The following is a 57671-nucleotide window of genomic DNA, read 5'->3' on the forward strand; positions in this document are numbered from 1 at the left end:
GGGTCAGATCCCCGGGACCATTGCGCTGTTCGGCTGCTTCCTGATCATGATCATCATCCTTGCGGTGCTGGCGCTGATCGTGGTCAAGGCCCTGGCCGAAAGCCCGTGGGGTATTTTCACGGTGATGGCGACCATCCCGATCGCGATGTTCATGGGCGTGTACATGCGCTACATCCGCCCGGGCCGCATCGGTGAAATCTCCATTGTCGGCGTGCTGCTGTTGCTCGGTTCGATCTGGCTGGGGGGGCAGATTGCCGCTGATCCGGTCTGGGCCAAGGCCTTCTCCTTCACCGGGATCCAGATCACCTGGATGCTGATCGGCTACGGTTTCGTCGCGGCAGTATTGCCGGTCTGGCTGATCCTGGCGCCACGTGACTACCTGTCGACCTTCCTCAAGATCGGTACCATTGTCGCCCTGGCGATCGGCATCCTGATCACCATGCCCGAGCTGAAAATGCCGGCACTGACCCAGTTCATCGATGGCACCGGGCCGGTCTGGAAAGGCGGGTTGTTTCCGTTCCTGTTCATCACCATCGCCTGTGGTGCGGTCTCCGGTTTCCACGCGCTGATCGCTTCCGGGACCACCCCGAAACTGTTAGCCAGTGAAGGTCATGCCCGTTATATCGGTTACGGCGGCATGCTGATGGAGTCCTTCGTGGCCATTATGGCGATGGTGGCGGCTTCGGTGATCGAACCGGGCGTGTACTTCGCCATGAACAGCCCGGCGGCGATCGTCGGCGGTGAAGTGATGCAAGTCGCGCAAACCGTCAGCAGTTGGGGCTTTGCGATCACCCCGGAAGCCCTGCAAGCGGTGGCCAGGGACATCGGTGAAACCACCGTGCTGGCCCGTGCCGGCGGTGCGCCGACCCTGGCGGTCGGTATCGCGCAGATCCTGCACAGCGTTCTGCCGGGTGAAAACACCATGGCATTCTGGTACCACTTCGCGATCCTGTTCGAAGCGCTGTTCATCCTGACGGCGGTCGACGCCGGTACCCGTGCCGGACGTTTCATGCTGCAGGATTTGCTCGGCTCCTTCGTTCCGGCGCTTAAACGCACCGAGTCCTGGACCGCCAACCTGATCGCGACCGCCGGTTGCGTGGCCATGTGGGGTTATCTGCTGTACCAAGGCGTGATCGACCCGCTGGGCGGCATCAACACCTTGTGGCCGCTGTTCGGTATCTCCAACCAGATGCTGGCCGGTATCGCGCTGATGCTCGGCACGGTGGTGCTGATCAAAATGAAACGCCAACGCTACATCTGGGTGACCTTGTTGCCAGCCGCCTGGCTGCTGATCTGCACCACCACCGCAGGCTTCATCAAGCTGTTCGACGCTAACCCGGCGATCGGCTTCCTGTCGCTGGCCAAGAAATACAGCGATGCCCTGGCCAACGGTCAGATCCTCGCCCCGGCCAAGGACATCACGCAGATGCAGCACGTGATCTACAACGCCTATACCAACGCAACGCTGACGGCGCTGTTCCTGTTTGTGGTCTTCAGCATCCTGTTCTATGCGATCAAGGTCGGTATTTCCGCCTGGGGCAGCAAAGAACGCACGGATAAAGAATCGCCATTCCAGGCTATTCCAGAAGCGTAATCGAGGGTTGCAAGCATGTTCAATGACCTGAGTCGCCTCGGTAAATACCTCGGTCAGGCCGCGCGCCTGATGGTCGGCATGCCCGACTACGACACCTACGTCGAGCATATGCAAACCAAACACCCGGACAAACCGGTGATGAGCTACGAGGCGTTCTTCAGGGAACGCCAGGAGGCTCGTTATGGTGGCAAGGGTGGGCCGAAGTGCTGTTGATGCATGAGGTCTAGGTAACACACGACTGTAGGAGTACAGCTTGCTGGCGATGGCGTCTTCAAGATCGCTATCGCCAGCAAGCTGTACTCCTACAGTTTTTTCAGCGTTTGGGAGATTTTCTTTTGCTACCCCCTATCCCTGTTACGGTCCTCAGCGGTTTCCTCGGCGCCGGCAAAACCACGCTGCTGCGTCATCTGCTCAAAGCCGAGCACGGCCTGAAAATCGCCGTGATCGAAAACGAATTCAGCGACGCCGGCATCGACACCCAGCTCTTGGGCGACGAGCCGGTGCAAGTCATGACGCTGTCCAACGGCTGCGTCTGCTGCACCATTCACACCGACCTGACCAAGGCCCTGTACCTGTTACTCGAACGCCTGGACAGCGGCGAAATCGCCTTCGACCGTCTGGTGATCGAATGCACCGGCCTGGCCGATCCGGCGCCGGTGGCGCAAACCTTTTTTATCGATGAAGAGCTGCGCGAGCGCTACATCCTCGACGGCATCATCACCCTGGTCGATGCGGCTCACGCCGAGCAGCACCTGACCCAGACCATCGCCCAGGCGCAGATCGGTTTTGCCGACCGCTTGCTGGTGAGCAAACGCGATTTGGTCGACGAGGCGACATTTAACGCTCTGAGCGAACGTCTGACCCGGATCAATCGTCGCGCGCCGATCCGCGTGGTCGAACACGGCAAGATCGACCTGGCCGAGTTGCTCGACGTGCGTGGTTTCAATCTCAACGCCGACCTCGGCGGTGGCGTAAGCCTGCGCCCGGTGAGCAAGGCGCCGTCAATCGACCGCATCTCGAGCCTGGTGCTGCGTACGGACAAAGCGCTGGATATCGACAAGCTCAGCGAGTTCATGAACGAACTGCTGGAAGACCACGGCAAGCAACTGCTGCGCTACAAAGGCGTGTTGAACATCGTCGGCGAACCTCGGCGCATGGTGTTTCAGGGCGTGCTGAAGTTGTACGGTTTTGACTGGGATACCGAGTGGGCCGAGGATGACGCGCGGGAAAGTGTGATCGTGTTTATTGCCGATGATTTGCCGGAAGAGAAAATCCGTGAGGGGTTTGCGCGGGTTGCTGCGGAGTAAGGTCGGATATCTTCCGCGTGTTTGAGGCCGTTATCGTGGGCAAGCCTTGCTCCTACAAGGCGTGCGTATAACTTGTAGGAGCAAGGCTTGCCCGCGATGGCGATCTAACCGGCGACGCTATCAGGGGCCGATTCCGGGCTCAGTAATTTCTTCTCAAGATGATCCAGATGCTCGGTCATCAGCCCCACGGCAGCCTTGGCGTCTCCGCGCTCTATCGCCTCGACAATCGCCGCATGCTCCTGCCACGCACAATGACTGGGCGACCGTTCTTCGTAGCAGGCGATAGCCAGCGAAGTCAGCGGCACCAGGCTGCCAAGAAATTGTGCCAGCGGTGCGTTGCCGGCGACGTGCGCCAGTTGCAGGTGGAACTCACCCGACAGGCGAATCGCCGACCCGCGCTGGTTTTGCTCGATGCAGCGGCGTTCGCGGTCGATCAATTCGCGTAGCTGCGGCAGGTGCCGGGACGTCGGTTGTTGGCAGGCCAGTCGCACCAGGGTGGTTTCAGTCAGTCTGCGGGCGTGGAGTATCTGGCGGGTTTGTTCGGCATCGGGGGCAGCAACTTGCGGGCGATGATTGGGCCGCAGGATGACCACCTGCTGATGGGACAATCGCGCCAGTACCTGGCGGATGATGCTGCGGCTGACACCGAATGCCTGGCCGAGACTTTCTTCGGTGAAGCGGCTGGCCGGGGCGATGCGTTGTTCGAGAATGGCGTCGAAAATCTGCGGATAGATGTCATCGACGCAACGCTTTTTTTCGCTCTGGCGGCGCAAGGGCAGGGCGGCGGAAATCGAGAAAACGGGATTCTTCAAGGCGTAGGAACTCATGGCCAGTCTCCAGTCCGGTTGCCGATAGGGGATTCTACAAACAGTTATTGGCCCAGATTGTCATCCGGGATATTCAGCTCAATACCCATGCGCTGTCCTTCCTGAAGGATGTGCCGACGCATTTCGGCGCTGGCCAGGGCGCTGTTCTTGTTACGGATTGCGCGGACCACGGCTTCGTTTTCTTCCAGGCGCTCGGCCAAATGTTCCGGGGAGTTGCGCAGCATCTCGGCGCTCTGTTTGAGGGCGTTGCTGGTTTGCTGCACGACGTTCTGGAAGATCGGGTTCGAGGTCAGGGTAAACAGCTCTTCGTGGAACGCGATGTAGGCGTTCATTCCGGCTTCGCTGTCGTTGGCTTCAAGGGCTTCGCGCATGTCCATCAGCGTCAGGCGCAGTTGGCCGATTTCCTTGCTACTGATGGACTGGGCAACCAATCCGACAATGAACGGTTCGAGGGTGTAACGCAGTTGCAACACATCCTCGAGACTGGCGCCGGCTACGCCACTGTCGTTGGCTGGCGCGTCGTTCAGGTTGGCCTCCAGCACCACCACGCCTTTGCCGGGCATGGAGCGCACCAGGCCGAGGGTCTCCAGCACGATCACCGCTTCACGCAGGCTAGGCCGGCTGATACCCAGTTGTTCAGCCAGTTCGCGTTGCCCCGGCAACATATCGCCAGAGCGCCACTGCCCGCGCGCCAACGCGGCACGAAGCTTTTCAACCACTGAATTTACAACTGTCGACGAGGTGATCACTGTTCGCTCCATGAGAGACGGTAAAACGCTGAATTGTTGTGCCTGCCAGTGACAGGCACAAGGTTCGGTCAAAATTCTTGCTGATGCGCCGGCGGTGCTGATTTACGCGACTGGAAGGTGTAGCCCTGCTCACCGGACAGTACCTTGTTGGCACGCTGGACATCGATGTCTTTTTCCCAGCGGGCGATGGCCACGGTGGCGACACAGTTACCGATCAGGTTGGTCAATGCCCGGCCAATGCCCATGAACCAGTCCACCGCCAACACCAACACCAGGCCCACCACCGGAATCGCCGGGATCGCGGTCAGGGTCGCCGCCAGAATTACCAGGGCCGAACCGGGAATGCCGTGGGCACCTTTGGAGGTGATCAGTGAAACCAGCAGGATCGTCAGCAAATCGCTCATGGCCAGCGGTGTGCCGGTGGCGTTGGCGATGAACACGATGGCCAGGGTCAGGTAGATCGAAAAACCATCGAGGTTGAACGAGTAACCGGTGGGAATCACCAGGCCAACCGTCGAGCTGCCGATACCCAGGTGCTCCAGTTTGCGCATGATCTGCGGGAGCACGGCGTCAGAGGAGGCGGTGCCCAGGACGATCAGCAACTCTTCGCGCAGGTACTTGAGAAAGGGCAGCAGCCGCAGGCCGGAAAGGCGCATCACCAGGCCCAGGATCAACGACACGAACACTGTACACGTCAGGTAGAACAGGCCGATCAGGCTGCCCAGGTGTTGCAGCGAATCCAGGCCATATTTGCTGGTGGTGAAGGCAATCGCACCAAACACACCAATCGGTGCCAAACGCACGATCATGCCCATGATGCGGAAGATCACATGGCTGAGCTCGTTGATCAGTCGCGAGATTCCCGACGCCGCTTCACCCACCAGGTTCAGCGCGCTGCCGAACAAGACCGAGAACAGCAGCACTTGCAGGATGTTGTTGTCGGCAAAGGCGCCAATCACCGAGGTCGGGATCAGGTCCATCAGGAACTGCGTGGTGGTGTGCATGTGCTGGCCGCGCTGGGCGATATCGCCCATGTCGGCGGTGGATAGCTGATCCAGATGAATGTTCGCGCCGCTGCCGATGCCGGTGCTGAATGCGAACACCAGACCGATCACCAGGGCGATGGTGGTTAGCACTTCGAAGTAGATCACCGATTTGAGGCCGATGCGTCCGACCTTTTTCAGGTCGCCTGCGCCGGAAATACCGCTGACCACCACGCAGAAAACGATCAGGCCAATGAGCATTTTGATCAGTTTGATGAAGCCGTCGCCGAGGGGTTTTAACTGGGCGGAGTATTCGGGAAGGGTCAGCCCGCAGATGATGCCAAGCACCAGTCCAAGGACAACTTGAAGGAAGATTGAGCGCGAGCACCATCTGAGCATGGGAGGAATCCTGGTGAGTGTCCTGGGTGCCGTGCGCTGTGCGCATCAGATTCAGGACTTAATTATTGTGGTCTTACCGGTATGTCCAGTGCAGGCGCAGTTTAGGCGCTGTTTTCAGAGGGCTGCAAGCGGAAAATGACAAATTGGCTTTACCGGTCTTACCAGTTGTGCGGTAAGGGCCGATCTTGAGCGGTTTCGCAGGCGAAAAAAAACCGGCCATCACTGGCCGGTTTCTTTTTGCTGCGGTTAAGCGGGCTGATTAAGCGCCGTATACCGGCAGCTTCTTGCAGATGGCCTTGACCTTCTCGCGAACGGCGTCGATCACCGCTTCGTTGGAAAGGTCCGCCAGGATGTCGCAGATCCAGCCGGCCAGCTCTTTGCACTCAGCCTCTTTGAAGCCGCGAGTGGTCACAGCCGGAGTACCGAAGCGCAGACCGGAGGTGACGAACGGGGAGCGTGGATCGTTCGGTACCGAGTTCTTGTTCACGGTGATGAACGCTTTGCCCAGAGCGGCGTCGGCGTCTTTACCGGAGATTTCCTGCTTGATCAGCGACAGCAGGAACAGGTGGTTTTCAGTACCGCCGGAGACCACGTCAAAGCCGCGCTCGATGAACACGCCAGCCATGGCCTGGGCGTTCTTGACCACTTGTTGCTGGTAGGCCTTGAACTCAGGCTGCAGGGCTTCCTTGAAGCAGATCGCTTTAGCAGCAATCACGTGCTCCAGCGGGCCGCCCTGGGCGCCCGGGAATACCGCGGAGTTCAGTTTCTTCTCGATGTCGGCGTTGGCGCGAGCCAGGATCAGGCCGCCACGTGGACCGCGCAGGGTCTTGTGGGTCGTGGTGGTGACTACGTCAGCGAATGGAACCGGGTTCGGGTAGACGCCCGCAGCGACCAGACCGGCTACGTGAGCCATATCGACGAACAGGTAGGCGCCAACCTTGTCAGCGATTTCACGGAAGCGCGGGAAGTCCAGGATCTGCGAGTAGGCAGAGAAACCGGCCACGATCATTTTTGGCTTGTGCTCTACCGCCAGGCGCTCGACTTCGTCGTAGTCGATCAGGCCGTTGCTGTCGATACCGTACTGAACGGCGTTGTACAGCTTGCCGGAGGAGGAAACGCTGGCGCCGTGGGTCAGGTGACCGCCGTGAGCCAGGCTCATGCCCAGGATGGTGTCGCCCGCTTGCAGCAGGGCCAGGTAAACGGCGCTGTTGGCTTGCGAACCCGCGTGTGGCTGAACGTTGGCGTAATCGGCGCCGAACAGTTCCTTGGCTCGGTCGATGGCCAGCTGCTCAACCACGTCGACGTACTCGCAACCACCGTAGTAGCGCTTGCCCGGGTAGCCTTCGGCGTACTTGTTGGTCAGAACCGAGCCTTGAGCTTCCATCACCGCTGGGCTGGTGTAGTTTTCCGAAGCGATCAGCTCGATGTGTTCTTCCTGGCGCTGAGCTTCTTGCTCCATGGCGGCAAAAAGGTCGGCGTCGTACTTGGCAATAGTCAAATCACGGCTGAACATGGCGGTCCTCAAGGATCGGGGGGGGCAGAAAAGGAAGGCATTCTAACCCAATGGGTTTTGTCTGGCATATGAAAGGACATCATGTCGCAGACAAGTGGTGTTCATGAGCCATTGGGGCGACGAATAACGCCTGTGGCGAGGGAGCTTGCTCCCGCTGGATTGCGAAGCGATCCCAAAATGGGTGGATGTGGTGTGTCAGGTGGAGCACGGTTGTGGTTTTGCGACTGCTTCGCCCGAGCGCGGACCGGCCGGCGGGAGCAAGCTCCCTCGCCACAAAGATTTCAGTCAAGCATGAACAACGCATCATTGCTGAACTGCGCTTCGAAGCGACTCGCCGGCATCGGGCGGCCGAACAGATAACCCTGTACCTCGTCGCAGCTGTGTTCGCGGAGGAAGTCGAGCTGTTCTTGGGTTTCCACGCCCTCGGCGATCACCGCCAGATTCAGGCTGTGGGCCATGGCAATGATCGCTCGGGCAATCTGCGCGTCCTGTTCGCCGGACGGCAGGCCATCGACGAAGGTCCGATCGATTTTCAGTACGTCGATCGGGAACTGCTTCAAGTAGTTCAGTGATGAATATCCAGTGCCGAAGTCGTCGACGGCAATACTCAGGCCCAGGTTTTTCAGCCCGGCGAGAATCTGCATGGCTTCGCTGACTTCACGCATCAGGATACTTTCGGTCAGTTCCAGCTCCAGGCAGGCCGGTGGCAGGCCCGTGTCCTTGAGGATGGTGGCGATGCGCGTCCCGAGCTGGCCGTCGGAGAACTGCCGGGCAGAGATGTTCACCGAGACTTTCGGGACGCGGACCTTGCTCTGGTGCCAGCTCTTGAGCTGACGGCAGGCCTCGCTGATCACCCAGTCACCGACATCCACCACCAGCCCGAGCTCTTCGAGTACTGGAATGAAGTCTCCCGGCGGCACCAGTCCGCGACGTGGATGCCGCCAGCGCAGCAGGGCTTCGGCGCCGGTCAGGCGTTTACCGTCGCCGCTGAATTGCGGTTGGTAGTACAGAACAAATTCGTTTTGCTCAAGGGCGTGGCGCAGGTCGCTTTCCAGTTCCAGACGCTCGAGGGCGCTGGCGTTCATGTCCGCCTGATAGAACTGGAAGTTGTTCTTGCCGCGCTCCTTGGCGTGGTACATCGCCGTGTCGGCGTTTTTCATCAGTTGGCTCAGTTCGTTGCCGTCCTGCGGACTCAAGGCGATGCCGATACTGGCGGTGACAAAGAACTCGCGGCCTTCGAGGACAAACGGTTTCACCAGGCTGGCAAGGATCTGCTCGGCCACGTGAATCGCCCGGTTCAGCGCGATCTCACGGTTGGCACGCGGTTGCAGAAGCAAGGTGAACTCGTCGCCGCCCATGCGCGCCACCGTGTCGTCATCGTCGACGCAACCGAGCAGGCGGATGGCCATTTCCTTGAGCATGCGGTCGCCGGCGGCGTGGCCGAGGGAGTCGTTGATCGGTTTGAAACGGTCGAGATCAAGAAACATCAGCACGACCCACGACTTTTGCCGCTCCGCCGATTGCAGTGCGGTGTGCAACCGGTCCTGGAACAAGGTGCGGTTGGGCAGGTGGGTCAGGGCGTCATAGTAGGCGAGGCGGTGAATCCGTTGTTCGCTGGCCTTGCGCTCGCTGATGTCACTGAAAAAGCACACGTAGCTGGCGAGGTCGCCTTCGTCATCGAGTACTGCCGTAATGCCGACCCACGCCGGGTAGTGTTCACCGTTGCGACGCTTGAGCCAGACTTCGCCTTCCCAGGTGCTGTGCTGATGCAGTTGCTTGAGCACATAGCGCAGGTGAGCTTCCTGCTGATCATCGACGGTCAGCATATTCGGCAACTGGTCGAGAACCTGTGCTACTTCATAACCGCTGACGCGGCTGAAGGCTTCGTTGGCCTGCACGATGTAGCCGGCCGGGTCGGTGATCAGAATCGCTGACGTCGAGTGCTCGAAAACCGTCGCGGCCATGCGCAGGTCTTTCTCGGCGCGGCGCTGCTGGCTGATATCGCGACCGACCCCGAGCACGCCTTCGAACGCGCCGTGTTCATCCCAGACCAGGACCAGGCGCAGTTCGATCGGGATCTTGCGTCCGTCGGCACGCAAGCAGTCGAACAGGAACAGCTGGGTTTGCACCTGAGTGCGCAGTTGCGCCAGTTGCCCGGGGTTATCCAGAACCTTGCTGACCCGGTCCATCAGGCTGTAGATGCCGGTCAATTGTTGCGGGTTGGCGATGGTTGATTGCCAGCCATTCTGGAAGATCCAGTCAACGTCATAACCGAGCACGGTATTTACCGACGGGCTGACGTAATTGAGCGAGAGTTTGCTGTCGGTGGAGAAAATCACGTCGCTGATGCTTTCAGCGAGCATCCGGTAACGCTGCTCGCTGTCGCGCAAGGATTCGCTGGCTTCGATCTGATCGGTAATGTCTTTGGCCACGCCAATGATGCGGGTGACCTGGCCGTGTTTGTCGCGCGCCAGCGCCTGCTCGCGGATTTCGAAACACCGCCATTGACCGTCGCGATGGCGAAAGCGCAGCTGGCACTGCAGCAGTTGGGTGTAACCGGCCTGGCGCTGTCCCTGACGCAAGCGGTGGTAGTGATCGGCATCTTCGGGGTGCAGCAGAATCTCCCAGAAGTACTCGCCCATCTGGTGCAGTTCGGTTTTGCTGTAACCCAGCGTCTGGCCCAGGTGATGGTTGCTGAAAATCATCCGCTGGCTGATCACGTCCTGCACGTAGAGGTGATCCGGGACGGTGCGCACGACATCCGACCAGAAGCCTTCACGCTCCAGCAGCGACAGCTCGACAAGCTTGCGGCTGGTGATATCGCTGATGCTGAGGATCACTGCTTTGGCGTCGTGCTGTGCTTGCGGCAAATGCAACACCAGCCACAGATGCTGGTCGTGGCCCTGGCGGTCCTTGAGCTTGATTTCCAGTTCCAGCTGTTTGTGCTGGTTGAGCACGGCGTCGAGCAGCTGGTTGCCAATGGCATTGCCATCCAGTGGTCCGCCTTCGATCAGCAGTTTCCAGGCTTGTTCGCCGGACTGGACGTTGAGCAGGTGCAAGGCAACCTGGTTGACCTCGGTGATGCGCAACTCTTGCAGCAATTGCTGGCGTTGTTCGGTGTTCTCCAGCCATCGCCGCAATTGCTCGCTGGTGTGCAGTTGCGCCTTGTCGAGGCAGGCTTTGAGCCCGGAGAGATCCAGTACGCAGAGCGCAACACCGGTGCCGTCGAAAATGTCCCGATAGCGCCGACGCCCGTCGTGCACCTGACGCTGGCGTCGGCGCATGTTCAACAATGCGATGAGCGGTAGCAGCGAGAAGGCCAGGCCCAGCAGGCATTTGCCGATAAGCACCGGCAGCAGTTGTTCGAACACTCGTTGCCGGTCAAACAGCCCGCGTAACTGCCAGTCGCTGTTACTGAGTGGCACGACCAGCACGCTGTTCGCCAGGTCATTGGCGTTTACCGTGTCCGGTTTGTTCGAGGGCAACCCGTCGTCACGGCTGATGATCTGTTGGTTGATGCGGTTTTCCACTACCCACAGCGGGCGGACTCCTGTGTCACTCTGCTTGGTCAGCGAAGAGAAAAACGTCGGCCGCAGGCGCAAGACCCAGTAGCCGCGCGTGCTGCCGCTGGCCTGGTGCAGTAACAGGTTCACCACCGAGCCGTCGTTGGCATTGCTGAAGTAATGCACCTGCGTGTGACTGCGTCGGACCAGATCGCTCAGGTAGTCCGCATCCTGGCTGTCGCTGGCGCTGTCACTGAGGATTTTTCCCGAGGGACTGAGCAGCGCCAGGCTGAGTAAATCAGGCAAGGACCGCTGCAGTTTGCGCAGCAACGCCTGTTGCTGATCAACGGTCTGCGGTTGTTCGACGATCGGTAGCAGATTCAGTGCGATCTGAGCGTTGAGCGCCATGTTCAGACTGACTTGCGCGGCCAGATCGGCGGTGTAGTCGATGGTGTACTGGCGCTGGCTTTTCTGGGTTTCGCTCAGTTGGTCGAACAACTGCCAGAGCAGCAATCCGATCAACAGCAGGACAAGCGTCGCCAATGCACCTTTCAAGGTGCCGCGCAGGGGCGATCCGGTCGCAGGACTCAGTGCGCTCACGGACGAAGGCGGAGTGACATTGGACAAACTGTTATCCTGCGGTTTGGCTGGATTGGCGCGACGTGCACTATAAGCCGGACGCCCGGAGGGCGGCTAGCATGCCTTGAGTTGTGGCAAAGTGCCAGCCCCTCTCGGCTGGACTGCCTTTCATCATTAAGGTAGCTTTGCCGGTTACGCGGGAGCGTTCCAGCTCTTAGACTCAGGCTTTTTTCGCGCGCACGTATTGATAGCCATCAATCGCTGGCGGCGCGTTTGGCCTGGCCCGGGCTTCGCCCGTGCTTATATTCATCAGTCACTGACCCTAGGTTCTCCATGGCTCAATACGTCTTCACCATGCATCGGCTGGGCAAAGTTGTTCCGCCGAAGCGGGAAATCCTGAAAAACATTTCGTTGTCGTTCTTCCCAGGCGCCAAGATCGGCGTGCTCGGCCTCAACGGCTCGGGTAAATCCACACTGTTGAAAATCATGGCCGGCGTCGACACCGAGTTCGACGGCGAAGCCCGTCCGATGCCGGAACTGAACATCGGCTACCTGCCGCAAGAGCCGCTGCTGGACCCGACCAAGACCGTGCGTGACGTGGTCGAGGAAGCGGTCAGCGTGATCAAGGACGCGCAAGCTCGTCTGGATCAGGTCTACGCCGAATACGCCGACCCGGATGCCGACTTCGACAAACTGGCCGCCGAACAGGCCAAGCTCGAAGCCATCCTGCAGGCGGGCGACGGTCACAACCTGGATCGCCAGCTGGAAGTCGCTGCCGATGCGCTGCGTCTGCCGGCCTGGGATGCCAAGATCGAACACCTGTCCGGTGGTGAAAAACGTCGCGTGGCCCTGTGCCGCCTGCTGCTGTCCGCACCGGACATGCTGCTGCTCGACGAACCAACCAACCACCTGGACGCCGACTCCGTGGCCTGGCTGGAGCATTTCCTCCACGACTTCCCGGGTACCGTGGTTGCGATCACGCACGACCGTTACTTCCTGGACAACGTCGCCGGCTGGATTCTGGAACTTGACCGCGGCGCCGGTATTCCTTACGAGGGCAACTATTCGGGCTGGCTGGAAGCCAAGTCCGATCGTCTGGCCGCCGAATCCAAGCAGCAGTCAGCCCATGAAAAGGCCATGAAGGAAGAACTGGAGTGGGTGCGCAAAGGCGCCAAGGCCCGTCAGTCGAAATCCAAGGCGCGTCTGCAACGCTTCGAAGAAATGCAATCGCAGGAATTCCAGAAGCGCAGCGAAACCAACGAGATCTACATCCCGGCCGGTCCTCGCCTGGGCGACAAGGTCATCGAATTCAAGAACGTTACCAAGGGCTATGGCGATCGCGTGTTGATCGACAACCTGTCGTTCTCCATGCCTAAAGGCGCCATCGTTGGCGTGATTGGTGGTAACGGTGCGGGTAAATCCACGCTGTTCCGCATGCTGATGGGCAAGGAACAACCGGATTCGGGCACCATCGAAGTCGGTGAAACCGTGCAACTGGCCTGCGTCGACCAGAGCCGTGAAGACCTGGACGGCAGCAAGACGGTGTTCCAGCAGATCTCCGACGGTTCCGACCAGATCCGCATCGGCAACTACGAGATCCCGTCGCGCACCTACGTCGGCCGTTTCAACTTCAAGGGCGGCGATCAGCAGAAATTCGTCAAGGACCTGTCCGGTGGTGAGCGTGGTCGCTTGCACCTGGCCCTGACCCTGAAAGAGGGCGGCAACGTCCTGCTGCTCGACGAACCGTCCAACGACCTCGACGTTGAAACCCTGCGTTCGCTGGAAGAAGCCCTGCTGGACTTCCCGGGCGCCGCCATTGTGATCTCTCACGATCGGTGGTTCCTTGACCGCGTCGCGACTCACATCCTGGCGTACGAAGACGACTCGCAAGCAGTGTTCTTCGAAGGCAACTACACCGAGTACGAAGCCGACCGCAAAAAGCGTCTTGGCGATGCCGCTTCCCAGCCACACCGGGTGCGTCACAAGAAACTGGCCTGATCGGCTGGTTGCATGAAAAACGGAGCCTTCGGGCTCCGTTTTTTTGCGCGTCACTCCCAGGCCAGGGTGCGTGGTTCAGTTCAGTTCGGCTCGATGCGGATGATTTCGATCAACTGATCGCCGGCCGGTCGTTGCCAGAGCACTTCGTCGTTCAGCTGTGCGCCGAGCAGCGCCCGTCCCAGCGGTGAGCTCCAGTTGATCAGGCCTTTGGCGGCATTGGCCTGATCTTCGCCAACCAGTTGCACGCGTCGTTCGGTGCCCCGTTCATCGGCGTAGGTCACCCAGCTGCCAATCTGAACCTTCTTGGTAGAAGTGGCCGGTGTCACCACTTGAGCGCTTTGCAGGCGTTGCTTGAAGTAACGCAAATCACGCTCGAGATCGGCCAGCCACTGTGGGTCAGCCTCCTCGCGGGCCGATTGTTCGCCGTGCAGGTTTTGCAACTCGGCGACTTTGGCCTGCAGCAGGGCGAGGCCTTCGGGCGTGACGTAGTTGGGCTGAGTGCTGACCTGGCGTTCTACCGGCTGGTCGGCTTGTGGGGTGGCGTTATCTTCATTGACGAAAGCGCGGCTCATGGCGGTTCTCCCTGAATGGGTTTTCGGCCATCGTCGCAGGCTTCTGGTTTCGAAGGTTATCCCAAAACGACCTGCTGCGAGCGATAAGGAATGGCCGATGGAGCAAATCGGCAAGTGGCGAAAAGAAAGATCAAAAGATCGCAGGCTTCGCCAGCTCTTACGAGTGAATCGAGATCCCCGTAGGGGCTGCCGAAGGTTCGGGCCGCGTTCGGACGATCTTTCTGGCAACGCTGCACTGCTCGAGTCAATAGTGATACCACTTCACCTCAAGCATAACTTCATTTTCGGGGGAAGCGAGGTGGCTGAACTCGCGCTGGGCACTCAGGCGCAGGCCGAGGTTACGCGACAGTTCCCACTGCTGGTTCAGACTCAGGCTGCGCCGCACTTCACCGTTAGTGAAGTAATCCCCTTTGGTTTCCAGGCTTAGATTACCCAGCGGGTTCTTCCACAGTACACCGCTGTTGAAACCGGCTGCGGGCGCGATGAAACCGGCAAAGTCGCTGTTGTGCTCGATGCGCACGGTGCCAAGGGCAAAGCCCAGTACGTCGTCGCCCAGTTGCCAGGTGCCGCCGGCGCCGCCGTTGACATGGCTGACCAGGGTTTCATCGTCATGCTTTCCCGGTACCCGTTCCAGGCCGCCGGTGACTTGCCAGGACCAGGGTTGCAGCAGCTCATTACGCGGGGTCAGTGAGCGGATGGTCGCCAGGTCCAGTTGCTGCAATTGCCAGTGATTGCCTTCGTACTGGCGCAGCTTCATCTGGAGAATTTCAATCTGCGCGCCAAGGGGGAAGCTTTCGGCGTTGTCGTCGAGGTCGTGATAGGCCATGCGCAGGCCATATTCACCAAAGGCTTTGTCGCCTCGGGTGCCGATACCGGCCTGCCACGTTCGCGATTCGTGACCGTCTTCCGGCAGGCCGGGGCGTTCGATGGGCAGCTCCGGTGGCGGGTTCTGGTTGATCGCCCGCAGCAGCTCGAAGCTGCGTTGCGCGCGCTGTGGATCGCGTTCCTGGCCGTTGGCGCGGTAGCGCTCAAGACGGTAGGCCGCGTCGATGATCAATGCCTGGCGATCACGTGGCAGAGCCTTGAAGGTCGGTTCCTGCAAGCGTTTCTGGTCGGCGCTGACCTTCAACACCCATTGCTGCTCATCGTCGGTGAGCGGTTTGGCACGGCTCAACAGCTCACGTTCGCGGGACGGGCGGTAATCGATTTTTTCCACCAGTCCGGCGTCTTTCACGGCTTTGACGGTGTCGGTGGGAATCGCGGTCAGCGGGAATTGTTCGGTGAGCCTGAGGCCCGGTCTTGCGACTTGCAGCAACTCCAGCAAGCGGTAGGAGCAGTTTTCATCAAAGAAGAAATAATCGAACTGAATCTGTTTGAGCTCCCAGACATGCTCGACCATGCGCTCGGTTTCTGCCTGCGTCAGGTTCAACCGGTATTCCCACAGATCGCGGTTTTCCAGGCTGCGGTATTCCGAGAGTTTTTCCTGGTAGGGCACCAGCGCGAACAACCCCGGATAGCCGCCCATCAGGCCTTTCCAGGCATACAGAATGCTGTTGTCCGACCCTTCGATATAGGCGCCGAAATTGATCGCGTAACTGAGCAGGGCGGTGTGGTCGGTTTGTACGTCAGCCTGATCGATGCGCAACAGGGTGTGGCCGAACATCGATGACGGACTGTTCAGATAGGCTGCCGGAAAGATCATCACCGCGCTGTGGGGCGATACGTCCTTGAACCATTGTTTGAACTCGCTGCAATCCACCGTCGGCAAATCGTTCAGGTTCAGTTGGGCTTTCAACCAGCGGGTACGCGCCGGGTAAACACATTGCGCGTGTTGCTGGCCTTTGCTGGCCGGGGCGTAGAGCGCTTGTACGGTGGCTGCCAGCTCTGCGTCGGGATGCTCGGCGCCGTTGGCTGCCAGGAAGAATTTCTTGTCGCTGACATAGCTGCGCCAGCCGCCGAGTTTTGCGCTTTCGTAGTGGCCCAGGGAAATCCAGAACCGGTCGTTGGCCAGTTGCTGCAAACGTTGGTTGTCGATCAGAGGCGCGGCGGACAGCGGGGCGCAGACAAACAGCGCCAGACAGGCAAGACGTTTGAGCATGGTGGGCTACTTAATTCAAAAAAAAGACCCAATAGTCGGGTCCAAAAAGCAAAACCCGCCCGGGTGAGGGGCGGGTGAGGTCGAGCTTAAGCCGGGGTGGCATATTTGGCCAGACGAGCATCGCCTTTGAGCACGGCCAGGGTATTGGTGTGCACGTCTTCAGCGGTCACGTCAGCCTTGCTGAAAATCTGCTGGAAGTGCTCGTGGGTGACCGTGGCGAAATACGCGCGGTCTTGCGGTGCGACGCCCAGTACCACGGCATAGGTGGTCAGCGCTTCGCCGGACCCCTTGGCCATGTCTTCGGACAGTTCGTTCATCATGCCGTTCATGGCAAACCAGGACTTGCCGCCGTAGGTCAGCGCAGCGTTGGTGGCGCAACCGTTGGTGCCGGATGTCATGCCGAAAGTGGCGTTGCCAGAAGTGCCGTTTGTGGTGGATGCCAGGAAGTGCGCCGGGGTGCCTCGCTGACCTTCGAACAGCATGTTGCCCCAACCGCAATCCGGACCGCCTGGCGCCTGGGCCATGGCGTTGAGGGATGCAACGGTGAAGAGAGTACCAAGAAGAATCCGTTTCATAGCTGTGTTCTCTTTTGTTTGCGTACCAATGGACAGGGGTTCTGGCGCCGCTCCGACGCCATTGGGCTGGTGATTGGTCCAGCCGAGCAGTTTGGAGTCTAGGCACGATCCGGGGGTTCCGTGATTTTTTGCCAAACATTCCCAGTAACCATTGATTTAGCCCTGGTCCGTCCAGGGTTTGGCGCTTGACTATGCTTTTACCCAAGGCGCGCCTTGCCAGTCGGGCACGGGCAGCGCCAGAATGCCTTCAATTGCCCCGCCTGATGTAAGGAAGCCCGATGCCTGATCCTGTTGCTGCCAGCTTGCGTCTAGCGCCTGAAGCGCTGACCCGTCCGTTTTCCGCTGAACAGTTCAGCTTCTCTACCACCAATGAGCTGGAGCCTTTTCGCGGCGTGCTCGGCCAGGAACGTGCGGTTGAAGCCTTGCAGTTCGGCGTGGCCATGCCACGCCCCGGTTACAACGTGTTTGTCATGGGTGAGCCCGGCACTGGCCGGTTCTCTTTCGTCAAACGCTACCTGAAAGCCGAAGGCAAACGCCTGCAGACCCCGGCGGACTGGGTCTACGTCAACAATTTCGATGAGCCGCGCGAACCTCGCGCACTGGAGTTGCCGTCGGGGACGGCCGGTGCGTTCATCACCGACATCAACAGCCTGATCGACAACCTGCTGGCGACGTTTCCAGCAGTCTTCGAGCACCCGTCCTATCAGCAAAAGAAAAGTGCCATCGACCGCGCCTTCAATCAGCGCTACGACCGCGCCCTGGACGTGATCGAGCGCCTGGCGCTGGAGAAAGAGGTCGCGCTGTACCGTGACAGCACCAACATTGCCTTCACCCCGATGAGCGAAGGCAAGGCGCTGGATGAGGCGGAGTTCGCCCAGTTGCCGGAAGCCGTTCGCGATCGCTTCCACGACGATATTTCCGGACTGGAAGAGCGGCTGAACGAAGAGCTGGCCAGCTTGCCGCAGTGGAAGCGCGAGTCGAGCAATCAGTTGCGTCAGCTCAACGAAGAAACCATCACCCTGGCCTTGCAGCCATTGCTTTCGCCGTTGTCGGAAAAGTACGCAGAAAACGCTGCGGTGTGCGGTTACCTGCAAGCGATGCAGGTGTATCTGCTCAAAACGGTGGTAGAGCAACTGGTCGATGACAGCAAGACCGACGCGGTCGCCCGTAAATTGCTCGAAGAACAATATGGCCCGAGCCTGGTGGTCGGTCATCCGCACAGTGGCGGTGCCCCCGTGGTGTTCGAACCGCACCCGACTTACGACAACCTGTTCGGCCGTATCGAGTACAGCACTGATCAGGGGGCGCTCTATACCACCTATCGGCAGTTGCGTCCGGGTGCGCTGCATCGGGCCAACGGCGGCTTCCTGATTCTGGAAGCCGAAAAAATGCTCAGCGAACCCTTTGTCTGGGATGCGCTGAAACGGGCCTTGCAGTCACGCAAACTGAAAATGGAATCGCCGCTGGGCGAGCTGGGCCGACTGGCCACGGTGACCCTGACGCCGCAACATATTCCGTTGCAGGTCAAAGTCGTCATCATCGGCGCACGCCAGCTGTATTACACGCTGCAAGACCTCGATCCGGATTTCCAGGAGATGTTCCGGGTACTGGTGGACTTCGATGAAGACATCCCGATGGTCGACGAGAGCCTCGAGCAGTTTGCTCAGTTGCTCAAAACCCGGACCTCGGAAGAAGGCATGGCGCCGCTGACCGCCGATGCGGTGGCACGTCTGGCGACTTATAGCGCGCGGCTGGCCGAGCATCAGGGGCGTTTGTCGGCGCGCATTGGCGATCTGTTCCAGTTGGTCAGCGAGGCGGACTTCATTCGTGATCTGGCCGGTGACGAGATGACCGACGCCGGGCACATCGAGCGTGCGCTCAAGGCCAAGGCCACCCGCACCGGACGCGTGTCGGCGCGGATTCTCGATGACATGCTGGCGGGGATCATCCTGATCGACACCGCGGGTGCGGCGGTCGGCAAGTGCAACGGGTTGACGGTGCTGGAGGTCGGCGACTCGGCGTTCGGCATACCGGCGCGAATCTCCGCCACGGTTTACCCCGGTGGCAGTGGCATCGTCGACATCGAGCGTGAGGTCAACCTCGGGCAGCCGATCCACTCCAAGGGCGTGATGATCCTCACCGGGTATCTGGGCAGCCGTTACGCTCAGGAATTCCCGTTGGCGATTTCGGCCAGTATCGCGCTGGAACAATCCTACGGTTACGTCGATGGTGACAGTGCATCGCTGGGCGAGGCGTGCACGTTGATTTCGGCATTGTCGAAAACCCCGCTCAAGCAGTGCTTCGCGATTACCGGCTCGATCAACCAGTTCGGTGAAGTGCAGGCGGTGGGCGGGGTCAACGAGAAGATCGAAGGCTTCTTCCGTCTTTGCGAGGCGCGCGGTTTGACCGGCGAGCAGGGCGCGATCATCCCTCAGGCCAACGTCGCCACGTTGATGCTCGATGAGCGGGTGCTGGCGGCCGTGCGTGCCGGGCAGTTCCATGTCTACGCGGTGCGTCAGGCCGATGAAGCATTGAGCCTGTTGGTGGGCGAGCCGGCCGGCGAACCGGACGAAGAGGGTCAGTTCCCTGAGGGCAGCGTCAACGCTCGCGTGGTGGAGCGCTTGCGGGTGATCGCGGAAATGATCAGCGAAGATGATTTGAAAGAGGCCGAGAAGGAGCATGCGCAGGCGCAGGAGGCATTGGTTGCGGCCAAGCCTGCCTGATACCGGAAACTGCACACAGCCATTGTGGCGAGGGAGCTTGCTCCCGCCGGCCGGTCCGCGCTCGGGCGAAGCAGTCGTAAACTGGTGCACGCGCTCTGACTGAAGAACCGCGTTACCGATTTCAGGGCCGCTTCGCAGCCCAGCGGGAGCAAGCTCCCTCGCCACGGGGTTTGTGCATGGCGCTGGGTCGTCATTGTGATAGCGCTTTTTGCCGCCCGGGTGACGTCAAAAAACCAACAACGACCATTCGGCGCCTTCTAAGCTCCGTCAACTTGCTGACTCGACTTTTCTTCTATGCTCAGGACAAGGACATCGACAGTCATCACTGGATCGAGACAGCCTTCGCGTGGAGGCTGAATACCCGATTTACCGAGGGTCGCCGCCATGCCGCGCAACCTCTGCCTCACCCGCCAATGCCTGGGCCTGGTTACCCGTATCGAGTGCAGTATTCGCCCGCTTGCGGGGGACACCGGTATGTGGACCTTGTTGTTTGCCGCCGGAATGGCCGGCGAGCAACCTTCCGCCATCAAGGCCCAAGGCCCGTTTCATGGTCCTTTCGTGGCCGAATCGATACTCGATACCATCGTTGAAAGCCTGACCCTGCACGGTTATCAACTGGCCGATGACCCGCAAATCTGGTGTTTGCACTTGCAAGCCCAGCTGCGGGAAATCAATGGTGGACGCTGCCGAAATCCGGGTGGTTTTCAGTTCAACCCCGAGCATTAGTGAGCTATTCGACAGGGTTGGGGTTTTCGGCCTTGTCGAGCTTGACCTCGAATCCATATTCGACGGTATTGAGGTTGGTGCGCTGGTAGGTTTCCAGGCTGCTCGGCTGGCCGTAGAAATAATGCACCTCAAACATTGCCGGGCCTTCTGCGCTGGCGTCGTGGCTGACCGCAAGAATCTCCTTCAGGTAATTACCGCTCGCGTCCTTGGCGAAGAAGCGCCAGTTCTGGGCGGGGAATACTTTCTGGTCAACCACCAGGGCGTTGCCCTTGAGCTCCAGGCCTTTGGGCAGTTTCTGGGTGTCGAGGTTGTCTTTTGCAATATTGGCCAAAAACAACGGCATCGAGCCGACAGCATACGCCGGCGTTTCGGGGAACAAGGTCAGGTCGTACGTGATGGTGGCGCGCAGCGGGTCGATTTCGAAGGCCTCGGCTGGCAATTCGATAGGCTCGCCACGTTTGCCCTTATCGTCCTGGGTGAAGAAGGTCACGGGGGTGTCGCCAGGGCTGAATGAGGAACCGAGCAGTTCGTCGTTGAAGGTTTTCGGGTGATCGAATTCGATGCGTGCCGCACTGGCGTCCTCGACGGACTGATTGACGTGGATGTTCTTTTTCAGCTGTTCCTCATCCAGTGTGGCGCCTTTGAGCCAGGTTGCGGCCTGATCGTCGTACACGACCACGGGCGGGTTGAGGCTCTGGATGGTTTTATCCGTGGTATTGCGGTCGAAGCGGCGTACTGGCAGTTCCAGATCTTTGCGGGTCACGGTGACGGCCGAGAAGTCGAGGACGTTGACTTCGAGGTTTTCGATGGGGCCGTTGAAGTACACCTTGGTGTAATGATGAGTCTGCTTGTGCTCGAACGCCTGTTGCTCGTCTTCGAGCTGTTTTTCGAACGCATCGCTCCAGGCGGTCTGCTTCTGCATCTCGGCCAGTTGTTTTTGATAGAACCCGATTTGCGCGGCATCTTCGTTGATCGAGCCAGAGCGTGAGAGAAGCTGCCCGGTCGTGTCCCTGGCCTGGACAATCAGCGGATTGAGCGGGGTATCGCTGACGTCTGGCGCCAGTGCCGCGCTGTTGTTGACTTCGACCTCGGCGTAGTTCTTTTCGAGGGCCCGCAGGGTGACGCTGATGTTGTCGTCAGTGCGGGTCTGGCCCACGTCCTTTTTCGTCAGGTTGAAGGTGAATACCTTACGCGGTGCAATGACCTCTACTTTACCTTTCAGGATTGTCGGTTGCGGCTGGCTTTTGCTGTCGATGTTCTCGCCCTCGACAAAAGGGTAGGCCACCGTCAGGTCATCCGGATTGGTCAGGCTGGCGCTTGAAGGGCTCAACTGAATGCCGGGATCGGTTTCCGACCATTCGGGCTGGAAGGGGATGACCTTCTTGTTGCTCAGCGTGACCGACTGCCATTCCAGCCCATGCGGGAAGGGAAACTCGGAAGGCATGTTGAAATTGAAGGGGAACACCGGCTGCAAGTCGGTCAGGTAGTCGGAGCTGGAGTCCTTGCGCAATACGAACAGGCCGTTGATGTAGGTGTCGACCAAGGCTTGGGGGGTTGGATAGTGCTTGAGCAGGGCCATGGCGTCTTCGCCGTATTCGGTGGCGATCGGCTTGATGGCAAGCTTTTGCTGTGCGCGCTCGAGCAGCAGTAACGAGCCGCCGAGATTGGCCACGGCATCCTTGAGCTGCGGATCCTGAATCGCGTCCAGCGACTTCTCGAACTGTGCGGTCTTTTCCTCGAGGCTTTGCGGGCGCTTCTCATCGCTGGGTGAGCAGCCGCCGATCAATACCGCAAGGCAAAGGCCGACAGTCGTTAAAGGCAATCGCAAATCCATTTTCCGGTTTTCCTCTACAGCGCAAATAAACGATGCGAATGCTTTGGACACTAGCAGAAAAACGCTTTGGCAGACTCGCAGGTTGTGGATTTGTCTGCGGTTTATGGGGTTTTGAGCGGCTGATATACTCGCCGCCGTTTAAAACCCTTGTGTGAGATTCAATGGAACGTTTTGTCGAAAATGCAATGTACGCCTCGCGCTGGCTGCTGGCGCCGATCTACTTCGGTCTGTCCCTGGGCCTGTTGGCCCTGGCGCTGAAATTCTTTCAGGAAGTCTTCCACGTTATTCCCAACGTGTTCTCGATGGCCGAGTCCGATCTGATTTTGGTGCTGTTGTCGTTGATCGACATGGCGCTGGTGGGCGGTTTGCTGGTGATGGTGATGATTTCCGGCTACGAAAACTTCGTGTCCGAACTCGACATCGATGAAGGTAAGGAGAAGCTCAACTGGTTGGGCACGATGGACTCCTCTTCCCTGAAGATGAAAGTCGCGGCCTCGATCGTGGCGATTTCCTCGATCCACCTGTTGCGCATCTTCATGGACGCCAGGAACGTCGATCCCGAGCACCTGAAGTGGTACGTGATCATTCACATGACCTTCGTGATCTCGGCGTTTGCCATGGGTTACCTGGACAAGCTGACCAAGCACTGATCCGCTTTGGAATGTCCCCTGTGGCGAGCGAGCTTGCTCGCGCTCGGCTGCGCAGCAGTCGTAAAACCTGAGGGCGCGATTTACCTGATTAACTGCATTGGCAGGTTTCAGGACCGCTTCGCGCCCCAGCGCGAGCAAGCTCGCTCGCCACAGCCATTGTGAAACGGACGGGCGGCGGCGTTTGCGGCTTGTGCTTTCGTGCGCCGAGGCATATCCCTGTAAGTGTCTTGGCTCGCCATTGCGCGGGGTGCGCTCATGAACCTGCAAGAATTGAACGCCTATGCCATCGCCGGGAAGGTCGATGAGCTGAATCTGATCTCGATGGAAGGCGGGATTTATCTGTTGGAGGCTCGGATACATGGCGCGGCTCATCCAATCGTCGACACCCATGGGCAAACACTGCATTTGCGCTCGGTGGAACATGCTCGTGAAGTCCTTCACGCCTTTCCCAAGCTGACATTCAACCTGATTCACACCTCAGTGCACGACGAGATGTGCGGTCTGGGCACCAGCGGGGAAGAGAGCCTGAAGGTGCCCATCTCCTGATAGCGCTGACAGCCCTGATCACCGCAATGGCATCTGTGCTAGTCTGCTTGCCCTTTTGGTTCCGGGCGCTCCGGGATGCGCTGTGCACGCACGGCAAAGTCCCGAGCCGTCCGCACAGCGGAGCAGTGTCATGTCCGAAGTAAATCTGTCCACCGACGAAACCCGCGTCAGCTACGGTATTGGCCGTCAGTTGGGCGACCAACTGCGCGACAACCCGCCACCGGGTGTTAGCCTGGACGCGATCCTGGCCGGTCTGACCGACGCATTCGCCGGTAAGGAAAGCCGAGTGGGCCAGGAAGCAATGTCCGCCAGCTTCAAGGTTATCCGCGAAATCATGCAAGCCGAAGCCGCTGCCAAGGCTGAAGCTGCCGCTGGCGAAGGTCTGGCATTCCTGGCTGAAAACGCCAAGCGTGACGGCATCACCACTCTGGCTTCCGGCCTGCAGTTCGAAGTACTGACTCAAGGTGAAGGCGCCAAGCCAACCCGTGAAGATCAAGTGCGCACCCACTACCACGGCACGCTGATCGACGGCACTGTGTTCGACAGCTCCTACGATCGTGGCGAGCCTGCAGAATTCCCGGTTGGCGGCGTGATCGCCGGCTGGACCGAAGCCCTGCAACTGATGAACGCCGGTAGCAAATGGCGCTTGTACGTGCCGAGCGAACTGGCTTACGGCGCACAAGGCGTTGGCAGCATTCCGCCGCACAGCGTTCTGGTGTTCGACGTCGAGCTGCTCGACGTTCTGTAATACCTGGCCTGTTGTTATGCCGGGCTAATGTGGGAGCGAGCCTGCTCGCGATGGCATCACCTCGGTTTCACAGGAAAACCGAGTTGACCGCATCGCGAGCAGGCTCGCTCCCACAGTCTTTTGCGGCGCTTGTCATAGTTCGATTTTGTGGTGCAGGTCATTCATTGGGCGCAATGCCCGGGCGTAGCAGAATAGGAACAGGTTGCGTACCAGCTCCTTGAGTACCACCGGTTCGCTGGAACTCAGGCCATTGAGGTCGAGGTCGCCCTGGTCTTGCAGCTCACTCAAGGCTTCTTCTTCCAGTACCGCACACACTTCCCCGGTTTCCCGATGCAGGATCCTGAGGTACGGGTGTGGGCGATCCAGCCATGCATCGATCAAGTAAGTCATGATGCTCATCTCCTTTTTAATGGTTTTATGAGAATAATTCCTATTCAATTAATAGCAAGTACCTATTGGTGGTTTCTGCTGTTTTCTGTAAGGGAATTGCTGAGGGTCAAAGCGGCTGGCGTTTTGCTATTGGGCGGGATTGTTGGGGGATCAGGCGAGGGTGAGGCTCCATCCCACGCAGAGCGCGGGATGGAATACAGCGGGTTCAGACTTTTCTGACGAACTCGGATTTGAGCTTCATCGGGCCGATACCGTCGATCTTGCAGTCGATGTCGTGGTCGCCATCGCACAGGCGGATGTTCTTGACCTTGGTGCCGACCTTGACCACCAGCGATGTGCCCTTGACCTTGAGGTCCTTGATCACGGTGATGGTGTCGCCATCTTGCAGGACGTTGCCGACCGAATCCTTTTTCACGGCTTCATCGGACGCCGCTTCGGCTTCGCCATTGGCGGACCACTCGTGGGCGCACTCCGGGCAGATCAGCTGGGCGCCGTCTTCATAGGTGTATTCGCAATTGCATTTCGGGCAGGGTGGCAACGTGCTCACTAGGGCTCCTTGGATTCAGGATGGCTAAAAAGCGCACATTATATAGGGTTTTGCCCGGAAGGTGGCTGCCCCTGTGGGAGCGAGTCTGCTCGCGATAGCGGTGTGCCGGTCAACATTGATGTTGAGTTCGACTCCGTCATCACGAGCAGGCTCGCTCCCACATGGAGAATTACCAAGCGATCAGTGCGTGCGGGCGACTGCAAACTCGCTCAGCTCGACCAATGCATCCCGGTATTCGCTGGCAGGCAGCATTTCGAGGCATTTGATCGCACGGGCCACGTAATCGCGGGCCAGCTGTGCGGTGTAGTCCAGAGAGCCCGAGGCTTCCACGGCAGCGCGGATGCTTTCCAGGTCTTCGATGCCACCTTTCTGAATCGCCTTGCGTACCAGTGCCGCTTGCTCTGGCGTGCCTTCGCGCATGGTGTAGATCAGCGGCAGGGTCGGCTTGCCTTCGGCCAGATCGTCACCGACGTTCTTGCCCAGGGTTTCTGCGTCGCCTTTGTAATCCAGCAGATCGTCGACCAGCTGGAAGGCCACGCCGAGGTGGTCGCCAAAGGTGCGCAAGGCTTCGCTCTGTTCTGGTGTAGCGCCAGCCAATGCCGCGGCACTGTGGGTCGAAGCCTCGAAAAGCATCGCGGTTTTGCCGCGGATGACTTCCATGTAGGTTTCTTCAGTGGTGCTGGCGTCGCGCACCTTGGACAGCTGCAGGACTTCGCCTTCGGCGATGATCCGCGTGGCTTGCGAGAGAATCTTCATCACCGGCATCGAGCCCAGCTCGACCATCATCTCGAACGAGCGCGAGTACAGGAAATCACCGACCAGCACGCTTGGGGCGTTGCCCCACATGGCGTTGGCGGTCGAGCGGCCACGGCGCATGCCGGACATGTCGACCACGTCGTCGTGCAGCAGGGTGGCGGTGTGCAGGAATTCGATGGTGGCGGCCAGCAGGCGCATGTCGTCGCCTTCGCGACCCAGGGCCTTGCCACACAGCAACACTAATAAAGGCCGCAGGCGTTTACCGCCAGCCGAAGTGATGTAGTCGCCGATTTTCGATACCAGCGGCACTCGGGAAGTCAGCTGCTTCTTGATGATGCCGTCGACGGCGTTAAAATCATCCGCCACCGCGCGGTAGAAAGCTTGGGGTTGCATCAGCGACAGTCGCTCCAGAAGGGTTGCGCGGCATGCTAGGACCCACGTCCGGGCCTGTCAAGGCGCGGTCAGACACCATGAAAGCTGCTGCACTCGGTAATCCTGCGTCAAAAGCAGGCTCGGAATGCTCATTTACAACTCGTAAACTCCGCTTCCTCGCCTGCTTTTTCCTTGTCTTCCCTTCGTTCGCGACGCTTTCAGGGCGTCTGAAGGCCACTTGCAACGCGCTCGTGGCTTGCGTACAATCGCGCACCCTGAACTTCCTGGGCAGCACCTGCCTTACGCAATTGCATTTGGGTCGTTCCATCCCATGCAGCCATGCCAGCCAATACCTCTTCTTATAAAGAGCTGGGTGAGCAGGATTATCGGAGAAATACCATGTCGTACGCAGTAATCGTTACTGGTGGCAAGCAATACAAGGTCGCCCCAGGTGAATACCTGAAGATCGAGAAACTGGAAATCGCTACCGGCGAATCCGTAACTTTTGATCGCGTTCTGTTGGTCGCCAATGGCGATGACGTGAATATCGGCGCTCCAGTTGTTGCTGGCGCTACCGTTGTGGCTGAAGTGATCTCCCAAGGTCGTCACGATAAAGTCCGCATCATCAAGTTCCGTCGTCGTAAGCACCACATGAAGCGTATGGGCCACCGCCAGTGGTACACCGAGATCAAAATCACCGGTATTCAGGCTTAATTTCAGCCTAATTCCTCACTAGGAGAATTGAACTCATGGCACACAAAAAAGCTGGTGGTAGTACCCGTAACGGTCGCGACTCAGAAGCCAAACGCCTTGGCGTGAAGATGTATGGCGGCCAGAAAATCATTCCGGGCAACATCATCGTGCGTCAGCGCGGCACCCAATTCCACGCCGGTTACGGTGTTGGCATGGGTAAAGATCACACCCTCTTCGCGAAAATCGAAGGCGTGATCAAGTTTGAAGTAAAAGGCGCGTTCAACCGCCGTTACGTGAGCGTTGTCGCGGCTTAATTGCGCGATCGCTGGAAAAGCCCTGTCTTGCGACGGGGCTTTTTCGTTTGTGGGGTGAGTCTCTTGCAAAACTGTTTGTATGGGCTGCCGGCGCTGGATTGTGCGGTCGTTGATTGAGGTCGCTGCGCTCATTTTTGCAAGAGTCTTATGTCTTAGTGTTTTTCGGCTCGTCCGTATGGCGAGAGGCGTTTTGTTATGAAGTTTGTTGATGAAGTATCGATTCGAGTAAAGGCTGGCGACGGTGGCAATGGCTGCATGAGTTTTCGTCGGGAAAAATTCATCGAAAACGGCGGTCCTAACGGCGGTGATGGTGGCGACGGCGGCTCGGTCTACATGATCGCCGACGAAAACCTCAACACCCTGGTCGACTACCGTTACACCCGGCACTTCGATGCCGAGCGTGGCGCCAACGGCGGCAGCACTGACTGCACCGGTAAAAAAGGTGAAGAGCTGGTCCTGCGGGTTCCGGTCGGCACCACGGTCATTGACTCTGCTACGCAAGAAGTCATTGGCGACCTGACCAAGGCTGGTCAGCGTCTGTTGGTGGCGCATGGCGGCTGGCACGGTCTGGGTAACACCCGTTTCAAATCCAGTACCAACCGCGCGCCGCGCCAGACTACGCCAGGCAAGCCAGGCGAGCAGCGTGACCTCAAGCTGGAAATGAAGGTGTTGGCCGACGTCGGTCTGCTGGGCTTGCCGAACGCTGGCAAAAGTACCTTTATTCGTTCGGTTTCGGCGGCCAAGCCGAAAGTTGCCGACTATCCGTTCACCACGCTGGTGCCAAACCTCGGTGTGGTTAGCGTCGATCGCTGGAAAAGCTTCGTCATTGCCGACATTCCGGGTCTGATCGAAGGTGCTTCCGATGGCGCGGGCCTGGGGATTCGTTTCCTCAAGCACTTGTCGCGTACCCGTCTGTTGCTGCACCTCGTCGACATGGCGCCACTGGATGACACCAGTGCTCCAGACGCAGCTGAAGTCATTGTCAGCGAGCTGACCAAGTTCAGCCCTTCGCTGGCTGAGCGTGACCGCTGGCTGGTGCTGAACAAGTGCGACCAGATCCTTGAAGAAGAGCATGAAGAACGGGTCAAGGAAATCGTTGATCGTCTGGAGTGGACCGGTCCGGTCTACGTAATCTCGGCCATTGCCAAAGAAGGCACCGAGCGCCTGACGCGCGACATCATGCGTTACCTGGAGGATCGTGCCGATCGTCTGGCTAACGACCCGGTCTACAAGGAAGAGTTGGCCGATCTCGATCAGCGCATCGAAGACGAAGCCCGTGCCCAGTTGCAGGCGCTGGATGACCAGCGTGCCCTGCGTCGCAGCGGCGTGAAGTCGGTCCATGACATCGGTGACGATGACTGGGACGAAGAAGATGTGGATGATGAAGATGGTCCGGAAATCATTTACGTGCGCGACTGATTCGTTGCAGTAAACTTAAGCGCCGCTCTATCGAGCGGCGTTTTGGTATCTGGAAATCGGTAGTCACGAATAACGTTACGGGCAGCGCTGGGTCGCGCTGTCCTCAAGCTAAGGTTGAAGATGATGCGGAGCAAGGTGACAGGTGCGCAGCGTTGGGTCGTGAAGATCGGCAGCGCTTTGCTGACGGCTGATGGCAAGGGTCTGGATCGCGCAGCAATGAGCGTCTGGGTTGAGCAGATGGTCGCGCTGCATGAGGCGGGTGTCGAGCTGGTGCTGGTGTCCTCGGGGGCGGTAGCGGCAGGCATGAGTCGCCTTGGCTGGACCGCACGACCCAGTGCGATGCACGAGTTGCAGGCGGCTGCCGCCATCGGTCAGATGGGGTTGGTGCAGGCCTGGGAGTCGAGCTTTGCCGAGCATGGCCGGCACACGGCGCAGATTCTCCTGACTCACGATGACTTGTCCGATCGCAAGCGTTACCTCAACGCCCGCAGCACCTTGCGTGCGCTGGTCGAGCTCAAGGTCATTCCGGTGATCAACGAGAACGATACGGTGGTCACCGACGAAATCCGTTTCGGCGACAACGATACGCTGGCGGCGCTGGTGGCCAACCTGGTCGAGGCTGACCTGTTGGTGATCCTCACTGATCGTGACGGCATGTTCGACGCCGATCCGCGCAACAACCCTGACGCCAAGCTGATTTACGAAGCGCGCGCCGATGATCCGGCGCTGGATGCGGTCGCGGGTGGCACTGGCGGTGCGTTGGGTCGTGGCGGTATGCAGACCAAATTGCGTGCGGCGCGTCTGGCGGCACGTTCGGGGGCTCATACGATCATCGTGGGTGGGCGTCTTGAGCGTGTGCTGGATCGTTTGAAGGCGGGCGAGCGCATCGGCACCTTGCTGTCGCCTGAGCGCGGCCTGCTGGCGGCGCGCAAGCAGTGGCTGGCTGGACACTTGCAGACTCGCGGCACACTAGTGCTGGATGAGGGGGCGGTCACGGCGTTATCGCAGGGCAATAAAAGTCTGCTACCGGTTGGCGTCAAGCTGGTTCAAGGCAGCTTCCGTCGCGGCGAAATGGTGGTGTGCGTGGCGCCCGACGGTCGTGAGATTGCCCGTGGCCTGGCCAACTACAGTGCGCTTGAGGCGCAAAAAATCATCGGCCAATCGTCTGAGGCGATTGTCGGTTTGCTGGGTTACATGGCGGAACCGGAGTTGGTTCACCGCGATAACCTGATTCTGGTTTAAGGAAAACGCGAATGCGCATGGCAAAAGGGTTGTTGGGGTTGCTGTTGGCGATGCCGCTGTTGGCGTCGGCGGAAGAAATCGGTCAGGTATCGACCGTGTTCAAATTCGTCGGGCCGAATGATCGTATCGTCGTCGAGGCCTTTGATGATCCGAAAGTCGATGGCGTGACCTGCTACCTGTCGCGAGCCAAGACGGGCGGCGTGAAGGGTGGCTTGGGGTTGGCCGAGGATCGGTCGGAAGCGTCCATCGCGTGTCGTCAGGTCGGGCCGATCAGCTTCAAGGGTGAGCTCAAGGATGGTGAAGAGGTGTTCAAGGAGCGCACGTCGCTGGTGTTCAAGACCATGCAGGTGGTGCGTTTCCTCGACAAGAAGCGCAACACCCTGGTGTACCTGGTCTACAGCGATCGCCTGATCGAGGGTAGTCCGCAGAATGCCGTAACCGCGATTCCGATTTTGCCGTGGGCACACGCTCAGTAATCTGGCGCAATACCCTGTGGGAGCGAGCCTGCTCGCGATGAGGCTGTAGCATTCAACATCATTGTTGGCTGCTGTGCCGCCATCGCGAGCAGGCTCGCTCCCACATTTTTTTTGGGGGTGTGCTCGCCAAATCGCAGGCAATAAAAAACCGACCCTGGGGTCGGTTTTTTAATGAGCGTGTCGCTTAGGCAGCAGCGGCAACGTTCAGAGCCTTGACGTGGCCATTCAGGCGGCTCTTATGGCGAGCAGCTTTGTTCTTGTGGATGATGCCTTTATCGGCCATACGGTCGATAACTGGCACGGCCAGAACGTAAGCAGCTTGCGCTTTTTCAGCGTCTTTTGCGTCGATGGCTTTAACTACATTCTTGATGTAGGTACGAACCATGGAACGCAGGCTGGCGTTGTGGCTGCGACGCTTCTCAGCCTGTTTTGCACGTTTTTTGGCGGAAGGTGTGTTGGCCACCGTCGAGCTCCTCGAAAGACTTTTTAGGAAATAGCAAACAAAATAGGCCGCGAATCATGCCGATGAGTTGAAGTCTTGTCAAGGGCGGGTGATGCGTTCCGCTGAGTGGTCGATCTAAAGAGGCGGGATATTTATTTCCGGCGCTTGACCTGTAAACTCGCGAGCTTTGGCTCTGTGCTGTTGCGGCGCGGAGTATCGCATAAGTGGGCGGTTTGTTCGCCTGCTGTTTATCGACAGGCAAAAACTCTTCAATGAACCTGCTTAAATCGTTGGCCGCCGTCAGCTCTATCACGATGCTTTCCCGGGTTCTGGGGTTCGTCCGTGACACGCTCGTCGCACGCATATTTGGCGCCGGGATGGCCACAGACGCCTTCTTTATCGCCTTCAAACTGCCCAATCTGTTGCGGCGAATCTTCGCCGAAGGGGCGTTTTCCCAGGCCTTCGTGCCAATTCTGGCGGAATACAAAAGTCAGCAGGGCGAGGAGGCGACACGAACCTTCATCGCTTATGTGTCGGGCTTGCTCACGCTGGTGCTGGCGGTGGTCACGATGCTCGGAATGATCGCGGCGCCCTGGGTCATCTGGGCAACGGCCCCGGGGTTTACCAACACGCCGGAAAAATTCCAGCTGACTTCCAGCCTGTTGCGAGTGACCTTTCCTTATATATTGCTGATCTCGCTGTCCTCGCTGGCCGGGGCGATCCTCAATACCTGGAACCGTTTTTCGGTGCCGGCCTTCGTGCCGACCCTGCTCAACGTCAGCATGATCGTCTTCGCGCTGTTCCTGACGCCGTACTTCGATCCGCCGGTAATGGCCCTGGGCTGGGCGGTGCTGGTCGGTGGCCTGGCGCAATTGCTCTATCAACTGCCGCACCTGAAAAAAATTGGCATGTTGGTGTTGCCGCGCCTGAACCTGCGCGACACCGGTGTCTGGCGTGTGATGAAACAGATGCTACCGGCGATTCTCGGGGTCTCGGTCAGCCAGATTTCGCTGATCATCAACACCATTTTTGCCTCGTTTCTGGTGGCGGGTTCGGTGTCCTGGATGTATTACGCCGACCGCCTGATGGAATTGCCATCCGGCGTACTTGGTGTAGCGTTGGGCACGATTCTGCTGCCGACGCTGGCGAAAACCTACGCCAGCAAGGACCGCCACGAATACTCGCGCATTCTCGATTGGGGCCTGCGCCTGTGCTTCGTGCTGGTGCTGCCGTGCTCGCTGGCGCTGGGGATTCTGGCGGAGCCGCTGACCGTTTCGCTGTTCCAGTATGGTCAGTTCAGCGCCTTCGATGCCTCGATGACCCAGCGTGCCCTGGTTGCCTACTCGGTCGGTTTGCTCGGGATTATCGTGATTAAAGTGCTGGCGCCGGGTTTCTATGCGCAACAAAACATTCGCACACCGGTAAAAATCGCGATTTTCACGCTGGTCGTCACTCAGCTGTTCAACCTGGCCTTGATCGGCCCGTTGAAACACGCAGGGCTGGCCCTGGCCATTAGCGCGGGTGCATGCCTGAACGCCGGTCTGTTGTTCTATCAGTTGCGCAAACAGAAGATGTATCAGCCACAGCCAGGCTGGGGCCTGTTCGGGCTCAAGCTGGTGGTTGCGGTGACGGTGATGTCCGCAGTTTTGCTGGGGGCGATGCATTTCATGCCGGCCTGGGGCGAAGGGCACATGCCGGCGCGCTTCCTGCGTCTGGGGGCTTTGGTTGGTGCTGGTGTGGTGGCCTATTTCGGTATGTTGGCGTTGATGGGCTTCCGTCTGCGGGACTTCAATCGCAAGGCGTTGAACTGAAGACGCGGCATCAATAATCACGGCTCGGGCGCCAGTTTTGTCGGTTCGATCACTTTGGGTTACGGTGTTGCCTGTTGTCGGCCGCCGGGTGTGGTTATAATCGACCACTTTATGAGCAAGAAGCGCGTTATGCAGCTGGTTCGAGGCCTCCACAATTTGCGCCCCCAGCATCGGGGCTGTGTCGCCACTATTGGCAACTTTGACGGTGTTCACCGTGGCCACCAGGCTATCCTGGCCCGGCTGCGTGAGCGTGCGCTCGAGTTGGGTTTACCCAGCTGCGTGGTGATTTTCGAGCCGCAGCCGCGTGAATTTTTCGCCCCCGACACGGCTCCGGCCCGTCTGGCGCGCTTGCGCGACAAGCTGCAACTGCTGGCCGCCGAAGGGGTCGACCGGGTTCTGTGCCTGGCTTTCAATCACCGTTTGAGCAAGCTCAGCGCTGCGGAGTTCGTCGACACCATTCTGGTCGATGGTCTGGGCGTGCGGCATCTGGAGGTCGGTGACGACTTCCGTTTCGGCTGTGATCGGGTAGGGGATTTCGATTTCCTGCTACAGGCCGGGGCCGTTCAGGGGTTCACCGTCGAAGCGGCGCAGACCGTTGAGCTGGACGGGTTGCGTGTCAGCAGCACCCAGGTGCGTAATGCCTTGGTTGCTGCCGACTTTGCCTTGGCCGAACGATTGCTCGGTCGTCCGTTCCGGATTACCGGACGGGTTCTGCATGGGCAGAAGCTGGCGCGCCAACTGGGCACGCCTACGGCCAACGTGCAACTCAAGCGTCGTCGTGTACCGTTGACCGGGGTTTACCTGGTCAGCGTCGAGGTCGACGGCAAAACCTGGCCGGGAGTCGCCAATATTGGCGTTCGGCCAACGGTTGAAGGTGATGGCAAAGCCCACCTTGAAGTCCATATTCTAGATTTTGCCGGCGATCTGTATGACCGGCGTTTGACGGTGGTTTTCCACCACAAGCTGCGCGAAGAGCAGCGTTTCGCCTCTCTGGAGGCGCTTAAGACGGCGATCAATGCGGATGTCGCCGCCGCCCGTGCCCTAGCCGCACCTAGCGCCAATCGCTAATGAAGAGCCTTAAATGACCGACTATAAAGCCACGCTAAACCTTCCGGACACCGCCTTCCCAATGAAGGCCGGCCTGCCTCAGCGCGAACCGCAGATTCTGCAGCGCTGGGACAGCATTGGCCTGTACCAGAAGTTGCGTGAGATTGGTAAGGATCGTCCGAAGTTCGTTCTGCACGACGGTCCTCCGTACGCCAACGGCACCATTCATATCGGTCATGCGCTCAACAAGATTCTCAAGGACATGATCATCCGCTCGAAAACCCTTTCGGGTTTCGATGCGCCTTATGTTCCGGGCTGGGACTGCCACGGTCTGCCGATCGAGCACAAAGTCGAAGTGACCCACGGCAAGAACCTCACGGCGGATAAAACCCGTGAGCTGTGCCGTGCCTATGCCACCGAACAGATCGAAGGCCAGAAGTCCGAGTTCATCCGTCTGGGTGTGCTGGGTGACTTCGCCAACCCCTACAAGACCATGGATTTCAAGAACGAGGCCGGCGAAATCCGTGCCTTGGCTGAAATCGTCAAGGGTGGTTTCGTGTTCAAGGGCCTCAAGCCTGTGAACTGGTGCTTCGACTGCGGTTCGGCCCTGGCTGAAGCCGAAGTTGAATACGAGAACAAAAAGTCCTCGACCATCGACGTCGCCTTCCCGATTGCCGACGAAGCCAAACTGGCTGCCGCCTTCGGCCTGACATCGCTGGGCAAACCGGCTTCGATCGTGATCTGGACCACCACCCCGTGGACCATCCCGGCCAACCAGGCGCTGAACGTTCACCCCGAGTTCGACTACGCCCTGGTCGACGTCGGCGACAAACTGCTGGTACTGGCGCAAGAGCTGGTCGAGTCGTGCCTGGCTCGCTACAACCTTGAAGGCTCGGTCATCGCCACGGCCACTGGCGCGGCGCTGGAACTGATCAATTTCCGTCACCCGTTCTACGACCGCCTGTCGCCAGTTTACCTGGCCGAGTACGTCGAACTGGGCGCCGGCACCGGCGTGGTTCACTCCTCGCCAGCCTACGGCGTAGACGACTTCGTGACCTGCAAAGCTTACGGCATGGTCAACGACGACATCCTCAATCCGGTGCAAAGCAACGGCGTTTACGTGTCGTCGCTGGAGTTCTTCGGCGGCCAGTTCATCTGGAAGGCCAACCCGGCCATCGTCGACAAGCTGACGCAAGTCGGTGCGCTGTTGCACACCTCCGTCATCGAACACAGCTACATGCACTGCTGGCGTCACAAGACTCCGCTGATCTACCGCGCTACCGCGCAGTGGTTCATCGGCATGGACAAACAGCCGGCGACTGGCGACACCTTGCGTAAACGCGCGATCAAAGCCATCGAAGACACCACGTTCGTACCGGCCTGGGGCCAGGCGCGTCTGCACTCGATGATCGCCAACCGTCCGGACTGGTGCATCTCTCGCCAGCGTAACTGGGGCGTGCCGATCCCGTTCTTCCTGCACAAGGAAAGCGGCGAGCTGCACCCACGCACCGTCGAGCTGATGGAAGAGGTCGCCCAGCGCGTCGAAGTCGAAGGTATCGAAGCCTGGTTCAAGATGGACGCGGCCGAGCTGCTGGGTGACGAAGCGCCGCAGTACGACAAGATCAGCGACACCCTCGACGTCTGGTTCGATTCGGGCACCACGCACTGGCACGTCCTGCGCGGTTCGCACCCGGTGGGCCACGAGACCGGTCCGCGTGCCGACCTGTACCTGGAAGGTTCCGACCAACATCGCGGCTGGTTCCACTCGTCGCTGTTGACCGGTTGCGCCATCGACAACCACGCGCCGTACCGCGAACTACTGACTCACGGTTTCACCGTCGACGAAGCCGGCCGCAAGATGTCCAAGTCGCTGGGCAACGTGATCGCGCCGCAGAAAGTCAACGACACCTTGGGCGCCGACATCATGCGTCTGTGGGTGGCTTCGACCGATTACTCGGGTGAAATGGCGGTTTCCGACCAGATCCTGCAACGCAGTGCGGACGCCTATCGGCGGATCCGTAACACCGCGCGCTTCCTGCTTTCCAACCTGACCGGTTTCAACCCGGCCACCGACATCCTGCCGGCAGAAGAAATGCTCGCGCTGGACCGTTGGGCCGTGGACCGTACCTTGCTGCTGCAACGCGAGCTGCAAGAGCACTACGGCGAATACCGCTTCTGGAACGTCTACTCCAAGATCCACAACTTCTGCGTGCAGGAGCTGGGCGGTTTCTACCTCGACATCATCAAGGACCGTCAGTACACCACTGGCGCCAACAGCAAGGCCCGCCGTTCGGCGCAAACCGCGCTGTTCCACATCTCTGAAGCGCTGGTGCGCTGGATCGCGCCGATCCTCGCGTTCACCGCCGACGAGTTGTGGCAGTACCTGCCGGGCGAGCGCAATGAGTCGGTCATGCTCAACACCTGGTACGAAGGCCTCAGCGAGTTGCCGGAAGGCTTCGAACTGGACCGCGCCTACTGGGAGCGGATCATGGCGGTCAAGGTCGCGGTCAACAAGGAAATGGAAATCCAGCGCGCGGCCAAGGCCGTGGGCGGTAACCTGCAAGCCGAAGTGACGCTGTTCGCCGAAGAGGCGCTGAGTGCCGACCTGGCCAAGCTGAGCAACGAACTGCGCTTCGTGCTGATCACCTCGACAGCCAGCATTGCACCGTTCGTGCAAGCGCCGGCCGACGCGGTTGAAACCGAAGTCAGCGGTCTGAAACTCAAAGTGGTCAAGTCGAGCTTCGCCAAGTGCGCCCGTTGCTGGCACTGCCGTGAAGACGTCGGCGTGAACCCGGAGCATCCGGAAATCTGCGGTCGTTGCGTCGACAACATCAGCGGCGCTGGCGAGGTTCGTCACTATGCCTAATGCTGCTAGCCGTTTCGGACGGCTGAGCTGGCTCTGGTTGAGCGTGCTGGTTCTGGTCATTGACCAGGCCAGCAAGTTCCACTTCGAAAGCTCGCTGACCATGTACCAGCAAATCGTGGTGATTCCCGATTATTTCAGCTGGACTTTGGCCTACAACACCGGTGCGGCCTTCAGCTTCCTGGCTGACAGCTCCGGCTGGCAGCGCTGGTTGTTCGCCCTGATCGCGGTCGTGGTCAGTGCGGTGCTGGTGGTCTGGCTCAAGCGTCTGGGGCGCAACGACACCTGGCTGGCGATTGCGCTGGCACTGGTACTCGGCGGCGCGCTGGGTAACCTGTACGACCGCATTGCCCTGGGCCATGTGATCGATTTCATTCTGGTGCATTGGCAGAACCGCTGGTATTTTCCGGCGTTCAACTTTGCCGACAGCGCCATCAGCGTCGGGGCTGTGATGCTCGCGCTGGATATGTTCAAAAGCAAGAAGACCGGAGAAGCCGTTCATGACTGAACAGGTATTGGCTGAGCAACGCATTGGCCAGAACACGGAAGTCACTTTGCACTTTGCATTGCGCCTGGAGAACGGCGACACCGTCGACAGCACCTTCGACAAAGCCCCGGCGACCTTCAAGGTCGGCGACGGCAACCTGCTGCCAGGTTTCGAAGCTGCGCTGTTTGGCTTCAAGGCGGGTGACAAGCGTAATCTGACGATTCAGCCAGAAAACGCCTTTGGCCAGCCCAACCCGCAAAACGTGCAGATCATCCCGCGTTCGCAGTTCCAGGATATGGAACTGTCCGAAGGCCTGCTGGTGATCTTCAACGATGCGGCGAATACTGAGCTGCCCGGTGTGGTCAAGGCGTTCGATGACACTCAGGTGACCATCGACTTCAACCACCCGCTGGCCGGCAAGACATTGACCTTTGACGTGGAAATCATCAGCGTCAAAGCGCTGTAACCTGTAGGAGCTGAGCTTGCTCGCGATGACTGATTGTCAGTCAACATCAATGTTGAATGTCAGGCCCTCATCGCGAGCAAGCTCAGCTCCTACAAATGATCTAATTTCTTGCGCGCAAGACACGAGGCACAGCATGCAAATCAAACTCGCCAACCCCCGTGGCTTCTGCGCCGGCGTGGACCGGGCGATCGAAATCGTCAACCGCGCCCTGGAAGTCTTCGGGCCGCCAATCTATGTGCGCCACGAAGTGGTCCACAACAAATTCGTCGTTGAAGACCTGCGCGCACGCGGGGCGATCTTCGTTGAAGAACTGGATCAGGTGCCGGACGACGTCATTGTGATTTTCAGCGCCCATGGGGTTTCCCAGGCCGTTCGCACGGAAGCCGCAGGCCGTGGCCTGAAGGTCTTCGATGCGACCTGCCCATTGGTGACTAAAGTGCACATCGAAGTGGCGCGCTACAGCCGCGACGGTCGTGAGTGCATTCTGATCGGCCATGCCGGTCATCCGGAAGTCGAAGGCACCATGGGCCAGTACGACGCCAGCAACGGTGGTGCGATCTACCTTGTCGAAGACGAAAAGGACGTTGCCGCGCTGAACGTGCGCAACCCCGAAAAGCTGGCCTTTGTCACTCAGACCACCTTGTCGATGGACGACACCAGCCGTGTAATCGATGCCTTGCGCACTCGTTTCCCGGCCATTGGCGGCCCACGCAAGGACGACATTTGCTACGCCACGCAAAACCGTCAGGATGCGGTCAAGCAACTGGCTGACGAATGCGACGTGGTGCTGGTGGTCGGCAGCCCGAACAGCTCCAACTCCAACCGCTTGCGCGAGCTGGCCGAGCGCATGTCCACCCCGGCGTATCTGATCGACGGTGCCGAAGACATGCAGCGCAGCTGGTTCGATGGTGTCGAGCGTATCGGCATCACCGCCGGGGCCTCGGCGCCGGAAGTACTGGTTCGTGGCGTTATCGAGCAACTGCAGGCCTGGGGCGCTACCGGCGCCGATGAACTGGCCGGTCGCGAGGAGAACATCACCTTCTCCATGCCCAAAGAGCTACGCGTTCGCTCCCTGCTCTGATTCCTCACCTCCCGCACACAAGGCCTTCTCGGCCTTGTCGCTGCGCAGGCTGACACGACCGCTTCTGGACAGCACCACTTGGTGATGACTGACCGGCTCGCGGCCCGCGCAGATGTGCAACGTCCCGGCCTGAAACGCACCGCCGGGCAACAGCGGCTCGCCGAGGCTGCTGAACCGTACAAAATTCTTCACCGGCCGATTACCCACAATCGGCACCCCGGCGCTTGTCTGGCGCTCGATCAGCAGCGGGTTGCTGCTGTCTTGATGACCCTCGCCACTGATATCCAGAATGATTTGCCAGCCTTGACCCCAATCGTCATTCAACGCGTGGATGACAATGGTCTGATTGCGCAGGATGGCCTCGGTGCGGGCATTGCGCATGCCACTGGCGAGCGTTTGTGCCGCAGTTTCACGACTCACTGATTGCGTGTACTCGCTGAGTACCGGGCTGACCTGTTGCAGAACGATCGCCGCGATTGCCAGTCCGATAAGCAGTTCGATCAGGCCGAACCCCTTCTGATGCATAACGTCTCCTTCCCTGGAGAGGGCGTTGATTTGTGCAAAGAGTGTCAAAACAGCCCGACGGCCACCGGCTGAATGTTCTAGCTTGATACAGCTAGGTGTAGTCGTTGGCAGCGGAGGGCAGCGATGAATCATCGTACAAAAGGTTTCACGTTGGTCGAGTTGCTGGTGATCCTTGCGGTCATGGCGATTTTGCTCACCCTGGCGGTACCGGCGTTCAACAGTTCAGTGCAGAACGCCAGGGCCGATACCGAAATCAGTGATTTGCAGCGAGGACTCAATTACGCCCGCCTGGAGGCGATCGACCGGGGCATCACTACGCGGGTCCGGCCAACTGCCGGCGGCAGCGTCTGGACCGGGGAGTTGACGGTGTACGACAGCACCGGCTCACCGGCGAATGTATTGCGGGTTATTCCGGCGATGAGCAGCGGCGCCACTCTGACGCTAACCTCTGGAGTGACCACCATCGATTTCAACAACCTCGGTGGATTATCGGCGCCGGCCACGGCAGTGCTGTTCAATTACGTATCAGGGGCGCAGAGCCGGACGCTCAGCGTGTGTTTAAACGGACGGATTGTCTTGGGTGGAAGCTGCGGATGACAGGAGCGGGATCGCGTGCACAGGACGGCATGACACTGATCGAAGTGTTGGTTGCGCTGTTGATTCTGAGCGTAGGGCTACTGGGCGCGGCGGCGACTCAGCTCAATGCGCTGAAGTACACCGACAGCTCGCTGATGACCAGCCAGGCGAGCTTTATTGCCTACGACATGATGGACCGGATTCGCGCCAATTCCGCGGCCGACTACACCGTCACGCCGCCGACCTCGGGCAATTTGAATGTTACCCGGGATCAGGACCTGTATGACTTCACCACCAATATCATCAGCTTCGGCGGCCCGACCGCTACGGGCAGTATTACCCTGAACCAGCGGGTGTATACCATCACCATCACTTGGGATGACTCGCGGGCAGCCGCCGCCAGTTCGACCCGCAGCTTTGTCCTGAGCAGCCGCGCCACCGTCGATCCGGTGTTCACGCCATGAGTCGTTCGTCCCGAGGGTTTGGTCTGATCGAGCTGATGATCGCCATGGCGATCGGCCTGATCGTGGTGCTCGGCGTGGCGCAAATTTTTATTTCGGCGAAAAGCACCTACATCAGCCAGAACACCTCTGCCGGGATGCAGGAAGATGCGCGGTTTGTCCTGAGCAAAATGATTCAGGAAATCCGCATGGTCGGCATGTTCGGTTGCCTGGGGACGATTACCGATGCGAGCTCGGCCGGCGACTTCAATGCCAGCCAGATCACCCCGATCAGTTGGGATAACACGGCACTCAAACTGACCCTGGTAACGTCGGATGTCGGCGGCAACGGCGGGGATCCGACCTGGACCGTGGTGTCTGACTGCCGAACCAGCGCAACGGCCTATACCAAGGTGCACACCCCGGCAGCCGGGCAACTGGCGTTTCCGATCCGGCGGTTGTCCTATCGCCTGAGCAATGGCCAGATCCTGATGACCACGGACACTATGTCGGCGGCGCTGGTGAGCAACGTCAGTGCTTTCAACGTGACCTTCGGCATGGCCACCAGCGCCACCGATGTTGCCGCGTCGAGTTACAGCAGCAATCCGGCCGACCCGGCGCGAATCCGCAGTGTGCGCTTGAGTCTGACCCTGGCGGACCCCAACAACCGCGTGCGCAATCAGACCTTCAACGTGGTTGCCGCTTTGCGCAACCGGTTGATGTAGGGGCGATGCCGATGATCCTTTCTCCCCTCAAGGCACACGCCCAGCGCGGCATGGCGCTGCTGATGAGCCTGGTGTTTCTGCTGTTGTTGACGCTGATCGGTATCTCGTCGATGCAGAACGCTACGCTCCAGGAAAAAATGGCCGGCAGCGTGACGCTGCGCAATCAATCCTTCCAGGGCGCAGAGGCGGCGTTGCGCATGGGTGAAAGCGCCGTGCAACTGAGCGCATACACCCTGGCGGCATGCGCCACGACCACCCAATGTGCCCCGCCGGCCGAGTCTTCAGTAGTCGCGGCCGCAGGCTTCAACGCCACCTCCGGGGTGACCTGGATCGCTGCCGGCAGCGGTTTTTACGGTGTGCAGAACCTGGGCACCACGTTGAGCGCCGTGAATGTCCCGAGCAATACCTCGGCGACGCTCTATCGGGTCACCGCTGTTGGGCTGGCGGGCACTTCGCGCAGTGTGGTGGAGAGCATTTATGCGAAATACTGAGGCCCGTCGTCGGGAGCGACGCCATTGGTTGATGGGGGTAGCCTGCGGCGGGCTGCTGGGTCTTTATCTGGCCGCTCCGGCGTATGCCTTCACGCCATCGGATTCACCACTGCTCGGCGCGTCGGCTGTCGCGCCAAACGTGATGCTGCTGCTCGATGATTCGGGGAGCATGAACAGCATCATCTATGCCTCGGGGTTTGACCCGACCGTTTCACGAACGCCGGCCCAGCAATGTAACGCGCTTTCTGGCTTGTGTTTTAGTGGCTCCGCTATCGTCGGCGATCCGATCCTGCTGTCCAGTTTGCCCCAGTCGGGATGTCCCAGCGGTTACTACGCATTCTACAAAAACAGCCTGACGCCACTGTGCCTCAAGCTCCCGGACCCGGTGGGCAGCGGCAATACCCGTTATTCCGACAACTACATTTCCTACCTGGTGGGCCTGGCCAACGGCAGCAATCGCGACTTCACCGACGGCTCGATACCCAATGACTATCGAATCAACGTGGCGCGCAACGTAGCCACGGCGCTGATCACCAGCAATCGCGGGCTGCGTTTCGGTCTGGCAACCTTTAATTCACCGAATACCCACGGCAACAGCGATGGTAATCATGGCAACGGCAATGGCAGTGGTATCGGCAACAATAATGCCGGTAATGGCGGTTACATCGTCAACGACATCAGCGATCTGACGGTGGTCAGCGGCAGCGTGACCCAGGCCCAGGCGGACGCCAACTACAACGCGCTGATCTCTGCTATCAACGGCTTGAGCGCGATATCCAATACACCACTGGCGGAAACCTACTACGAAATTACCCGCTATTTTCGCGGCATGACGCCGTACTACAATTCAGGGCCAGCCACCTACACCAGTCCGATCCAGTACCGCTGCCAGAAGAGCTACGGGGTGGTCATCAGCGATGGCCTGCCGACCTACGACCGGACTTTCCCTAGCGACGATCCACTCGGTGGTACCCGGCTGCCCAACTGGGACGGGATCAACAATGACGGTAACGACCTTAACGGCGATGACGAGGGTGACACCCTGTACCTGGACGACATCGCCAAATTCGCGTTCGACATCGACATGCGCTCCACCGGCACGGACCTGGCGGGCAAAAGCTGGAGTTCACCAGACTTCCCCAAGCAGAACCTGAACACCTACACGGTGGGTTTTACCACCGCCAATCAGATGTTGGCGGATGCCGCCCGTTACGGGCAGGGCAAGTACTATCAGGCAACCGACAGCGCCAGCCTCAACACTGCGTTATCGGCAGCCTTGAGCAACATCTCCACCAAGGCCGGCTCGGGTGGCAGCGGCGTCGCCAGCAGCACCACGGTGACCAGTGGCTCCAGCTATTTTCAGACCGGCTACGACCCAAAGGACTGGCGCGGCACTATCAAAGCCTTTGGCTTCACCTCAAGCGGGGCCGTGGACACCACCTCTGTGCTGTGGACCACTGACACGGTCATCGTTCCCGGTGCGACGGCGCCGACTTATCAGTCCTGGAACACCACGACCAACGCGGTGGTCACTCTGGCCTACGGCAACTTATCCAGCACCCAGCAAACCAGCCTCAGCCAGAACCTGCCGACCGGTATCAGCGGCAGCGATCTGGTGGAGTGGAGCAAGGGCACCAACAAAGCCGGCTTGAAGACTCGTACGGTGCTGCTGGGTGACATCATCAACTCGCCATTAACGCTGGCATCGCCCACTGACAAAACCGCTTCGGACCTGGCCGGCAGTACCAGTTACAGCACGTTCCTGACCAGTAAAGCCGCGAACATGAACACCAGCCTGGTGGTGAATGCCAACGATGGCTTGGTGAATGTCATCAACGCCGGCAACGGTGCGCGGCGCTACGGCTACATGCCTTCCAGCGTGCTGTCGTCGCTGCATTTCATCGCCGATACCGCCTACATCAATGGCAGCAGCCACAAGTTTCTCAACGATGGCCAGGTTGGCGTGTTCGATGCCCAACTCAACAACGCCTGGAAAACCCTGGCCCTGGGGGGCGTGGGGGCGGGCGGCAAGACCTTTTACGCCGTGCAGCTGTTCGATGGGACGGCGGGGAACGTGACCAATGCCTTGTGGGAAATCAGCGCGCCGACCACCGCCAACACCGCGAACGTTTTCAATGATCTGGGTTATGCCTATGCGCGGCCGGAAGTGGCACGCTTGGCCGATGGTCGCTGGGCGGCCTTCATCTCCAATGGCTACGGCAGCAACTCGGGTGTTGCCGCGCTGTACGTAGTGGATATTCGCGACGGTTCGCTGATCAGGAAAATCGTTATCGACGGCACCGAAACCACCAATGGCCTGTCATCGGTCAAGCTCAAGGTCGACTCGCAAAGCATTGTCCAGGCGGCCTATGGCGGCGATTTGAAAGGCCGGTTGTGGAAGTTCGACTTGAGCAGCTCAAACCCCGCCAGCTGGGGCGTGGCCTTTTCCGGTAAGCCGCTATTCACTGCGCCGGGCGGCGCGACACAGCCGATCACGGCGCAACCGTTGCTGGCGGACCATCCGATCAACGGTAAAGAGGTATTCTTCGGCACCGGGAAATTCAACGAGACGGCTGACAAGCTCAGCAAGGACCTGCAAGCGTTCTATGGGGTGTGGGATGCCGATGGAGGCTCGGGGCAGATCACCGTGTCGAGCTTGCAGGCGCAGGCTGTGACCGGAGTCTTCACGGGGACTGCCGGGGGGCAGTTCATCACCACCTCACAGAATCCCGTGACCTATCCGGCACAAAATGGCTGGTATTTGCCACTGGTGTACAACAATTCCCTGACCGGTGAGCGGGTGATCAACCAGGCTGCCCTGGTGCTCGGGCGGATTGTGTTTACCACGGCCGGCATCGACACCACGGATCCCTGTTCAAGCTTTGGCAACGGCAAACTGGTCGAACTCGATGCGTTCAGCGGTAAGATGCTCAACTATGCGGTGCTCGACACCAATGGCGATGGCCTGGTCGACACGAACGACACGATCTCCAGCGGGGTGATTTTTACCGGTGGCATTGCGACGCTGAATGCGATCGTCAACAGTGCAGCCCGCAAAATTGTGAGCGACTCCAGTGGCGGTATCACCACTCTGGTTGAAAAATCCGGCGGCGGCAGCCGTCGAGTCATGTGGCGACAAATACAGTAAGTGAGAGTTGAGGCAATGCGCAGATCCAACCAAGGTTTTACCCTGATCGAAATCATGATCGTGATCGCGATCATCGGGATTGTGGTGACCATTTCCGCTCCACTCCTTACCGAGTACGTGAAGCGAAGCCATCGCACCGAAATTGCCGGGCTGCTGTCCGAGCAGGCACAAAACCTTGAAAGGTTCTATTCGAAAAACAATGTGTACAGCAACGCTACCGGGCTGAGTGCTGGCAATGACTACTACACCATTACCCCGACACTGACCGATCAGACCTTCTTGCTCACCGCCGTGCGCAAGGCCGGGTCAACGATGGCCGGTGACAAGTGTGGGGATTTCACCCTCGGCAACACCGGCGTCAGAGGCATGACCAATGCGACGACCGGGCTGACCACCAAGGATTGTTGGGGTCGCTGAGTACCTTTCTTCGGGCGCGTTTGGCGCCCCCTGTCTTTTTTATTGTTGGATCAGATGATGGCCAAGCAACAGCAAGTGGTGATTGTCGGCGGTGGGGTGATCGGCCTGCTGACCGCGTTTAATCTGGCGTCGCACGTGCAGAGCGTGGTCCTGCTGGATCGCTCGAACGTGGGGCAGGAATCTTCCTGGGCCGGTGGTGGCATCGTTTCGCCGCTGTACCCGTGGCGCTACAGCCCGGCGGTCACCGCATTGGCCCACTGGTCCCAGGATTTTTACCCACAACTGGCAGAACGTCTGTTTGCGAGCACCGGAGTCGATCCCGAGGTGCACACCACGGGCCTGTACTGGCTGGATCTGGATGACGAGGCTGAGGCGCTGGCCTGGGCAAAACGTGAAAATCGTCCGCTGAGCCCTGTGGATATCTCGGCTGCTCACGATGCCGTGCCGGTATTGGGGCAGGGGTTCTCGCGGGCAATCTACATGGCTGATGTCGCTAACGTGCGTAACCCGCGACTGGTGAAGTCTCTCAAGGCGGCCTTGCTGGCGCTGCCCAACGTGACCATTCATGAACAGTGCGAGGTTAGCGCGTTCATTCGTGAAGGCGACGCGGTGGTGGGCGTCGAGAGTTCAAAAGGCCCGATCCATGGTGATCAGGTGGTACTGACCGCCGGTGCCTGGAGCGGTGACTTACTGAAAACCCTGGGCCTGGATCTGCCGGTCGAGCCGGTCAAGGGGCAGATGATTCTCTACAAGTGCGCCTCGGACTTCCTGTCGAGCATGGTTCTGGCCAAGGGCCGTTACGCCATTCCGCGTCGAGACGGGCACATCCTGATCGGCAGCACGCTGGAACACGAAGGGTTCGACAAGACGCCGACCGAGTCCGCGCTGGAAAGCCTCAAGGCCTCGGCGGTCGAGCTGATTCCGGCGCTGGCCGAGGCCGAGGTGGTCGGGCATTGGGCGGGGCTACGGCCGGGGTCGCCGGAAGGGATTCCGTATATTGGCGCAGTGCCCGGATTTGCCGGGTTATGGCTCAATTGTGGGCATTACCGCAACGGGTTGGTACTGGCGCCGGCGTCGTGTCAGTTGTTTGCGGATGTGATGCTGGGGCGCGAGCCGGTTATCGATCCGGCGCCTTATGCGCCGACCGGACGAATCTAGTCCTTCAGGCAAAAGCACAGACTGTGGCGAGGGAGCTTGCTCCCGCTCGGTTGCGTAGCAGCCGCAAAAAAGCCGCGCCGATACCCAGCGATTTCAATCCAGCCCCAGCTTTTTCAGCCTGTAACGCATCGACCGAAACGACAGGTTCAACCGCTGGGCCGCCGCTGTGCGGTTCCAGCGGGTTTCTTCGAGGGCCTGGAGAATCAGTTTGCGTTCAACGTTCTCCAGATACTGCTCAAGATTGTCGATTTTCGTCAGGTCCGGCAAGCCGGTATCGGCGCTGCAATTGCCGTCAGTCAGGCGCAGGTCGCTGGCTTCAATCTGCTTGTTTTCGCACAGGGTGTACGCGCGTTCGAGCATGTTCTCCAACTCACGGACATTGCCCGGAAAGCGGTAATGCTTGAGTGCATCGAGGGCTTGTGGCTGGAGATGGGCGGCCGGCAAGCCGCTGACTGCCGCGAGACGCTTGAGCACATGACTGGCCAGCAGCTCGATGTCGTCACGGCGCTCGCGTAGCGGCGGGACGCGCAACTCGATGACATTCAGCCGATAGTACAAATCCTGCCGAAAGCGCCCAGCGGCCACTTCGGCGTCCAGATCCCTGTGGGTAGCGCAGAGTATTCGCACATCGATGATGGCTTCCTGCTGCCCGCCGATGCTGCGTACTGCCTTTTCCTGAATCGCGCGCAGCAATTTGACCTGCATTGCCAGCGGCAAGTCGGCCACTTCATCGAGAAACAACGTCCCGCCGTTAGCCGCCTGGAACAGCCCGGGTTTGTCTTCGATGGCGCCGCTGAAACTGCCTTTGCGATGACCGAAAAACTCGCTTTCCATCAATTCGGACGGAATCGCCCCGCAGTTGACCGGCACAAACGGCTGGCTGCTACGTGGGCCTTGTTCATGAATCAGCCGGGCGACCAGCTCCTTTCCACTGCCGGATTCGCCGCTGATGTACACCGGTGCCTGGCTGCGCGCCAGTTTGTCGATTTGTGTGCGCAGGTTGCGCATGGGCACTGAGTCGCCGAGCAACCGGCGATCGATGGCTCTGGCAGCGTCGCCCACGACCGACAAACGCAGTGCGCTGACCACCAGCTCCCGCAGTCGGGTGAGGTCCACCGGTTTGGTCAGGAAGTCGAAGGCCCCGGCTTTCAGCGCATTGATGGCGGTATCGAGGCTGCCATAAGCGGTGATCATCGCCACGGGCACGTATGGGTGGGTCAGCTGAATGTGCTGAACCAGTTCCAGGCCGGTACCGTCGGGCAACCGCATATCGGTCAGGCACAGGTCGAACCGCTCTTTAGCCAGCAACGACCGCGCTTCGCCGACATTGCGCGCGCTCAGCGTGTCGAGTTTCATTCGGCCGAGGGTGATTTCCAGAAGTTCGCGTATATCCGGTTCGTCATCGACGATCAGGACTTTTTGCCGTGGGCTTGTCTTCAACTTTGTTTCCGTCCGTGAGCAAAGGTGATGCGAAAGCAGCCGCCGCCTTGGCGTGGTTTGAAGTCTAGGCGGGCCTGGTTGCTTTCGCACAGCTCACGGGACAGATAGAGACCCAGGCCAGTACCCTGGCTACTGGTGGTGAAGAACGGTTCGAACAAATGCGCTTGCTGCTCCGCGGAAACGCCGGGGCCGTTGTCCTGCACCTCAAGGGTGGGAAGCTGGCTGTCGGGGTCGATAAAGAGCGTGAGCCGGACCTCGGCCTCCTTGTGTGCAAGGGCGCTGTGGCGCCAGGCATTGCGCAGCAGGTTATCGAGCACCTGAGCCAGTTGGTCAGGGTCCATCAAGGTGGTGAAAGGCCCTGCGCCCATGCTCAGATGAATCTGCTGACGATCTGTCGCACCTTCGCACACCGTTCGCACGAACTGCTCCAGCCACGGTTTCAAGTCGAGCCGTTGCGGCACGGATTGCTGGCGGCGTGAAAGCTGCAGGACGTTTTCTATCACTCGGTTCATGCGTTGGGAGTGGTCTTGAATAATCTGCGTCAGACGCCGGTCGGCGCCGATCAGTTCCTCAGACTCGTTCAGCAACTGCGCCGCATGGCTGATGGCACCCAATGGGTTGCGGATTTCGTGGGCAATGCCTGCGGTCAGCCTGCCCAGTGCTGCAAGCTTGAGTTGCTGTGCTTGTTGCGCGACCTGGGCGAGGTCTTCGAGAAATACCAGGGTTTGACGTTGTTCGTTCAGGCCCAGTGCAATGAAACTCGGTTGCAGTTCCAGGCCGGTACGGGCGACTTTCAGGCTTTGCGGGCGCAAGGTCGGGTTGTTGAACCAGAGTTGCAGGCGCTCGACCAGGGCTGTCGAATAATCGTCGATGAGCTGGCCGTCGAGGTGTGTCTGGCCAAACAGACTCAAGGCGCTGTGATTGGCCAACTGAACCCGGCGCTCACTGTCGAGCACCAGGATGCCGGTGCGCATGCGTTGCAGGATCAGCGCATTGAGCGCTTCCAGGCTGACCACTTCGCTGGCGCGCTGTTGGGCCAGACTCTCGCTGACCTCCAGTTGTCGGGTCAGGCCTTGCACCAGCAAGGCAGCGGCAAAGCACAGGGCGCCCAGGGTGCCGGCTTGCAAATAGTGGTTGGCACCGTTCGGGTGGTTGCCGCTCAAGGTAAACGTCAGGGAAATAATGCCGATGGCGGCGACCGCCGCGAGCAGCAGGCCGATGCGCCGGCGCAGCAGTGTATTGCCGATCGCCACTGACACAATCAGCAGATTGCCGATGGCGCTGGGGACGCCTCCAGCGGCATAGAACAGCACTGACAGCAGCAGGATGTCAGCCAGCGTGAGGCTGAAGATCTGTACAGGTTGTCTGGGGTTCCCTGCAAACACCACCAGCAGGATATTCAGAATCAGGTACAACCAACTGCCAGTGCGCAGCAGGTCGTCGTTGGTGAACTCCAGCAACTGGTTGTCCATGTTACTGGAGATCAACAGCACCAGAAGGAGGCCGATGCTTAAACGGTAGAAATGATAGAGGCGCAGCAGTCGCTGGGCCTGTTTGTCGCCGAGACTCGAGATCTCAGCGATCACGTGAACTCGGGCCTTGCTCAAGGTGAGCCTGGCTGCAATACCACTGTTGTTGAAGTCTCAGCGCGCGGTCGCGTGGCAGGTGTACACCGCAATGGGCGCAGCGGACCATGGGCGCCGCTTCCAGCTCGGCAGGAGATTTGGGCGCGGATGCCTGTCTCTTGGACTTGCGCCAGTACCATACCGCCGCAACAATCAAGGCGATCCAGAACAATTTACCAAACATGGTGAGCAGCTGCTTTTTGACTGATGATCCAGCAGTTTAGCCAAGGACATGACAGGCGCACAGCGTAATAAGTGCTGCACAAAAAACGGGAATAAAAAAGGGAGACTCGAAAGTCTCCCTTTTTGGCACCTCAGGGTGTCAGTCGAACACACCGAAGGTCAGGCGGCTGAACCACGAGCGGTCGCTGCTGTTGCCTTTGGCCTCGTGCGGCTGTTCTTCAACCGCATCGCCTTCTTTAGGCTTGAGCTCGGCAGGGATCGCGTCCTTGGCATCCTGGAACTGCTTCATCACGTCCTGGTTGGCGCGGGTTTCGCCCGGCGGCAGCGGTGGACGGGATTCGATCAGGCCCAGAGTGGCCTTGCTCAGCCATGAACGGTTGTCGGCTTCGGCCACCCGTGGCACGAACTGACCGTCGACCAGGGTCGGGTGGTTCGGGTAGTTGAGCTTCAGGGTTTCGAGACTGGTGTTGGCCAGTTCGTCCAGATGCAGGCGCTGGTAGGACTCGACCATCACCGCCAGGCCGTCACCGACCGAAGGGGTTTCCTGGAAGTTTTCCACGACATAACGACCACGGTTGGCCGCTGCGACATACGCCTGACGGGTCAGGTAGTAGTCGGCTACGTGAATCTCGTAGGACGCCAGCAGGTTGCGCAGATAAATCATGCGTTGCTTGGCATCTGGCGCGTAGCGGCTGTTCGGGTAACGGCTGGTGAGCTGGGCGAACTCGTTGTAGGAGTCACGTGCGGCGCCCGGGTCACGCTTGGTCATGTCCAGCGGCAGGAAGCGCGCCAGCAGGCCGACGTCCTGGTCAAAGGAGGTCAGGCCCTTGAGGTAGTACGCGTAGTCGACGTTCGGGTGCTGCGGGTGCAGACGGATAAAACGCTCGGCGGCAGACTTGGCAGCCTCCGGCTCGGCGTTCTTGTAGTTCGCATAAATCAGTTCGAGTTGAGCTTGATCTGCGTAGCGACCGAACGGATAACGCGATTCCAGAGCCTTCAACTTGGCGGTGGCGCTGGTATAGCTATTATTATCCAGATCGTGCTGGGCCTGCTGGTATAGCTCGACCTCGCTCAGGTTTTCGTCGACGACTTCCTTCGATGAGCAAGCAGCGGTCAATGCGAGGATGGCGATCAGCAGCAGGTGTTTCACTTGCATGGCGGCTTGCGTCCCTATGACGGCCGCTGTCTTGGGCGGGGCCGTCCTGTTATGATGAGTGCCCCGTTGAAAAGCCTCGGGGCAAAAGACGCCGTATTTAACCACAAGCGCGCAGCCGAAACCAAAGGCTGTAGCCGACGCCTAGTCTGAGCATGTCCGATAAAATTGAACTTCGCGCAGAGGTGCCGTCCGAACTGGGCGGCCAACGCCTCGATCAAGTCGCCGCACAATTATTCGCTGAGCACTCGCGCTCGCGCCTTTCCGCCTGGATCAAAGACGGCCGCCTGACTGTGGATGGAGCGGTTATCCGCCCGCGAGACATCGTCCACGGCGGCGCCATCCTTGAGCTGACTGCCGAGCAGGAAGCTCAAGGAGAATGGGTCGCTCAGGACATCGCCCTGGACATCGTCTATGAAGATGACGACATCCTGGTGATCAACAAGCCTGCGGGCCTGGTGGTGCATCCTGCCGCCGGTCACGCCGACGGCACCTTGCTCAATGCCTTGCTGCACCACGTGCCGGACATCATCAATGTGCCGCGCGCCGGTATCGTGCACCGTCTGGACAAGGACACCACCGGTCTGATGGTGGTGGCCAAGACCATTCAGGCGCAGACGCAACTGGTCACGCAGTTGCAGAGCCGCAGCGTCAGCCGGATCTACGAATGCATCGTGATCGGCGTGGTCACCGCCGGTGGCAAGATCAACGCGCCGATCGGTCGTCACGGCCAGCAACGTCAGCGCATGGCGGTGATGGAAGGTGGCAAGCAGGCGGTCAGCCATTACCGCGTGCTTGAGCGTTTCCGCTCCCACACGCACGTGCGGGTCAAGCTGGAAACCGGTCGTACGCACCAGATTCGCGTGCACATGGCTCACATCAACTTCCCGTTGGTCGGAGATCCTGCCTACGGCGGTCGCTTCCGTATTCCGCCGGCAGCCAGTGTGACCATGGTTGAATCGCTGAAACATTTCCCGCGTCAGGCGCTGCATGCGCGTTTCCTGGAACTGGATCATCCGACCACCGGTAAGCGCATGAGCTGGGAGTCGCCACTGCCGGATGATTTCGTCTGGTTGCTGTCGCTGCTCAAGCAAGACCGTGAGGCGTTCATCGGATGATTGACTGGCTGATTCCTGACTGGCCCGCGCCGGCCGGGGTAAAAGCCTGTGTCACCACCCGGGCGGGCGGCGTCAGTCTGGCGCCGTTCGACAGCCTCAATCTGGGCGATCACGTCGACGACAACCCTGAAGCGGTTGCCGAGAACCGCCGTCGCCTCACCGATCATTTCTCTATTCAACCGGCCTGGTTGCAACAGGTTCACGGCATTGCCGTGGCCCATGCGGACCCTGCGACGGTTGCGACGGCTGACGCCAGCTGGACTGTCACGCCGGGTATCGCCTGTGCGGCAATGACGGCCGACTGTTTGCCGGCCTTGTTCTGTGATCGCGCCGGCACACGTGTCGCTGCCGCTCACGCCGGTTGGCGCGGTCTGGCAGCGGGTGTGCTGGAGGCCACCGTCGAAAGCCTGGCCGTAGATCCTGCCGAGGTGCTCGTCTGGCTCGGCCCGGCTATCGGCCCGAAAGCCTTCGAAGTCGGCCCGGAAGTTCGCGAAGCCTTTGTCCGGCAACTCGCGGAAACCGATCAGGCCTTCGTCCCGAGCCATAACACCGGCAAGTTCATGGCCGACATCTATACGCTGGCGCGCCTGCGCCTGGCAGCCTGCGGTGTTACTGCTGTTTACGGTGGCGGCTTCTGCACCGTGACCGATCCACGCTTCTTCTCTTACCGCCGCAGTCCGCGCACCGGTCGGTTTGCTTCCCTGGTCTGGCTCGAACGCTAGACTTATCTGATCTGCGTCAATCAAACGCTGCTTGAATCTTCCAGAATTGACCGCATCTAGTGGGGTATCTGGCAGGTTTCTCTATTTAGGTGTGTCCATCGCTCCGGCCTGCTCAAAGGAAGGTGACCAATGCGTATAGACCGTTTAACCAGTAAATTGCAGTTAGCCTTGTCCGACGCCCAATCCTTGGCTGTCGGCCTCGACCATCCGGGTATTGAACCTGCGCACCTGATGCAAGCGCTGCTGGAGCAGCAGGGCGGCTCGATCAAACCGTTGCTGATGCAAGTGGGTTTTGACATCAACAGCCTGCGCAAAGAGTTGAGCAAAGAGCTCGACCGTCTGCCAAAAATCCAGAATCCCACCGGCGACGTGAACATGTCGCAGGACCTGGCGCGTCTGCTCAACCAGGCGGATCGCCTGGCTCAACAAAAGGGTGACCAGTTCATCTCCAGCGAGCTGGTACTGCTCGCCGCCATGGACGAGAACAGCAAGCTCGGCAAGTTGCTGCTCGGTCAGGGCGTCAGCAAAAAAGCCCTGGAAAACGCGATCAACAACCTGCGTGGCGGCGAAGCAGTGAATGACGCCAATCACGAAGAATCGCGTCAGGCGTTGGACAAATACACTGTCGACCTGACCAAGCGCGCCGAAGAAGGCAAGCTCGACCCGGTGATCGGCCGTGACGACGAAATTCGTCGGACCATCCAGGTGCTGCAGCGCCGCACCAAAAACAACCCGGTGCTGATCGGTGAGCCTGGCGTGGGTAAAACCGCGATCGCCGAAGGCCTGGCCCAGCGCATCATCAACGGCGAAGTGCCGGATGGCCTGAAAGGCAAACGCCTGCTGTCGCTGGACATGGGCGCGCTGATTGCCGGTGCCAAGTACCGTGGCGAGTTCGAAGAACGCCTGAAATCTCTGCTCAACGAGCTGTCGAAGCAGGAAGGTCAGATCATCCTGTTCATCGACGAACTGCACACCATGGTCGGCGCCGGTAAAGGCGAAGGCTCGATGGACGCCGGTAACATGCTCAAACCGGCGCTGGCCCGTGGCGAACTGCATTGCGTTGGCGCGACCACGCTCAACGAGTATCGCCAATATATAGAGAAGGACGCGGCCCTGGAGCGGCGCTTCCAGAAAGTCCTGGTGGACGAGCCGAGCGAAGAAGACACCATCGCGATCCTGCGTGGCCTGAAAGAGCGCTACGAAGTTCACCACAAGGTGGCGATCACCGACGGCGCGATCATTGCGGCGGCCAAGTTGAGCCATCGCTACATCACTGACCGTCAGTTGCCGGACAAGGCTATCGACCTGATCGATGAAGCGGCCAGCCGCATTCGCATGGAAATCGACTCCAAGCCGGAAGTGCTGGATCGTCTGGAGCGGCGCTTGATTCAACTGAAGGTTGAATCTCAGGCGCTGAAGAAAGAAGACGACGAAGCGGCGAAGAAGCGTCTTGAAAAGCTCCAGGAAGAAATTGCCCGGCACGAGCGTGAGTATTCTGATCTGGAAGAAATCTGGGCCTCGGAAAAAGCCGAAGTACAGGGCTCGGCGCAGATCCAGCAGAAAATCGAACAGTCCCGTCAGGAACTGGAAGCCGCCCGCCGCAAAGGCGACCTCAACCGCATGGCCGAGTTGCAGTACGGGGTGATCCCGGACCTGGAACGCAGCCTGCAAATGGTCGACCAGCATGGCAAGAGTGAAAACCAGTTGCTGCGCAGCAAGGTGACTGAAGAAGAGATCGCCGAAGTCGTGTCGAAATGGACCGGCATTCCGGTGTCGAAAATGCTTGAAGGCGAGCGCGACAAACTGCTGAAAATGGAAAGCCTGTTGCACCAGCGCGTGATTGGCCAGAACGAAGCCGTGGTGGCGGTGGCCAACGCCGTGCGCCGTTCGCGTGCCGGGTTGTCCGATCCGAATCGCCCAAGCGGTTCGTTCATGTTCCTCGGCCCGACCGGTGTCGGTAAAACCGAGTTGTGCAAAGCCTTGGCCGAGTTCCTCTTTGATACCGAAGAGGCGATGGTGCGGATCGATATGTCCGAGTTCATGGAGAAGCATTCCGTGGCGCGGCTGATCGGTGCGCCACCCGGCTACGTGGGCTACGAGGAGGGCGGTTACCTGACCGAGGCGGTACGTCGCAAGCCGTATTCGGTGATCCTCCTGGACGAGGTCGAGAAGGCCCACCCGGATGTGTTCAACGTGCTGCTGCAAGTGCTGGAAGATGGCCGCCTGACCGACAGTCACGGGCGCACCGTGGATTTTCGCAATACGGTGATCGTCATGACCTCCAACCTGGGCTCGGTGCAGATCCAGGAACTGGTCGGTGATCGTGAAGCGCAACGTGCGGCGGTAATGGATGCGGTGTCGACGCACTTCCGTCCGGAGTTCATCAACCGGATCGACGAAGTGGTGATTTTCGAGCCGTTGGCGCGGGATCAGATTGCCGGCATTACCGAGATCCAGTTGGGTCGCCTGCGCAGCCGTCTGGCCGAGCGTGAGCTGAAACTGACGCTGAGCAGCGAGGCACTGGATAAGTTGATTGCGGTGGGCTACGACCCGGTCTATGGCGCACGGCCGCTCAAACGAGCGATCCAGCGCTGGATCGAAAACCCGCTGGCACAGCTGATTCTGGCCGGCAGTTTCCTGCCAGGCACTACCGTGACGGCCACCGTTGCGAACGACGAAATCGTTTTCAACTGAGCGTTTGTTGCACGGTAATGGAGTAGGCCCCGCATCGCGGGGCCTTTTTTTTCTTAGGGTGTTGAACTGTAAGGAAAAGGCTTGTAAAGTGCGCCCCGCAGTAAGTCGCCCCAGCGGTTTCTTCTCCCCAAGGAGAAATCTGAAATAAGTTGCAAATCATTGTCTTGAAAGCAATTTAGGGGGTTGACAGAGGTGTTTAAGATTGTAGAATAGCGCGCCTCAGACACACGAACGCAGCGATGCGAACGGGTAGAAGAGGTGAAGCAAGCTTCACAGTTGTAATTGAAATATGTAGTTCCGTGATAGCTCAGTCGGTAGAGCAAATGACTGTTAATCATTGGGTCCCAGGTTCGAGTCCTGGTCACGGAGCCAATTTCAAACCGGGGTATAGCGCAGTCCGGTAGCGCGCCTGCTTTGGGAGCAGGATGTCAGGAGTTCGAATCCCCTTACCCCGACCATTTTTGGGTCGTTAGCTCAGTTGGTAGAGCAGTTGGCTTTTAACCAATTGGTCGTAGGTTCGAATCCCACACGACCCACCATTTTTGAAACCAGTTAGCGCTGGAATCGAATCTTAAGATCAGAGGCCAAAAGCACTGATCGAATAAGGCGCTCTGTTAAAGGGTGCCTTTTTTACCGGGGTATAGCGCAGTCCGGTAGCGCGCCTGCTTTGGGAGCAGGATGTCAGGAGTTCGAATCCCCTTACCCCGACCATATTAAAAATCCTCGTATCGAAAGATACGGGGATTTTTTTTGTCTGCTGAAATCCAGGATCGCGACAAATGATCGTTCCCGCGCGTGGGAACGATCAATTAACGGACGAGAGGATCTTAATGCAGCTTGAGCCGCGGTTCAGTGCCGCGACCAATCTTGCTCCCCAGCATCAGCATCGCCGTGCGGAACGGTCCATACAGCGCGACCTGGTGCATGCGGTACAACGACACGTAAAACATCCGCGCCAGCCAGCCCTCAAGCATTACGCTGCCGGTCAGGTTGCCCATCAAGTTACCCACAGCCGAAAAACGCGACAGCGAGATCAGGGAACCGTAATCGGTGTACTTGTACGTTGGTAACGGCTTGCCTTCGATGCGCAGTTTCAACGATTTGGCCAGCAGCGAGGCTTGTTGGTGTGCGGCTTGCGCACGTGGCGGCACGTTGCGATCGGTGCCGGGTTGCGGGCAGGCCGCGCAGTCACCGAAGGCGAAAATGTTTTCGTCGCGGGTGGTTTGCAGGGTCGGCAGCACTTGCAGCTGGTTGATCCGGTTGGTTTCCAGGCCGTCGATGTCCTTGAGGAAACCCGGCGCACGGATCCCGGCCGCCCAGACTTTCAGGCTGGCCTTGATCTCCTGGCCGCTGGCAGTGATCAGCGCATCGGCAGTGACTTCACTGACCGCTGCGTTGGTCAGCACCTTGACCCCAAGTTTCTCCAGGGTTTTATGCACAGGGCCGCCGATCCGCTCCGGCAGGGCAGGCAACACCCGTGGGCCGGCTTCGATCAGGGTGATGTGCATGTTTTCCGGAAGGATCCGATCCAGGCCGTACGCCGCCAGTTCGTGGGCCGCGTTGTGCAGTTCCGCCGCCAGTTCGACGCCGGTGGCGCCCGCGCCGACGATGGCCACGCTGATCTGTTGCACTGCATCGGATTGCCCGGCGTGGGCACGCAGGTAGTGGTTGAGCAATTGCTGGTGGAAGCGCTCGGCCTGTTTGCGGGTGTCGAGGAACAGGCAGTGCTGCGCTGCGCCCTGAGTGCCGAAATCGTTGGTGGTGCTGCCGACCGAAATCACCAGCGAGTCGTAACCCACCTCGCGTGCCGGTACCAGTTCCACGCCGTTTTCGTCGTAGGTGGCGGCCAGCTGGATTTTCTTCTGTGCACGATCGAGCCCGCTCATGCGCCCCAGTTGGAACTCGAAGTGGTTCCATTTTGCCTGGGCGACATAGTTGAGTTCGTCTTCGGAAGAGTTCAGGGAACCGGCCGCTACTTCATGCAACAGCGGTTTCCAGATGTGCGTCAGGTTCGCGTCGACCAGCATCACACTGGCCGTGCCACGCTTGCCCAGAGTCTTACCCAGACGGGTAGCCAACTCCAGACCGCCGGCGCCGCCGCCAACGATGACAATACGATGAGTCATGGGGATATCTCGCAAGGCTAAAGGAAATCGGTGCTGCAATTACCCGAGCGAGCGCCACGCAGCTCATAGCGTCAGGTAACTGATAAGTCGGCTCAGCAGGCCCAGGCCAATCGTCACTGCCAATACCACCACGAGGAGCATCCACGGCCGGAAAGGCCGGCGCTCGACTCGGTTCTGGGACAGTTGCAGGTACTCTTCGACATGCTGCTGGTCGTCGGGTTTCAGGCGGCTGGTCATATAGGGCCTCGTCAGGTAGACGTTGCTAAATGTATAGAAGCTACAGTGGGGGCGCCAACAATTGCTGTAGTGGGTTCATAGGCTGATCCCGACGTCGAACAGGATGCTGCGTCCCAGATTGCTGCGCAAAAAGTCCGGTGCATCGGGATGGGCAAACAGCACTCGGGCGAAGGTCGGGCCGACCAGTGACAACGAGCGCCATCCCTGGCGCAGGTATTCGGTGGGCGGCGGGAAATGGCTGTTGAGGTCGAGCACTTCGCGCTTGAGGCTGGCGAAAGCGATGATGTCCAGTTCGCCCAGGTCCATCCCCCGTTCTTTGTAGTTGTGCGCTTTTTTGCGCAGGGTCGGTGCCAGTCTCAGCAAGAACTCGTTGGCTGGAATACGCCTGGGCTTGGCTTCGCGGCGCACCAGTTGGCTCAGCGAGAACGCACTGCGCCGGCGTTGCAGTTCGTCGCGCCACTCGTCATTCAACCGTCGACCTTCGTCGAGCACGAAGAACACCTCGAAATTCGCCTCGCGAAACAGTACGTCCGGCGGTTCACCGGCAGGGGTGAATTCGTCGA

At 59.3% G+C, this 57671-nt stretch carries 51 protein-coding genes and 4 tRNA genes (2 of these 55 cut by a window edge); 34 read left to right on the forward strand and 21 right to left on the reverse strand.

What is annotated here, in order from left to right; all coding sequences use genetic code 11:
- From HK44_RS08080 to yjiA, 3 genes are all read left to right on the forward strand, one after another.
- On the forward strand, positions 1-1594 hold the 3' portion of the coding sequence (locus tag HK44_RS08080; protein ID WP_019691596.1) for a carbon starvation CstA family protein. The gene continues 473 nt to the left of window position 1, outside the view; only the last 1594 of its 2067 coding nucleotides appear in the window; its start codon lies beyond the left edge, outside the window; it ends in the stop codon at positions 1592-1594.
- 15 nt (positions 1595-1609) lie between these two features.
- Entirely contained in the window at positions 1610-1807 is a 198-nt protein-coding gene (locus HK44_RS08085; RefSeq protein WP_010448516.1) for a YbdD/YjiX family protein, read from the forward strand.
- 122 nt (positions 1808-1929) lie between these two features.
- Positions 1930-2901, forward strand: coding sequence for a GTPase (gene yjiA / locus HK44_RS08090; RefSeq protein WP_019691597.1), 972 nt, complete (start codon positions 1930-1932; stop codon positions 2899-2901).
- A 104-nt stretch (positions 2902-3005) separates the two neighbouring features.
- On the opposite strand, the gene HK44_RS08095 is transcribed toward yjiA, so the two are convergent.
- The 5 genes from HK44_RS08095 to HK44_RS08115 all read right to left on the reverse strand — a co-directional run bounded on the left by HK44_RS08095 (position 3006) and on the right by HK44_RS08115 (position 11502).
- Positions 3006-3728 carry a GntR family transcriptional regulator gene (locus tag HK44_RS08095; RefSeq protein ID WP_019691598.1) on the reverse strand — a complete coding sequence of 241 codons (723 nt, stop codon included), beginning with the start codon at positions 3726-3728 and terminating at the stop codon, positions 3006-3008.
- Positions 3729-3772: 44 nt separating this feature from the next.
- Entirely contained in the window at positions 3773-4477 is a 705-nt protein-coding gene (locus HK44_RS08100; protein WP_019691599.1) for a FadR/GntR family transcriptional regulator, read from the reverse strand.
- A gap of 68 nt (positions 4478-4545) precedes the next feature.
- Positions 4546-5859: a C4-dicarboxylate transporter DctA gene (locus HK44_RS08105; RefSeq protein WP_019691600.1), complete on the reverse strand. Its 1314-nt coding sequence runs from the start codon at positions 5857-5859 to the stop codon at positions 4546-4548.
- A gap of 259 nt (positions 5860-6118) precedes the next feature.
- The gene (glyA, locus tag HK44_RS08110; RefSeq protein WP_019691601.1) at positions 6119-7372 is read right to left on the reverse strand and encodes a serine hydroxymethyltransferase; all 1254 of its coding nucleotides are present in this window, start codon (positions 7370-7372) and stop codon (positions 6119-6121) included.
- Between the two features lie 281 nt (positions 7373-7653).
- On the reverse strand, positions 7654-11502 hold the full coding sequence (locus tag HK44_RS08115) for a sensor domain-containing protein (RefSeq protein WP_019691602.1): 3849 nt from the start codon (positions 11500-11502) through the stop codon (positions 7654-7656).
- Between the two features lie 285 nt (positions 11503-11787).
- Here HK44_RS08115 and ettA point away from each other — a divergent pair, with 285 nt between their 5' ends.
- The gene (ettA, locus tag HK44_RS08120) at positions 11788-13452 is read left to right on the forward strand and encodes an energy-dependent translational throttle protein EttA (RefSeq protein ID WP_019691603.1); all 1665 of its coding nucleotides are present in this window, start codon (positions 11788-11790) and stop codon (positions 13450-13452) included.
- An 80-nt stretch (positions 13453-13532) separates the two neighbouring features.
- Here ettA and HK44_RS08125 read toward each other — a convergent pair whose 3' ends face one another.
- The 3 genes from HK44_RS08125 to HK44_RS08135 form a co-directional block, all read right to left on the reverse strand.
- Complete coding sequence (locus tag HK44_RS08125) at positions 13533-14024, reverse strand: GreA/GreB family elongation factor (RefSeq protein ID WP_019691604.1); 492 nt, start codon at positions 14022-14024, stop codon at positions 13533-13535.
- Positions 14025-14268: 244 nt separating this feature from the next.
- Entirely contained in the window at positions 14269-16122 is a 1854-nt protein-coding gene (locus HK44_RS08130; protein ID WP_019691605.1) for an Lnb N-terminal periplasmic domain-containing protein, read from the reverse strand.
- 86 nt (positions 16123-16208) lie between these two features.
- The gene (locus HK44_RS08135; RefSeq protein WP_019691606.1) at positions 16209-16697 is read right to left on the reverse strand and encodes a DUF3015 domain-containing protein; all 489 of its coding nucleotides are present in this window, start codon (positions 16695-16697) and stop codon (positions 16209-16211) included.
- 278 nt (positions 16698-16975) lie between these two features.
- Between HK44_RS08135 and HK44_RS08140 the strand changes: the two genes are divergently transcribed.
- Together HK44_RS08140 and HK44_RS08145 are read left to right on the forward strand one after the other, a co-directional pair.
- Positions 16976-19420, forward strand: a complete 2445-nt coding sequence (locus HK44_RS08140) for a Lon protease family protein (RefSeq protein WP_019691607.1) — start codon at positions 16976-16978, stop codon at positions 19418-19420.
- A gap of 384 nt (positions 19421-19804) precedes the next feature.
- Positions 19805-20146, forward strand: coding sequence for a hypothetical protein (locus tag HK44_RS08145; protein WP_019691608.1), 342 nt, complete (start codon positions 19805-19807; stop codon positions 20144-20146).
- A 4-nt stretch (positions 20147-20150) separates the two neighbouring features.
- On the opposite strand, the gene HK44_RS08150 is transcribed toward HK44_RS08145, so the two are convergent.
- Positions 20151-21980: a hypothetical protein gene (locus tag HK44_RS08150; protein ID WP_019691609.1), complete on the reverse strand. Its 1830-nt coding sequence runs from the start codon at positions 21978-21980 to the stop codon at positions 20151-20153.
- Between the two features lie 161 nt (positions 21981-22141).
- On the opposite strand from HK44_RS08150, the gene HK44_RS08155 reads away from it, so the two are divergent.
- The 3 genes from HK44_RS08155 (at position 22142) to HK44_RS08165 (ending at position 23924) form a co-directional block, all read left to right on the forward strand.
- Complete coding sequence (locus HK44_RS08155) at positions 22142-22630, forward strand: TIGR00645 family protein (protein WP_019691610.1); 489 nt, start codon at positions 22142-22144, stop codon at positions 22628-22630.
- A gap of 255 nt (positions 22631-22885) precedes the next feature.
- Positions 22886-23176: a DUF6482 family protein gene (locus tag HK44_RS08160; RefSeq protein ID WP_019691611.1), complete on the forward strand. Its 291-nt coding sequence runs from the start codon at positions 22886-22888 to the stop codon at positions 23174-23176.
- A 130-nt stretch (positions 23177-23306) separates the two neighbouring features.
- Positions 23307-23924 (forward strand): FKBP-type peptidyl-prolyl cis-trans isomerase, encoded by a 618-nt coding sequence (locus tag HK44_RS08165; protein WP_019691612.1) that lies wholly within the window; start codon positions 23307-23309, stop codon positions 23922-23924.
- Positions 23925-24056: 132 nt separating this feature from the next.
- Here the strand turns inward: HK44_RS08165 and HK44_RS08170 are convergent, their stop codons facing one another.
- The 3 genes from HK44_RS08170 to HK44_RS08180 all read right to left on the reverse strand — a co-directional run bounded on the left by HK44_RS08170 (position 24057) and on the right by HK44_RS08180 (position 26010).
- Entirely contained in the window at positions 24057-24314 is a 258-nt protein-coding gene (locus tag HK44_RS08170) for a PA4570 family protein (RefSeq protein WP_020723531.1), read from the reverse strand.
- Positions 24315-24519: 205 nt separating this feature from the next.
- Entirely contained in the window at positions 24520-24861 is a 342-nt protein-coding gene (locus tag HK44_RS08175) for a zinc ribbon domain-containing protein YjdM (protein ID WP_019691614.1), read from the reverse strand.
- A 180-nt stretch (positions 24862-25041) separates the two neighbouring features.
- Entirely contained in the window at positions 25042-26010 is a 969-nt protein-coding gene (locus HK44_RS08180) for a polyprenyl synthetase family protein (protein WP_019691615.1), read from the reverse strand.
- 378 nt (positions 26011-26388) lie between these two features.
- Here HK44_RS08180 and rplU point away from each other — a divergent pair, with 378 nt between their 5' ends.
- The 5 genes from rplU (at position 26389) to HK44_RS08205 (ending at position 30133) form a co-directional block, all read left to right on the forward strand.
- Complete coding sequence (gene rplU / locus HK44_RS08185) at positions 26389-26703, forward strand: 50S ribosomal protein L21 (protein ID WP_003176051.1); 315 nt, start codon at positions 26389-26391, stop codon at positions 26701-26703.
- A 35-nt stretch (positions 26704-26738) separates the two neighbouring features.
- Positions 26739-26996: a 50S ribosomal protein L27 gene (rpmA, locus tag HK44_RS08190; RefSeq protein WP_003176049.1), complete on the forward strand. Its 258-nt coding sequence runs from the start codon at positions 26739-26741 to the stop codon at positions 26994-26996.
- A gap of 195 nt (positions 26997-27191) precedes the next feature.
- Positions 27192-28415: an Obg family GTPase CgtA gene (gene cgtA / locus HK44_RS08195; RefSeq protein WP_019691616.1), complete on the forward strand. Its 1224-nt coding sequence runs from the start codon at positions 27192-27194 to the stop codon at positions 28413-28415.
- A 123-nt stretch (positions 28416-28538) separates the two neighbouring features.
- Complete coding sequence (proB, locus tag HK44_RS08200) at positions 28539-29657, forward strand: glutamate 5-kinase (protein ID WP_019691617.1); 1119 nt, start codon at positions 28539-28541, stop codon at positions 29655-29657.
- A gap of 11 nt (positions 29658-29668) precedes the next feature.
- Entirely contained in the window at positions 29669-30133 is a 465-nt protein-coding gene (locus HK44_RS08205) for a CreA family protein (RefSeq protein WP_019691618.1), read from the forward strand.
- 184 nt (positions 30134-30317) lie between these two features.
- Here HK44_RS08205 and rpsT read toward each other — a convergent pair whose 3' ends face one another.
- On the reverse strand, positions 30318-30596 hold the full coding sequence (gene rpsT, locus HK44_RS08210) for a 30S ribosomal protein S20 (RefSeq protein ID WP_003185593.1): 279 nt from the start codon (positions 30594-30596) through the stop codon (positions 30318-30320).
- 251 nt (positions 30597-30847) lie between these two features.
- On the opposite strand from rpsT, the gene murJ reads away from it, so the two are divergent.
- From murJ to ispH, 6 genes are all read left to right on the forward strand, one after another.
- Positions 30848-32386: a murein biosynthesis integral membrane protein MurJ gene (gene murJ / locus HK44_RS08215; RefSeq protein WP_019691619.1), complete on the forward strand. Its 1539-nt coding sequence runs from the start codon at positions 30848-30850 to the stop codon at positions 32384-32386.
- 129 nt (positions 32387-32515) lie between these two features.
- Positions 32516-33454 carry a bifunctional riboflavin kinase/FAD synthetase gene (gene ribF / locus HK44_RS08220; RefSeq protein WP_019691620.1) on the forward strand — a complete coding sequence of 313 codons (939 nt, stop codon included), beginning with the start codon at positions 32516-32518 and terminating at the stop codon, positions 33452-33454.
- 13 nt (positions 33455-33467) lie between these two features.
- Positions 33468-36299: an isoleucine--tRNA ligase gene (gene ileS, locus HK44_RS08225; RefSeq protein WP_019691621.1), complete on the forward strand. Its 2832-nt coding sequence runs from the start codon at positions 33468-33470 to the stop codon at positions 36297-36299.
- Positions 36292-36804, forward strand: coding sequence for a signal peptidase II (gene lspA, locus HK44_RS08230; RefSeq protein WP_019691622.1), 513 nt, complete (start codon positions 36292-36294; stop codon positions 36802-36804). Before ileS ends, lspA begins: the two co-directional genes overlap by 8 nt.
- A gap of 7 nt (positions 36805-36811) precedes the next feature.
- Positions 36812-37249, forward strand: a complete 438-nt coding sequence (fkpB, locus tag HK44_RS08235; RefSeq protein ID WP_187682489.1) for an FKBP-type peptidyl-prolyl cis-trans isomerase — start codon at positions 36812-36814, stop codon at positions 37247-37249.
- Positions 37250-37382: 133 nt separating this feature from the next.
- Positions 37383-38330, forward strand: a complete 948-nt coding sequence (gene ispH, locus HK44_RS08240) for a 4-hydroxy-3-methylbut-2-enyl diphosphate reductase (protein WP_019691624.1) — start codon at positions 37383-37385, stop codon at positions 38328-38330.
- Here ispH and HK44_RS08245 read toward each other — a convergent pair.
- Positions 38307-38855: a GspH/FimT family pseudopilin gene (locus HK44_RS08245; protein WP_019691625.1), complete on the reverse strand. Its 549-nt coding sequence runs from the start codon at positions 38853-38855 to the stop codon at positions 38307-38309. The two genes, ispH and HK44_RS08245, sit on opposite strands and share 24 nt — an antisense overlap.
- 123 nt (positions 38856-38978) lie before the next feature.
- On the opposite strand from HK44_RS08245, the gene HK44_RS08250 reads away from it, so the two are divergent.
- From HK44_RS08250 to thiO, 7 genes are read left to right on the forward strand one after another with little or no spacing between them, the layout of a single operon-like run.
- Positions 38979-39452: a GspH/FimT family pseudopilin gene (locus HK44_RS08250; protein WP_019691626.1), complete on the forward strand. Its 474-nt coding sequence runs from the start codon at positions 38979-38981 to the stop codon at positions 39450-39452.
- Positions 39449-39895 carry a type IV pilus modification protein PilV gene (pilV, locus tag HK44_RS08255; protein WP_019691627.1) on the forward strand — a complete coding sequence of 149 codons (447 nt, stop codon included), beginning with the start codon at positions 39449-39451 and terminating at the stop codon, positions 39893-39895. The genes HK44_RS08250 and pilV overlap by 4 nt, the downstream gene beginning before the upstream one ends.
- Complete coding sequence (locus HK44_RS08260; protein ID WP_019691628.1) at positions 39892-40596, forward strand: PilW family protein; 705 nt, start codon at positions 39892-39894, stop codon at positions 40594-40596. Before pilV ends, HK44_RS08260 begins: the two co-directional genes overlap by 4 nt.
- A 5-nt stretch (positions 40597-40601) precedes the next feature.
- Positions 40602-41087, forward strand: a complete 486-nt coding sequence (locus HK44_RS08265; RefSeq protein ID WP_019691629.1) for a PilX N-terminal domain-containing pilus assembly protein — start codon at positions 40602-40604, stop codon at positions 41085-41087.
- Complete coding sequence (locus HK44_RS08270; protein WP_024264808.1) at positions 41074-44235, forward strand: pilus assembly protein; 3162 nt, start codon at positions 41074-41076, stop codon at positions 44233-44235. Before HK44_RS08265 ends, HK44_RS08270 begins: the two co-directional genes overlap by 14 nt.
- Before the next feature lie 15 nt (positions 44236-44250).
- A complete protein-coding gene (locus HK44_RS08275) occupies positions 44251-44652 on the forward strand; it encodes a type IV pilin protein (RefSeq protein ID WP_019691631.1) in 402 nt (133 codons plus the stop codon).
- 57 nt (positions 44653-44709) lie between these two features.
- A complete protein-coding gene (gene thiO, locus HK44_RS08280; protein ID WP_019691632.1) occupies positions 44710-45810 on the forward strand; it encodes a glycine oxidase ThiO in 1101 nt (366 codons plus the stop codon).
- A 93-nt stretch (positions 45811-45903) separates the two neighbouring features.
- Here the strand turns inward: thiO and HK44_RS08285 are convergent, their stop codons facing one another.
- The 4 genes from HK44_RS08285 to HK44_RS08300 form a co-directional block, all read right to left on the reverse strand.
- Complete coding sequence (locus tag HK44_RS08285) at positions 45904-47250, reverse strand: sigma-54-dependent transcriptional regulator (RefSeq protein ID WP_019691633.1); 1347 nt, start codon at positions 47248-47250, stop codon at positions 45904-45906.
- Positions 47247-48836 (reverse strand): sensor histidine kinase, encoded by a 1590-nt coding sequence (locus tag HK44_RS08290; protein WP_019691634.1) that lies wholly within the window; start codon positions 48834-48836, stop codon positions 47247-47249. The genes HK44_RS08285 and HK44_RS08290 overlap by 4 nt, the downstream gene beginning before the upstream one ends.
- Entirely contained in the window at positions 48826-49059 is a 234-nt protein-coding gene (locus tag HK44_RS08295; protein ID WP_019691635.1) for a PP0621 family protein, read from the reverse strand. The genes HK44_RS08290 and HK44_RS08295 overlap by 11 nt, the downstream gene beginning before the upstream one ends.
- A 138-nt stretch (positions 49060-49197) precedes the next feature.
- Positions 49198-50214 (reverse strand): outer membrane protein assembly factor BamD, encoded by a 1017-nt coding sequence (locus HK44_RS08300; protein ID WP_019691636.1) that lies wholly within the window; start codon positions 50212-50214, stop codon positions 49198-49200.
- Between the two features lie 152 nt (positions 50215-50366).
- On the opposite strand from HK44_RS08300, the gene rluD reads away from it, so the two are divergent.
- The 7 genes from rluD (at position 50367) to HK44_RS08335 (ending at position 55456) form a co-directional block, all read left to right on the forward strand.
- Entirely contained in the window at positions 50367-51329 is a 963-nt protein-coding gene (gene rluD / locus HK44_RS08305) for a 23S rRNA pseudouridine(1911/1915/1917) synthase RluD (RefSeq protein WP_019691637.1), read from the forward strand.
- Positions 51326-52051, forward strand: a complete 726-nt coding sequence (gene pgeF, locus HK44_RS08310) for a peptidoglycan editing factor PgeF (protein WP_019691638.1) — start codon at positions 51326-51328, stop codon at positions 52049-52051. The genes rluD and pgeF overlap by 4 nt, the downstream gene beginning before the upstream one ends.
- Before the next feature lie 129 nt (positions 52052-52180).
- A complete protein-coding gene (gene clpB / locus HK44_RS08315) occupies positions 52181-54745 on the forward strand; it encodes an ATP-dependent chaperone ClpB (RefSeq protein WP_019691639.1) in 2565 nt (854 codons plus the stop codon).
- Positions 54746-55041: 296 nt separating this feature from the next.
- Positions 55042-55117: transfer RNA gene (locus HK44_RS08320), tRNA-Asn, on the forward strand.
- A gap of 9 nt (positions 55118-55126) precedes the next feature.
- A tRNA-Pro gene (locus tag HK44_RS08325) sits at positions 55127-55203 on the forward strand.
- A 5-nt stretch (positions 55204-55208) separates the two neighbouring features.
- Positions 55209-55284: transfer RNA gene (locus HK44_RS08330), tRNA-Lys, on the forward strand.
- Between the two features lie 95 nt (positions 55285-55379).
- Positions 55380-55456: transfer RNA gene (locus tag HK44_RS08335), tRNA-Pro, on the forward strand.
- A 116-nt stretch (positions 55457-55572) separates the two neighbouring features.
- Here HK44_RS08335 and HK44_RS08340 read toward each other — a convergent pair.
- The 3 genes from HK44_RS08340 to HK44_RS08350 form a co-directional block, all read right to left on the reverse strand.
- The gene (locus HK44_RS08340) at positions 55573-56871 is read right to left on the reverse strand and encodes an NAD(P)/FAD-dependent oxidoreductase (RefSeq protein ID WP_019691640.1); all 1299 of its coding nucleotides are present in this window, start codon (positions 56869-56871) and stop codon (positions 55573-55575) included.
- Positions 56872-56934: 63 nt separating this feature from the next.
- The gene (locus tag HK44_RS08345) at positions 56935-57108 is read right to left on the reverse strand and encodes a DUF3094 family protein (protein WP_019691641.1); all 174 of its coding nucleotides are present in this window, start codon (positions 57106-57108) and stop codon (positions 56935-56937) included.
- A gap of 75 nt (positions 57109-57183) precedes the next feature.
- Positions 57184-57671: the 3' portion of a DUF1780 domain-containing protein gene (locus HK44_RS08350; protein WP_019691642.1), read on the reverse strand. It continues 139 nt past the right edge of the window; only the last 488 of its 627 coding nucleotides appear in the window; the start codon falls outside the window, past its right edge; its stop codon occupies positions 57184-57186.

This window comes from Pseudomonas fluorescens HK44 (assembly GCF_000217955.3).
Taxonomy (GTDB): domain Bacteria; phylum Pseudomonadota; class Gammaproteobacteria; order Pseudomonadales; family Pseudomonadaceae; genus Aquipseudomonas; species Aquipseudomonas fluorescens_AQ.

What these genes read in the sequence shown, in the direction of transcription:
- HK44_RS08265 (WP_019691629.1), top strand. Translation starts at nt 40,602, where the DNA reads ATGCCGATGATCCTTTCTCCCCTCAAGGCACACGCCCAGCGCGGCATG.
- HK44_RS08180 (WP_019691615.1), bottom strand. Translation starts at nt 26,010, where the DNA reads ATGCAACCCCAAGCTTTCTACCGCGCGGTGGCGGATGATTTTAACGCC.
- cgtA (WP_019691616.1), top strand. Translation starts at nt 27,192, where the DNA reads ATGAAGTTTGTTGATGAAGTATCGATTCGAGTAAAGGCTGGCGACGGT.
- HK44_RS08270 (WP_024264808.1), top strand. Translation starts at nt 41,074, where the DNA reads ATGCGAAATACTGAGGCCCGTCGTCGGGAGCGACGCCATTGGTTGATG.
- HK44_RS08095 (WP_019691598.1), bottom strand. Translation starts at nt 3,728, where the DNA reads ATGAGTTCCTACGCCTTGAAGAATCCCGTTTTCTCGATTTCCGCCGCC.
- glyA (WP_019691601.1), bottom strand. Translation starts at nt 7,372, where the DNA reads ATGTTCAGCCGTGATTTGACTATTGCCAAGTACGACGCCGACCTTTTT.
- HK44_RS08140 (WP_019691607.1), top strand. Translation starts at nt 16,976, where the DNA reads ATGCCTGATCCTGTTGCTGCCAGCTTGCGTCTAGCGCCTGAAGCGCTG.
- HK44_RS08135 (WP_019691606.1), bottom strand. Translation starts at nt 16,697, where the DNA reads ATGAAACGGATTCTTCTTGGTACTCTCTTCACCGTTGCATCCCTCAAC.
- rluD (WP_019691637.1), top strand. Translation starts at nt 50,367, where the DNA reads ATGTCCGATAAAATTGAACTTCGCGCAGAGGTGCCGTCCGAACTGGGC.
- HK44_RS08085 (WP_010448516.1), top strand. Translation starts at nt 1,610, where the DNA reads ATGTTCAATGACCTGAGTCGCCTCGGTAAATACCTCGGTCAGGCCGCG.
- HK44_RS08275 (WP_019691631.1), top strand. Translation starts at nt 44,251, where the DNA reads ATGCGCAGATCCAACCAAGGTTTTACCCTGATCGAAATCATGATCGTG.
- HK44_RS08130 (WP_019691605.1), bottom strand. Translation starts at nt 16,122, where the DNA reads ATGCTCAAACGTCTTGCCTGTCTGGCGCTGTTTGTCTGCGCCCCGCTG.
- pgeF (WP_019691638.1), top strand. Translation starts at nt 51,326, where the DNA reads ATGATTGACTGGCTGATTCCTGACTGGCCCGCGCCGGCCGGGGTAAAA.
- proB (WP_019691617.1), top strand. Translation starts at nt 28,539, where the DNA reads ATGCGGAGCAAGGTGACAGGTGCGCAGCGTTGGGTCGTGAAGATCGGC.
- pilV (WP_019691627.1), top strand. Translation starts at nt 39,449, where the DNA reads ATGACAGGAGCGGGATCGCGTGCACAGGACGGCATGACACTGATCGAA.
- HK44_RS08155 (WP_019691610.1), top strand. Translation starts at nt 22,142, where the DNA reads ATGGAACGTTTTGTCGAAAATGCAATGTACGCCTCGCGCTGGCTGCTG.
- HK44_RS08105 (WP_019691600.1), bottom strand. Translation starts at nt 5,859, where the DNA reads ATGCTCAGATGGTGCTCGCGCTCAATCTTCCTTCAAGTTGTCCTTGGA.
- HK44_RS08260 (WP_019691628.1), top strand. Translation starts at nt 39,892, where the DNA reads ATGAGTCGTTCGTCCCGAGGGTTTGGTCTGATCGAGCTGATGATCGCC.
- clpB (WP_019691639.1), top strand. Translation starts at nt 52,181, where the DNA reads ATGCGTATAGACCGTTTAACCAGTAAATTGCAGTTAGCCTTGTCCGAC.
- HK44_RS08300 (WP_019691636.1), bottom strand. Translation starts at nt 50,214, where the DNA reads ATGCAAGTGAAACACCTGCTGCTGATCGCCATCCTCGCATTGACCGCT.
- HK44_RS08245 (WP_019691625.1), bottom strand. Translation starts at nt 38,855, where the DNA reads ATGCATCAGAAGGGGTTCGGCCTGATCGAACTGCTTATCGGACTGGCA.
- ispH (WP_019691624.1), top strand. Translation starts at nt 37,383, where the DNA reads ATGCAAATCAAACTCGCCAACCCCCGTGGCTTCTGCGCCGGCGTGGAC.
- ileS (WP_019691621.1), top strand. Translation starts at nt 33,468, where the DNA reads ATGACCGACTATAAAGCCACGCTAAACCTTCCGGACACCGCCTTCCCA.
- HK44_RS08150 (WP_019691609.1), bottom strand. Translation starts at nt 21,980, where the DNA reads ATGGATTTGCGATTGCCTTTAACGACTGTCGGCCTTTGCCTTGCGGTA.
- HK44_RS08170 (WP_020723531.1), bottom strand. Translation starts at nt 24,314, where the DNA reads ATGACTTACTTGATCGATGCATGGCTGGATCGCCCACACCCGTACCTC.
- HK44_RS08125 (WP_019691604.1), bottom strand. Translation starts at nt 14,024, where the DNA reads ATGAGCCGCGCTTTCGTCAATGAAGATAACGCCACCCCACAAGCCGAC.
- HK44_RS08250 (WP_019691626.1), top strand. Translation starts at nt 38,979, where the DNA reads ATGAATCATCGTACAAAAGGTTTCACGTTGGTCGAGTTGCTGGTGATC.
- rpmA (WP_003176049.1), top strand. Translation starts at nt 26,739, where the DNA reads ATGGCACACAAAAAAGCTGGTGGTAGTACCCGTAACGGTCGCGACTCA.
- HK44_RS08145 (WP_019691608.1), top strand. Translation starts at nt 19,805, where the DNA reads ATGCCGCGCAACCTCTGCCTCACCCGCCAATGCCTGGGCCTGGTTACC.
- HK44_RS08340 (WP_019691640.1), bottom strand. Translation starts at nt 56,871, where the DNA reads ATGACTCATCGTATTGTCATCGTTGGCGGCGGCGCCGGCGGTCTGGAG.
- murJ (WP_019691619.1), top strand. Translation starts at nt 30,848, where the DNA reads ATGAACCTGCTTAAATCGTTGGCCGCCGTCAGCTCTATCACGATGCTT.
- ettA (WP_019691603.1), top strand. Translation starts at nt 11,788, where the DNA reads ATGGCTCAATACGTCTTCACCATGCATCGGCTGGGCAAAGTTGTTCCG.
- rplU (WP_003176051.1), top strand. Translation starts at nt 26,389, where the DNA reads ATGTCGTACGCAGTAATCGTTACTGGTGGCAAGCAATACAAGGTCGCC.
- ribF (WP_019691620.1), top strand. Translation starts at nt 32,516, where the DNA reads ATGCAGCTGGTTCGAGGCCTCCACAATTTGCGCCCCCAGCATCGGGGC.
- HK44_RS08160 (WP_019691611.1), top strand. Translation starts at nt 22,886, where the DNA reads ATGAACCTGCAAGAATTGAACGCCTATGCCATCGCCGGGAAGGTCGAT.
- HK44_RS08295 (WP_019691635.1), bottom strand. Translation starts at nt 49,059, where the DNA reads ATGTTTGGTAAATTGTTCTGGATCGCCTTGATTGTTGCGGCGGTATGG.
- HK44_RS08165 (WP_019691612.1), top strand. Translation starts at nt 23,307, where the DNA reads ATGTCCGAAGTAAATCTGTCCACCGACGAAACCCGCGTCAGCTACGGT.
- HK44_RS08205 (WP_019691618.1), top strand. Translation starts at nt 29,669, where the DNA reads ATGCGCATGGCAAAAGGGTTGTTGGGGTTGCTGTTGGCGATGCCGCTG.
- HK44_RS08345 (WP_019691641.1), bottom strand. Translation starts at nt 57,108, where the DNA reads ATGACCAGCCGCCTGAAACCCGACGACCAGCAGCATGTCGAAGAGTAC.
- thiO (WP_019691632.1), top strand. Translation starts at nt 44,710, where the DNA reads ATGGCCAAGCAACAGCAAGTGGTGATTGTCGGCGGTGGGGTGATCGGC.
- lspA (WP_019691622.1), top strand. Translation starts at nt 36,292, where the DNA reads ATGCCTAATGCTGCTAGCCGTTTCGGACGGCTGAGCTGGCTCTGGTTG.